Consider the following 57,671-nt stretch of genomic DNA (forward strand, 5'->3'; position numbering starts at 1 on the left):
GGGGCCGCTCAGCCGCGGCGGCCGACCAGCTTCCAGGCGGCCGGCAGGGCGCCCATGGCCAGCGCGGCCTTGACGGCGTCGCCGATCAGGAAGGGGACCAGGCCCGCGGCGACCGCAGCACCGAGGGACATCCCGGTGACGGCCATCAGGTAGGGCACGCCCACCGCGTAGATCACGGCGGAGCCCACCGCCATCGAGCCGGCCGTACGCAGCACCGAGCGGTCGCCGCCGCGCCGCGCGAGGGCGCCGACGACGGTGGCGGCCAGCAGCATCCCGAGGACGTACCCGAAGGAAGCGCCGCCCGCGCCGGAGGTCCCGCCCGCGAACCACGGTACGCCGGCCATGCCGACGAGGGCGTACAGCGCCAGCGAGAGGAAGCCGCGGCGGGCACCGAAAGCGGTACCGACGAGCAGCGCGGCGAAGGTCTGGCCCGTCACGGGGACCGGGGAGCCGGGCACGGGAACCGCGACCTGGGCGGCCAGTCCGGTGAGCGCCGCGCCGCCGACGACGAGCGCGATGTCGCGGACGCGGCTCGCGGGCAGCAGGTCGGCGAGGACGGCGCCGGGCCGGAGGGAGACGGAGGCAGTGCTCATCGGGGGACTCCACGGGGTGGGGGTGGCAGGACGATCACCGACGCTAGTGCGCGCTCCCCCACTGCCCCAGCGCTGCCCGGAACAAAGCCCGCCTCCCCGCTTTGGTGGGGATACCACAAAGCCTGCGCCACACGCCCGAGTCGACGTGATCCTCGTCACGAGGAAGATCAGACAACACGTCCGTTTTGCACGGACGCCCGCCGCTCAGCGAGACTGTAGGGTCCCGCCAATCCTGATGCGGAACCCCTACCGCCGCTGGGCCGAACGAGAGTACGAGCACCCTTCATGCGCGAGCGCCTGGAAGCAGCACCTCCCACGACGGGCGACCTGCCCGCGGAACCCCTCAGCCACAGCCTCAAGCAGCGCCACCTGACCATGCTGGGCCTCGGCGGCGTCATCGGCGCCGGGCTCTTCGTCGGCTCCGGAGCCGGCATCGGCATCGCCGGTCCCGCGATCATCTGCTCCTACCTGCTCGCGGGCGTCCTCGCGATGCTGGTGATGCGGGCGCTGGGCGAGATGTCGGCCGCGATGCCCGCCTCGGGTTCCTTCTCCGTCTACGCGGAGCGGGCGCTCGGCCGCTGGGCCGGCTTCTCGGCGGGCTGGCTGTACTGGTTCCTGCTGGTCGTGGTGCTCGCGGTGGAGGCAACCGGCGCAGCGAAGATCGCGAATGGCTGGGTGCCCTCGGTCGACCAGTGGGTCTGGGTCCTGCTCTTCATGGTGGTCTTCACGGTGAGCAACCTGGCCGCCGTGAAGAACTTCGGCGAGTTCGAGTTCTGGTTCGCCGCCCTGAAGGTCGGCGCGATCGTGCTCTTCCTGATCCTCGGCACCCTCGCGATCTTCGGCCTGCTCCCGGACACGGAGCCGATCGGCACGGCCAACCTCACCGGCCGGGGCGGCTTCTTCCCCGAGGGCTTCGGCGGAGTGGTCGCCGGCATGCTCGCGGTCATCTTCGCCTTCGGCGGCCTGGAGGTCGTCACCATCGCGGCCGCCGAGTCGGACGACCCGGCGCGGTCGGTGTCCCGGGCGGTGCGCAGCGCGGTCTGGCGCATCCTCTTCTTCTACGTGGGCTCGATGGTGGTCATCGTGACCCTGCTGCCGTGGGACTCGCTGAAGCCGGGCGAGAGCCCGTACGTCGCGGTCCTCGACTCGATCGGCATCCCGGCGGCCGGCCAGATCATGAACATCGTGGTGTTCGTGGCGCTGCTGTCGGCGCTCAACGCGAACCTCTACGGGTCCTCGCGCATGGTCTTCTCGCTGGCCGAGCGCGGTGAGGCGCCCAGGTCGCTGCTGCGGGTCTCGGGCGGCGGGGTACCGCGCCGGGCCGTGTTCGCCTCGGTGGCCTTCGGCTTCGTGTCGGTGGTGCTCAACCTGCTGTGGCCGGACACGATCTTCCTCTACATGCTCAACGCGGTCGGCGCGGTGCTGCTGTTCGTGTGGGCGCTGATCGCCGTGTCGCAGCTGAAGCTGCGCCGCCGGATCGAGCGGGACATGCCCGAGCGGCTGACCCTGCCGATGTGGCTGTTCCCGTACGCGACCTGGGTGGCGCTGCTCGGGATGGCGGCGGTGCTGGTCCTGATGCTGTTCGACGACTCGGCGCGGCCCCAGCTGCTGTGGTCCACGGGCGCGGCCGCGCTGGTGCTGGCCGTGGCGGGGATACGGGAGCTGCGGGCCCGCAGGGCCTGACGAGGGACGTGAGGTGCGGGCCCTGCGCGCCGTGGCGCGCGGGGCCCGCGCGTCTCAGGTGCGCAGGTACGAGGCCCCGTTGACGTCGAGGACCGTGCCCGAGCTCCAGGCAGCCTCGGGGGAGGCCAGGTAGAGCACGGCGGAGGCGATCTCTTCCGGGTCCGCGACGCGGCCGAAGGGGCTCTGCGCCCGGATGCCGGCGCCCTCGGGCCCCTCCAGCCGGCCGGCGACCCGCTCGGTGGCGACGAAGCCGGGTGCGACGGAGGCGACGGCGATGCCGTGCGGGGCGAGGGACACGGCGAGGGACTGGCCCAGGGCATGGATCGCGGCCTTGGTCGCGCCGTAGGCGGGGTGGTCGGGCTCGCCCCGGAAGGCGCCGCGCGAGCCGATGTTGACGATGCGTCCCTCGCGTCCCGCTTCGATCATGCGGCGCGCGACGCAGTAGCTCAGGTTGGCGGAGCCGAAGAGGTTCACGTCGGCGGTCCGCCGCCAGGCCTCCTGCCAGCCCTCGTACGAGGTGTCCGGCAGCGGGTGGGCGACCATGACTGCGGCATTGTTGACCAGGACGTCCACGCCGCCGAGCGCCTCCTCCGCCTCGGCCGCCAGGGCCTCGACGCGGGCCGGGTCACCGAGGTCCGCGGCGACCAGTACGTGGCCCTCCCCCTCCAGCGAGGCGAGGGTCTCCTCCGCGTCGGCCCGCCGGGTGGAGCAGTGGACGGCGACCCGGTCGCCCTGCCCGGCGAAGGCGGCCGCGATCGCCCGGCCGATCCCCCGGGAGGCGCCGGTGACGAGTACGCCCCGGCCGGTGCTGCGAAGTCCTGTCACGGTCCGGCCCATCGACTGCCCCCTCGATCCGGTGCGTTCGCCGCATCCGGTGGCTGCGACGTCGTCGTGAGCGTACGGGCGTGATCACGAACCGTGAAGCCATCGTCCGAATATCGGACAGCAAACGTCCGGTGATCGGACACTCGGCAGACTGGCGCAAATGAGCCAGAGCACCCTGACACCCCCCGAAGCACCGCAGACCGGAGCCGGATCACCCCTCGGCAACGGACTCAAGCAGCGCCACCTCTCGATGATCGCCCTCGGCGGTGTCATCGGCGCCGGGCTCTTCGTCGGCTCCGGAGCCGGCATCGCCGCGGCCGGTCCCTCGATCGTGTTCGCGTACGCCGCCTCCGGACTGCTCGTGATGTTCGTGATGCGGATGCTCGGCGAGATGTCCGCCGCCGACCCCGCCTCCGGTTCCTTCTCCGTCCACGCGGAGCGGGCGATCGGCCCGTGGGCCGGATTCACCGCCGGCTGGATGTTCTGGACCCTGTTGTGCGTGGGCGTGGCCATCGAGGCCATCGGCGCGGCGCACATCATGACCGGCTGGTTCCCGGGCACCCCCTCCTGGATGTGGGTGCTGGTCTTCATGGCGGTGTTCTGCGGCTCGAACCTCGCCGCCGTGTCGAACTTCGGCGAGTTCGAGTTCTGGTTCGCCGCCCTCAAGATCGGCGCGATCGCCCTCTTCCTGGGCCTGGGCGTCCTGGCCGTGCTCGGCCTGCTGCCCGGCACCGACTCCCCCGGCGCCGCCAATCTGCTGCACGACGGCGGATTCCTGCCCCACGGCGTGGACGGCCTGCTGGTCGGACTGCTGGCCTCGGTCGTCGCCTACGGTGGCCTGGAGACGGTGACCATCGCGGCCGCCGAGTCCGAGAACCCGGTCCGGGGCGTGGCCAAGGCCGTGCGCACCACCATGTGGCGGATCGCGATCGTCTACGTGGGCTCCATGCTGGTGATCGTCACGCTCCTGCCGTGGAACGACCCGGCGGTCACGGCGGACGGCCCGTACGCCGCCACCCTCGACCGCCTGGGCATCCCGGCCGCCGGCGAGATCATGAACGTGGTCATCCTGATCGCCCTGATGTCCGCGATGAACGCCAACATCTACGGCTCCTCGCGCATGGCCTACTCCCTCGTCTCCCGCGGCCAGGGCCCGAAGGCGCTGGGCAAGGTCACCGGCCGCGTGCCGCGCCGGGCGGTGCTCGCCTCCTGCGGCTTCGGCTTCGTCACCGTGCTGCTGTCCTACTGGTACCCGGACACCCTCTTCGCCTGGCTGCTGAACATGGTCGGCGGGGTCATCCTGATCGTCTGGGGCTTCATCGCCGTCTCGCAGCTCGTGCTGCGCCGCAGGCTGGAGCGCGAGGCCCCCGAGAAGCTGGTCGTGAAGATGTGGGGCTTCCCGTATCTGACCTGGGTGGCGCTGGCCGGGGTGGCCGGGGTCCTGGTGCTGATGGCCCTGGGCGAGGACACGCGGGTCCAGGTCGTCTTCACCGGCGGGCTCACCCTCGCCCTCGCGGCGACCGGCTGGGTCGTGCAGAACCGCGCGGCGCAGCGTCGGGCGGCCGCCGCCCGCTGACAACCCCTCAACCGCAGGTGGGCCCCGTGCGTTCGCACGGGGCCCACCTGCGTTGCACAGAGGTAACCCTTACATGTGACGCGGAATAGATACTGCTAGCGTGCAGTTGCGCATTGATTGCAATAAGCAGTTGGCACGCCGAGGGGACCGGATAACACGCATGGCCATCTACACGCTTCCTGAGCTTCCGTACGACTACGCGGCGCTGGAGCCGGTGATCAACCCGCAGATCATCGAGCTGCACCACGACAAGCACCACGCGGCCTACGTCACGGGCGCCAACAACACGCTGGAGCAGCTGGCAGAGGCGCGCGACAAGGAGAACTGGGGCGCCCTCAACGGCCTGGAGAAGAACCTCGCGTTCCACCTCTCCGGCCACATCCTGCACAGCATCTACTGGCACAACATGGCCAGCCCGAAGACCGGCGAGGGCGGCGGCGAGCCCACCGCGGCCGACGGCCTGGGCGACCTGGCCGACGCGATCACCGAGTCCTTCGGCTCCTTCGCGAAGTTCAAGAAGCAGCTGACCTTCGCCTCCTCCGCCACCCAGGGCTCCGGCTGGGGCGTGCTCGCGTACGAGCCCGTCAGCGGCCGCCTGGTCGTCGAGCAGGTCTACGACCACCAGGGCAACGTGGGCGTGGCCAGCACCCCGATCCTGGTCTTCGACGCCTGGGAGCACGCCTTCTACCTTCAGTACAAGAACCAGAAGGTGGACTTCATCGAAGCCATGTGGAACGTCGTCAACTGGCAGGACGTGTCCGGGCGCTACGCCGACGCCAAGGCGAACACCCCGCTGCTGATCCCCGCCAAGGGCTGATCGCACCACCACAAGCCCGTCCGCCTCGTGATCGTCTTCTCAGCCTTCACCTGCGGGCGTGTTGAACGGAAGACCCCCGTGAGGACGTGACTCACGGGGGTCTTCTGTGCGGTGCGCCCGCGGGGCGCGGCGGGTCCTACTCGAAGGACGGGCCCTTGGTACGGGTGCGCTTGATCTCGTAGAAGCCGGGCGTGGAGGCGACCAGCAGGGTGCCGTCCCACAGCCGGGCGGCGGCCTCGCCGCGCGGGGTCGGGGTGACCACCGGGCCGAAGAAGGCGACGTCGCCCTCGGAGCCCGGTACCGAGATCACCGGGGTGCCGACCTCCTGGCCCACCCGGTCGATGCCGTCGTTGTGCGAGGCCCGCAGCACCTCGTCGTACTCGTCCGAGTCGGCGTACGCGAGCAGCTCGGCCGGCAGGCCGACCTCGGCCAGCGCCTCCGCGATCACCTCGCGGGTCGGGCCCTTCTCGTCGTTGTGTATGCGGGTGCCGAGCGCGGTGTAGAGCTTGCCGGTGACTTCCTCACCGTGCTTCTGCTGGGCCGCTATGACCACGCGCACGGGGGCCCAGCCCTTGGGGCCGAGGAGCTCGCGGTAGACCTCGGGCAGCTCGTCGAGCTTGTTCTCGTTGAGCACCGCGAGGCTCATCACGTGCCAGCGGACCTCGACGTCGCGGACCTTCTCGACCTCGACCATCCAGCGGGACGTCATCCAGGCCCAAGGGCAGAGCGGGTCGAACCAGAAGTCGACCGGGGTCTTCTCGCGCACCTGGGTGTCGGTCATTTCTCTCCTCAGTCTCGGCATGGGTCGCAAAAAGGGCATCGCTGAGCTCACGTTCCCCGTCAGCAACCAGTACCGAGTGGCGCGCATTCCCTCGTGCGAGGATTCGACCCAAGAACGCGATCACGCACGAAGGAGTGCACGTGCCCGGAGAGAATCTGTCCCGCGAGGAGGCCCGCGAGCGGGCCGAGCTGCTGTCCGTCGACGGGTACGAGGTGGTCCTCGACATCACGTCCGCGGTGGACGAGGCCGAACCGGAAGAGGGTCCGCGGACCTTCCGCTCGGTGACGACGATCCGCTTCCGGGCGGCGGCCGCCGGCTCCTCCACCTTCGCGGACCTGATCGCCCCTTCGGTGAACGCCGTGACCCTGAACGGGCGCGCGCTGGACGTGGCCGCGGTCTTCGACGGCGCCCGGGTCGCCCTCGACGGCCTGGCCGCCGAGAACGTCCTCGTGGTGGACGCGAACTGCGCGTACAGCCGGACGGGCGAGGGCCTGCACCGCTTCGTCGACCCGGAGGACGGCGAGGTCTACCTCTACACCCAGTACGAGCCGGCCGACGCGCGGCGGGTGTACGCGAACTTCGAGCAGCCCGACCTCAAGGCCCCGTACCGCTTCGAGGTGACGGCCCCCGAGGGCTGGCAGGTGTGGAGCAACGGCGCGGAGGAGTCCCGCGAGGCGGGCGTGTGGCGGTTCGCCGAGACCGCCCCCATCTCCACGTACATCACGTGCGTGGTCGCGGGCCCCTACCACTACGTGACGGACTCCTACACCCGCGGGGACCTGACCATCCCGCTGGGCGCGATGTGCCGCAAGGGGCTGGCGAAGCACTTCGACGCGGACGACGTCTTCCTCGTCACCAAGCAGGGCTTCGACCTGTTCCACGAGCTCTTCGACTACCCGTACCCCTTCGGCAAGTACGACCAGGCCTTCGTGCCGGAGTACAACCTGGGCGCGATGGAGAACCCGGGGCTGGTGACCTTCCGCGAGGAGTACATCTTCCGCGGCAAGGTCACGCAGGCCTCGTACGAGCGGCGCGCGAACGTCATCCTGCACGAGATGGCGCACATGTGGTTCGGCGACCTGGTCACCATGAAGTGGTGGGACGACCTGTGGCTGAAGGAGTCCTTCGCCGACTTCATGGGCTCCTTCGGGCTGGTCGAGGCCACCCGCTTCGAGCAGGCGTGGGTCACCTTCGCCAACAACCGCAAGGCGTGGGCCTACCGCGCCGACCAGCTGCCGTCCACGCACCCGATCACGGCCGACATCCGTGACCTGGAGGACGCCAAGCTGAACTTCGACGGCATCACCTACGCCAAGGGCGCGGCGGTGCTCAAGCAGCTGGTCGCCTACGTGGGCCGGGAGGCCTTCCTGGAGGGCGCACGGCGCTACTTCAAGGCCAACGCCTACGGGAACACGACCCTGGACGACCTGTTGTCGGTGCTCGCCGAGGTCTCCGGGCGGGACATGGCCAAGTGGTCGCGGGCCTGGCTGCAGACCGCCGGGGTGAACGCCCTGACGCCGGTGATCACCTACGACGCGGGCGGCCGCGTGACGGAACTGGCCGTCGTGCAGGAGGGCGAAGAGCTGCGCCCGCACCGGGTCGCGGTGGGCCTGTACCGGCTGGAGTCCGACGGATCCCTGGTCCGCTATGCCCGTGCCGACGCGGACGTGTCGGGCGCGCGGACGGTCGTCGCGGAGCTGGCGGGCACGGAGCGGCCCGACCTGGTCCTGGTCAACGACGAGGACCTCACCTACTGCAAGATCCGCTTCGACGAAGGCTCCCTGGACACCCTGCGGGCCCACCTCGGCGACCTGACGGACCCGCTCGCGCGGGCGCTGAGCTGGTCGGCGCTGTGGAACCTGACGCGCGACGGCCTGATGCCGGCGCGTGACTTCGTCTCGCTGGTACTGGCGCACGCGGGCCGGGAGACGGACGTCGGCGTCCTGCAGATGCTGCACGCGCAGGCGCTGTCCTCGGTCACCCACTACGCGGCCCCGGACTGGCGCGAGCAGGGCGGCCGGGAGCTGGCGGCGGGCGCGCTGCACGAACTGCGGGTCGCTGCACCGGGGTCGGAGCACCAGCTGACCTGGGCCCGCTTCTTCGCTGCGAGCGCGGCGACCGAGGGCGACTTCCAGTTGCTGCTGGGGCTGCTGGAGGGGTCGGCGCGGATCGACGGGCTGGACGTGGACCAGGAACTGCGCTGGGACTTCCTGCTGCCGCTGGCTGCGCACGGGGCGGTGGACGAGGGGGTGCTCGCCGCCGAACTGGCGCGCGACGACACGGCCTCGGGCAAGCGGCACCAGGTGCGGTGCCTGGCGGCGCGGCCCTCGCAGGCGGTGAAGGACCAGGCGTGGGCTGCGGTGGTCGAGTCGGACGCGCTGTCCAACGCGCTGGTGGAGGCGACGATCGCGGGCATGCAGCAGCCCTCGCAGCGGGACCTGCTGGCGGCCCACGCGGGGCGCTACTTCGAGGTGATCGAACGGGTGTGGGCGGACCGGTCGATCCAGATCGGCATGGACGTGGTGAAGGGGCTGTACCCGTCACTGCAGGGTGACTCCGCCACGCTGGACGCCACCGACGCCTGGCTGTCGGCCCACGCGGATGCGGCTCCGGCGCTGCGCCGGCTGGTGCTGGAGTCCCGCGACGACCTGGCCCGGGCCCTTGCCGCGCAGCGGTGCGACGCGGCGGCGGGTCACTAGCCCGCGGCACCGTTGCCGGGGCTCTGCCCGGACCCCGCGCCTCAAACGCCGGCGAGGCTGGATCTTCCAGCAGCCGTCCGGCGTTTTGAGGACCGGGTCCGGGCAGAGCCCGGGGAACGGAGGAAGGGTGGGGCGGGGAGCAGCTCCGCGCGGCGGTAGCCCGTACGGGCGCATCCCATCGGCAGTCGAACGCCCGTACTTTAGCCCCAGCTTGTCCGGATTTGTCGACGAGCGTGTAACAGGGGTTAGCAAGGCCATGGCCTGAGGGAATCACCGCGTCATGAACCACAACGCACCCCTCCCCCTCGCGCACCTCACCGGCAGCCGCCCCCGCGTGCTGACCCTCGCCCAGCTGCGCGAGCACGGCGTCACCGCCTCCGACGCGGCCGAGCGGCCCTGGCAGCAGATCCTGCCCGGGGTGTTCCTGCTCCACTCCGGCCCGGCGACCAGCGAGGAGCGGCTGCACGCCGCGCTGCTGTACGCGGGCCGGCACGGTGGCAGCGAGGTCATGATCACCGGGCTGGCGGCGCTCGCCCTGTACCGGTTCGGCTCCGCGCCCGCGCTGCTCGCCCTCTCGCACATCGACGTCCTGGTGCCCCGCACCCGGCGGCTGCGCTCCACCGGGGACGTGCGGATCGTACGGACGCACACCCCGCCGCGCTCCCAGGAAGTGACCGGGCTGCCGGTGGCGCCCGTCGCGCGCGCCGTCGCCGACGCCGTCACCCAGCTCTCCGACGCCGGAACCGTACGCCGCCTGCTGAGCGAGGCCGTCCGCGGCGGGCACTGCGAACCGGCCGCCGTCGTGCGGGAGCTGACGGTGGCCCGGCTGCTGAACCGGCCGCACGTGGTCGACGCGGTCGAGTCGCTGCTCGCGGAGGGCCGGGCCATCGCCGAGGACCGGCTGTACCACGTCGTACGGGGCCACGAGCTCCCCGACCCCGTCTGGAACGTCGACCTGCGACTGCCCGGCGGCCCGCACCTCGGTGGGGTCGACGCGTACTGGCCCGAGCACTCCGTCGCCGTGGAGATCGACACCCGCGCCCCGCGCCAGGGCGAGGACGAGCAGTGGTCCGAGTCGGTGCGCAAGCGCGAGACGCTGGAGCGGCTCGGCGTGACCGTCATCCACATCACCCCGCGCAAGCTCCGCGACTGGCCCGAGCAGCAGGCGGCGGTCATCCGGACCGCCCTGACCGCCTCCGACGACCGGGAACCCGCCGCCTACCTGGTGGTCCTGCCCAGGTGAGGCGAGTACTCCGGGGTGCTCCAGAGCAGCCGCCCCGGGTGCACGCCCTCCACCACCGACTCCACCCGGAAGCGGGTGAGCCGGCTCCCGTCGGCCCGGAAATCGGTCCGGGCCCGGCCGCTGAGCTGCAGGACGGCCCCGCTCTCCCAGTCCGGGAAGAGCAGCCCGGCCCGCGGATCGGCGGTCAGGTTCCCCAGGGTCAGGAACATGGCGTTGCCCGCGTAGTCCGGCCAGGCCAGCTCGACCGGCGAGAGCACCTCGACGAAGCCCGGCAGCCCGCCCCGATGACTGGCGTCGACCCCGTCCGCCTCCGCCGTGGTGGCGATGAAGAAGGTGTCGGCGCCGCGCACGCTCCGCTGCTGGCCGGGGGTCAGCGCGTCCCCGCGCCGTACGACACCCGCCCCCTGCCCGATCAGCTGCAGCGGCTGCCGCCGCTGGATGTACTTCGGGCAGTTGGCGAAGACCTGCTCCGCCTCGACGGCGAAGCCCCGCCGGGTCTCGGCGAGGGTGCCGTTCAGCCGCATCCGGCGCCGGGTGCGCGGGTCGAGCGCGATGCTCCCCACCCGGGTCCCGGGCGTGGCCAGCGCCTCGGCGAGCGGGTCGCCCTCCGGTGGACCGCCGGCGACCACGACCCGGTCCGGCCCGGTGGCCCTTACGAAACCGGGCGGGCCGGTGAGCAGGGAGGCCCACACCCGCCCCGCGCCGTCGGCGGCGCCGACGACCAGGTGCGGCTGGAGTCCCAGGAAGGCCGCGGCGACATCGCCGATGCCCGTGCCGATCGAACGTCCGACATGCTCGGCGAGGTCCCGCACGCCGACCTGCTCCTGCACGGCCAGCGGGCCCCAGTGGTACGCCCCGGAGATCATGACGGTCCTTCCGCAGGGATGACACACCGATTCAGATCTAACCTTCTAATTTAGAATAGAGGGTTAGAATGGGGGAGGCAACCGCTCACGTACCCTCAAGGGGTTGGCCGGGCGGTGAAAGAGGGGCAAGCGGGACATGGCGACACTGGATCCACGACCCCTGACCGGGGAACCGGTCGCCCTCGACCTGCTCAACACCCGCTGGGTCGCCGACGGCGAACCGCTGGACCTCTTCGCCGGCGCGGCCGGACTCACCCGGGTGCAGGGGCTGGCGGTCTGGCTGGAGAGCACGGGCCTCGCCGACCGCTTCCGCGCCGACGCGGCGACCCTCGTCCACCTGCTGACCGCCCGCGAGGCGCTGTCCCGCGCGGTCGCGGACCCGGCCGACGAGAGCGCCCGCGCACTGATCGACGCCGTACTGGAGCACGGCCGCATCCGGGCCACCCTGACCGCCGAAGGCCCGGGCGAGCGCGCCGAGTTCGCCGACCCGGCCTGGGGGCCGGCCTGGACGGCGGCGCGCGACTACCTCGACCTGCTGGGCTCCGCGCCCGAGCGGATCCGCACCTGCGCGTCCGAGACCTGCGTCCTGCGCTTCTTCGACGTCTCGCGCAACGGCACCCGACGCTGGTGCTCGATGGCCGCCTGCGGAAACCGCGCGAAGGCCTCACGCCACTACGCGCGCACGCGCGAGCGCTGACCAATCGAAATCTGTCACACCCGCGCCGGGGCGCAAACACGTCCCGGTGCTGACGCATGGCCATCAAGTCGATAAATCGACCCATCTACCCCTGTGGTTCGCACCGCTGTGCCCCGGTAAGGCCGCACTGGCGCATTCCTCGCGCTGGCGAGAGTCCGCCATGGCAGGTCTCGGTCAATGACAACCCTCCCCAAAGAGCAGTCACGTAGGCCAAGCTGACCGGTCATCCGGCACCGAAATCCGGACCGTATCTTTCACTTACCAGGGATGCTGATGACCCTCGAATCCCCCAGCTCCATATCCGGGGCCAGACGCGTCGCACGCGTCGCGGCCGCGGCCGGACTGGTCGCCGCTCTCGCGGCCACCGGCGCCGGGCCCGTCCTCGCGGCGACCGGCGCGGACACCCCGGGCACCTCGCCCGCGGTCAAGTCCGCCGATCAGAAGCTCGGTTCGGCCGATGCCGAGCTGCTTCAGCAGGCCAAGGCCAAGGGTGACGCGAACGTCACCGTCATGGTCGCGACCGCCCCCGGCCAGACCAAGCAGGTGGCCGACCAGCTGGGCGCCGTCCAGGGCGCCTCGGTGGGCCAGACGTACGACAAGCTCGGCTACGTCCGCGCCACCCTGCCCACCGGCAAGGCGGACGCCGCCCTGAAGGCGGCCGCCAAGCTGTCCTCCGTGCACGGCATCGACCTGCGGCACGAGATCCAGCTGCCGGACCCCCGTCCCGACGCCAAGGGCGAGTCGGGCGCGGTCAAGAAGACCGCCACCGAGACGTACGCGGCGCCGGACAAGAACACCCCCGCGAAGAACCCGTACAACCCGTCCTTCGAGACGGGTGCGGTCGACTTCGTGAAGGACAACCCGCAGGCCGACGGCCGCGGCGTGACCATCGGCATCATGGACTCGGGTGTCGACCTCGGTCACCCGGCCCTGCAGAAGACCACGACCGGCGAGCGCAAGATCGTCGACTGGGTGACGGCCACCGACCCGATCACCGACAACGACGGCACGTGGCGCGCGCAGATCACCCCGGTGACCTCCGCGGGCGGCACCTTCACCGCGGGCGGCCAGAGCTGGAAGGCCCCGGAGGGCAGCTTCCAGTGGAGCCGCTTCAGCGAGTCGATCACCGCCACCGGTGACATGGCGGGCGACGTCAACCGGGACGGGGACACCAGCGACCGGTTCGGCCTGCTGTACGACGCCGCCGCCGGCACCGTCCGTGTCGACACCGACCAGGACGGCGACTTCACGAACAACGACCCGATGAAGCCGTACAAGGACGGCTACCAGATCGGCTACTTCGGCACGGACAACCCGGCGACCGAGGTCGCCGAACGCATCCCGTTCGTGATCGAGATCCGCAAGGACGTCCCGATGGACCCGCTCGGCGGGGACTGGGTCGGCAAGAAGGCCGACTTCGTCAACGTCGGCATCATCGAGTCCGAGCACGGCACGCACGTCGCCGGCATCACCGCCGCCAACAGCCTCTTCGGCGGCAAGATGAACGGCGAGGCGCCCGGCGCGAAGCTCGTCTCCTCGCGCGCCTGCTCCTGGTCCGGCGGCTGCACCAACATCGCGCTGACCGAGGGCATGATCGACCTCGTCGTCAACCGCGGCGTGGACATCGTCAACATGTCCATCGGTGGCCTGCCGGCGCTGAACGACGGCAACAACGCGCGTTCCGAGCTCTACAAGAACCTCATCGACACCTACGGCGTCCAGCTGGTCATCTCGGCCGGCAACTCGGGCCCGGGCGTCAACACCATCGGCGACCCCGCCCTCGCGGACAAGGTCATCTCCGTGGGCGCGTCGGTCTCCAAGGAGACCTGGGCCGCCAACTACGGCTCCGGTGTGAGCACGAAGTACAACATGTTCCCCTTCTCCTCGCGCGGTCCGCGTGAGGACGGCGGCTTCACGCCGACCATCAGCGCCCCCGGCGCGGCCATCAACACCATCCAGACCTGGCTGCCCGGCGCCCCGGTGAAGGAGGCCGGCTACACCCTGCCGGCCGGTTACGGCATGCTCCAGGGCACCTCGATGGCCTCGCCGCAGGCGGCGGGCGCCAGCGCCCTGCTGATCTCGGCCGCCAAGCAGCACAACATCAAGCTGACCCCGGCCTCCCTGCGGGTCGCGCTCACCACCGCCGCCAAGAAGATCGACAACGTCCCGGCGCACGCCCAGGGTTCGGGTCTGATCGACATCCCCGGCGCGTGGGAGTCCATCCAGCGCGACGCGAAGGCCAACGAGTTCACCGTCCAGGCGCCGGTCGACACCGCGATCGACCAGTTCCTGAAGACCCCGGGCTCCGGCACCGGCCTGTACGACCGTGAGGGTGGCCTCAAGGTCAACCAGAAGAAGGTCTACAACGTCGTCGTCACCCGCACCACGGGCGTCAAGTACGGCACCCGGCACGACCTGAGCTGGCGCAACAACGACGGCACCTTCAAGGTCGTCGGCGGCTACGACTACGTCACCCTGCCGCTGAACAAGCCCGTCACCATCAAGGTCGAGGCCAACGCCAAGTCGGCCGGCGTCCACAGCGGCATCCTGCAGCTGGACGACGAGACCACCGAGGGCATCGACAAGCAGATCCTGACGACCGTCGTGGCTTCCGCCCCCCTGGCCGCGCCGTCGTTCGCCTTGTCGCAGAGCTCCTCGGTGCAGCGCAACAGCCACAAGTCGTACTTCGTGACCGTGCCGCCGGGCGCCAAGAGCCTGGAGGTCGCCCTCGGCGGTCTCGCGGCGGGCGCCCAGACGCGCTTCATCGCGATCCACCCGTACGGCGTGCCGGTCGACCCGACGGCCACGACCAACTGCTACCCGAACTACGACAACCCGGCCAACACCTGCCGCCCCGACGTGCGCTCGTACCCCGAGCCGACGCCGGGTGTCTGGGAGATCGAGGTCGAGGCCCGTCGTACGTCGCCGGTGCTCGACAACCCGTTCAAGCTGGACGTCTCCGTGCTCGGCGCGGCCTTCGACCCCGCGGTCAAGGTCCTGCCCGAGGTGAAGCAGGGCACCCCGGCCCCGGTCCAGTGGAGCGTCAAGAACGCCGGCGCGGCCATCACCGGCGGCAAGCTCCAGGGCGGTCCGCTCGGCTCCGCGAAGGTCGCCAAGCCGACCATCGCGAACGGTGAGACCCACAGCACCGAGATCGCGGTCCCCGCGGGCACCTCGCGCCTCGACGTCGCGATCGGCAAGGTGTCCGACACCGCCGCCGACCTCGACCTCGAGGTCTACAAGGACGGCGTCAAGGTCGGCTCGGCCGCCGACGGCGACTCCGAGGAGGCCGTGAGCCTGGTGAACCCGGCCGCGGGCACCTACACCGTCAAGGTGATCGGCTACGCGATCCCGTCCGGCTCCACCACGTACGACTACCGCGACGTGTTCTTCTCGGCCGCCCTGGGCTCCGTCCAGGTCGACGAGGCCGCCGCGGTGAATCTCGCCACCGGCGCCACCGCGCAGGTCTCGGCGAACGTCCTGGTCAGCAGCCCGGCCCCCGAGGGCCGTCAGTTCTTCGGCCAGGTCCAGCTGCTCAACGCCCGCGGCACCGCCGCCGGCACCGGCAGCGTGCAGATCGAGAAGGTTCTCCCGTAGGACCCCGCAGTAGAGAACCCGAGGGGGCGGCGCTCTGACGAGCGCCGCCCCCTCGGGCCTTTTCCCCGCTCCGCGCGCCTGCTGCGCGCCTACGGCTTGCCGATGGAGCGCAGCGACTCGGCGTAGGTGCCGACCGCGTGCGCGATCACGTCCAGGTTGGTGTCGAAGACACCCAGGTCCAGGTTCTTCAGGTCGTCCCCGGCCCCGTGGTAGTTCGGGTCGTACGGGGCCCCGGCCGTGCCGCCGTGGCGCCCCGCCTGCTCGGCGGTCTTGATTCCCTCGGCGCCGGTGAAGGTGCCGCCCGCCGGGATGCCGTTCGCGATGAACGGGCCGTAGTCGGAACGGCCGTCGAAGTCACTGCCCTCGTGCGGCTTGCCCTTGCGGTCGAGGAAGCCGTTGATCAGCGCCTCGATCTGCGCCGAACCCGCCGGTCCCGCGCCCGCACCGGTCCGGTCCGAGTCGTCCCCGTCGTAGACGAACTGCACCGGGTTCGGCGAGGCGATCATGTCGAAGTTCAGGTAGAGGGCGATGTCCTTCTTCTGCTCCTCGGACAGCTGCGCGACGTAGTGCTCCGAACCCAGCAGGCCCAGCTCCTCCGCCGACCACCAGCCGAAGCGCACCTTGTTGGCGGGCCCCTTGCCCTTCTTGTTGGCGCCCTCGTCCGCGAGCCTGAGAGCCACCTCCAGCAGCCCGGCCGAGCCGGATCCGTTGTCGTTGATGCCCGGGCCCTCCGGTACGGAGTCCAGGTGGGCGCCCAGGGTCACCACCCGGTCGGCGCGGCCGCCCCGGGTCTCGGCGATCACGTTGCGGGTGGTCTTCTTCTCGTGCTCCTGGTGCAGCTCCAGGCGTACGCTCACCTCGCCCGTGGCGGCCGCCGCGGCGAGCGCCTCGCCGTCGGCCAGCGTGATGCCGGCGCTCGGGATGATCCCCTCGGCGGGCGAGGAGAAGCCGCCGCGCACCGGGGTGGTACCGCTGTGGTTGTAGACGATCACGCCGATCGCGCCGGCCTCGGCCGCGGCCCGCTGCTTCTCCACGAAGGTGCATGCGCCCCGCTTGACCAGGGCGATCTTCCCGGCGAAGGCACCGGCCGGGTAGTCGTCGGCCGTGCAGCCGGGGGTCTCGTCGACCCGGGCGAGGGCGAGCGGCGCGGCCAGACCGCCGGCCGGGGTGGACCTGGTGAACGTGAAGGCGGCGGTGGCCAGCTCGCGGGAGTTCTGGCCGAGGACGGTGGTCCGCTCCGTCTTCGTGTGCGCCTCGTAGATGTCGAAGTCCTGGTACGAGACCTGGTACCCGGCCTTCTTCAGCGTGTCGTGGACGTAGGCGGCGGAGGCGGCGTGGCCCGGCGTACCGGCGGCGCGGTTGCCGCCGTTGGCGTCGGCGATCTGCTGGAACTTCTTCAGGTGGCGGTAGGCGCCCTTGGCGGTGACCTCCTCGACCAGCTCCTTGGCCAGCCGGCCCTCGCGCGGGTGGGCGGCCGCCGGAGCGGCGGTCAGCAGGACGGGTGCGGCGACGGCGGCGGCCGCGAGGGCGGCGAGCGCCGCTATGGGCCGGCGGCGGTGGCGGTGGCGGATGGCGCGCACGGTGGATCTCCCCGAATCGGACGGTTCGTTCTGCGGTCTGTCGCGTCCGGAAAACGGACGCGACAGACCGGACGCTAACCGGCTCCGACCAGGCAAAACGGGTGTTCGGCGACCCTGCAACACGCCCGCCACGAACTCGCCACAGGGGTTCACATTCAGGACACCGTCCGTACCTCGGACAATGGATTGGACAAGGCTCGTGGGGTCGAACGCATGATGGCTTCACGCGCGCCCGCGTCGTACGTACCAAAAGGAGTCACCGTGAGGGTCGGAATCGTCGGAGCCACCGGACAGGTCGGCGGAGTCATGCGCGGCATCCTCGCCGAGCGGAAGTTCCCGGTGGACGAGCTGCGGCTGTTCGCCTCGGCCCGTTCCGCGGGCTCCACCCTCGAATGGGAGGGCCAGGAGATCACCATCGAGGACGCCTCCACGGCCGACTACTCGGGCCTGGACATCGTGCTGTTCTCGGCGGGCGGCGCCACCTCCCGCGCGCTGGCCGAGAAGGTCGCCTCCCAGGGCGCCGTCGTGATCGACAACTCCTCCGCCTGGCGCAGCCACCCGGAGGTCCCCCTCGTGGTCTCCGAGGTCAACCCGCACGCGATCAAGAACCGCCCCAAGGGCATCATCGCGAACCCGAACTGCACCACCATGGCCGCGATGCCGGTGCTGCGCCCGCTGCACGAGGAGGCCGGGCTGACCGCGATGGTCGCCACCACCTACCAGGCCGTCTCCGGCTCGGGCCTGGCCGGTGTGGCCGAGCTCAAGGGCCAGGCCTGCGCGGTCTCCGAGAACGCCGACCAGCTCACCTTCGACGGCGGCGCGGTGGACTTCCCCGAGCCGGCCGTCTACAAGCGCCCGATCGCCTACAACGTGGTCCCGCTCGCGGGCAACCTGGTCGACGACGGCTCCTTCGAGACGGACGAGGAGCAGAAGCTCCGCAACGAGTCCCGCAAGATCCTGGAGATCCCGGAGCTCAAGGTCTCCGGCACCTGCGTGCGCGTACCGGTCTTCTCCGGCCACTCCCTCCAGGTCAACGCCCGTTTCGCGAACCCGATCAGCGTCGAGCGCGCCTACGAGCTGCTGAAGGACGCCCCCGGCGTCGAGCTTTCGGAGATCCCGACCCCCCTGCAGGCGGCGGGCAAGGACGCCTCGTACGTGGGCCGCATCCGCAGCGACGAGACCGTGGACAACGGCCTCGCGCTGTTCCTCTCGAACGACAACCTCCGCAAGGGCGCGGCGCTGAACGCGGTGCAGATCGCCGAGCTCGTGGCCGAGGAGCTGCGGGGCTGATCCCGCTCACCCGACGCGGGGGCGCCGCCGTCACGGCGGCGCCCCCGCGCGCGTTTTTTCGCCTGTGGGTTACTCCGAGGCGGCGGCGGTGTCCGGATGGCAGGATGGCCGGGCAACGTCACCATCGAAGGAGATGAACGCGTGCCAGGCACGAATCTCACCCGTGAAGAGGCTCAGCAGCGGGCCAAGCTGCTGTCCGTCGACTCCTACGAGATCGAACTCGATCTCAGTGGCGCACAGGAGGGTGGCACCTACTCGTCCGTGACCACCGTGCGCTTCCAGGCGGCCGAGGCCGGGGGCGAGACTTTCATCGACCTGGTCGCTCCGGCCGTGCACGAGGTCGTCCTCAACGGCAAGTCGCTGGACGTCGCGGCCGTCTTCCACGACTCCCGGATCGCGCTGAACCACCTGGCGGCCGGGGCCAACGAGCTCCGTGTCGTCGCGGACTGCGCGTACACGAACACCGGTGAGGGCCTCCACCGCTTCGTCGACCCGGTCGACCAGCAGGCCTATCTCTACACCCAGTTCGAGGTGCCGGACGCGCGGCGGGTCTTCGCCAGCTTCGAGCAGCCCGACCTGAAGGCCACGTTCCAGTTCACCGTGACGGCCCCCGAGGGCTGGACGGTCATCTCGAACTCCCCACGGGACATCCCTGAGGGGGCGGAGGCCGCGGACGTCAAGGACAACGTCTGGCGCTTCGAGCCGACCCCGCGCATCTCCTCGTACATCACGGCGCTGATCGTCGGTCCGTACCACGCGGTGCACAGCTCGTACGAGGGCCCGGACGGCCAGTCCGTGCCGCTCGGCATCTACTGCCGACCCTCGCTCGCCGAGTTCCTCGACGCGGACGCGATCTTCGACGTGACCCGGCAGGGCTTCGACTGGTTCCAGGAGAAGTTCGCCTACGCGTACCCCTTCGCCAAGTACGACCAGCTCTTCGTCCCGGAGTTCAACGCGGGCGCCATGGAGAACGCGGGCGCGGTCACCATCCGCGACCAGTACGTCTTCCGCTCGAAGGTGACGGACGCGGCGTACGAGGTGCGCGCGGAGACCATCCTCCACGAGCTCGCGCACATGTGGTTCGGCGACCTGGTCACCATGGAGTGGTGGAACGACCTGTGGCTGAACGAGTCCTTCGCGACGTACACGTCGATCGCCTGCCAGGCGTACGCCGAGGGCTCGAAGTGGCCGCACGCGTGGACCACCTTCGCCAACTCCATGAAGACCTGGGCGTACCGGCAGGACCAGCTGCCGTCCACGCACCCGATCATGGCGGACATCCGTGACCTCGACGACGTCATGGTCAACTTCGACGGCATCACCTACGCCAAGGGCGCCTCGGTCCTCAAGCAGCTCGTCGCCTACGTCGGCATGGACGCCTTCTTCAAGGGCGTGCAGGCGTACTTCAAGGCGCACGCGTTCGGGAACACGCGCCTGTCGGACCTGCTGGGCGCGCTGGAGGAGACCTCCGGCCGCGACCTGACCGCCTGGTCGAAGGCGTGGCTGGAGACGGCCGGCATCAACATCCTGCGCCCGGAGGTCACCACCGACGCGAACGGTGTGATCACCGCCTTCGGCATCCGCCAGGAGGCGCCCGCCCTGCCCGCCGGCGCCAAGGGCGAGTCCACCCTGCGCCCGCACCGCATCGCGGTCGGCCTGTACGAGCTCCAGGACGGCGCCCTCGTGCGCACCGACCGGATCGAGCTGGACATCGACGGCGCGCTGACCACGGTGCCGGAACTGGTGGGCCGCCCCCGCCCGGCGGTCTTCCTGCTGAACGACGACGACCTGTCCTACGCGAAGGTCCGCCTGGACGAGGCGTCCCTCGCCGCCGTCACCGCGCACATCGGCGACTTCACCGAGTCCCTGCCGCGCGCCCTGTGCTGGGCCTCGGCCTGGGACATGACGCGCGACGGCGAGCTCGCCACCCGCGACTACCTCTCGCTGGTCCTCTCGGGGATCGGCAAGGAGTCCGACATCGGTGTCGTCCAGTCGCTGCACCGCCAGGTGAAGCTGGCCCTCGACCTGTACGCCGACCCGGCGTGGCGGGAGGAGGGCCTGGCGGCCTGGACCGAGGCCACTCTGGAGCACCTGCGCGGGGCCGAGCCGGCCGGCGACCACCAGCTGGCGTGGGCGCGGGCCTTCGCGGCCACGGCCCGCACCGAGGGTCAGCTCACCTACCTGTCGGCGCTGCTCGACGGCGCGGCGGAGGTCGAGGGCCTGGCCGTCGACACCGAGCTGCGGTGGACGTTCCTGGAGCGGCTCGCCGCGACGGGCGTCGCCGGGGAGCAGGCCATCGCGGCGGAGCTGGAGCGGGACGCCACCGCGGCGGGCGAGCGCCACGCGGCGACCGCCCGGGCGGCGCGCCCGACGGCAGAGGCCAAGGCCGAGGCATGGGCCTCGGTGGTCGAGTCCGGCGATCTGCCGAACGCGGTGCAGGAGGCGGTGATCGGCGGCTTCGTCCAGACCGACCAGCGCGAGCTGCTGGCCCCGTACACCGAGAAGTTCTTCTCGGCGGTCAAGCAGGTCTGGGAGACCCGCAGCCACGAGATCGCCCAGCAGATCGCGGTGGGCCTGTACCCGGCGCTCCAGGTCTCGCAGGAGACCCTGGACGCGACGGACGCGTGGCTGGCCTCGGCCGAGCCGAACGCGGCCCTGCGCCGCCTGATCTCGGAGTCCCGCGCGGGCGTCGAGCGCGCCCTTCGCGCGCAGGCGGCCGACGCGGCTGCCGCTGCCGCTCGGGTCTGACGGCTCGCACCGTAGCCGGGGCTCCGTCCCGGACCCCGCGCCTCACACGCCGGCGAGGCTGATTCTTCAGCCCGTCCGGCGATTGAGGACCGGGTCCGGGCGGAGCCCGGGAACCCCTACCGCCGGGCGGCGGCCGCTTCGCGGAGGGCCGCCAGGACGTGGGACAGCGCGGGCGCGGACTCGGCGCCCCGGCGGACCGCCGCGATCACGTGGCGGGTCGGACGGTCGTGGGCCAGGACCCGGACCGTCCCGCCCGAGGCCCGGCTCGACACCATCCGCGGGACCAGCGCCACCCCCATCCCCGCCTCCACCATCGCCAGGATCGCGGTCCACCCGGACGCCGAGTGCGCCTGTTCCGGGACGAAGCCCGCCGTCTCGCAGGCGGACCGGGCGATCTCCGACCAGGGGCCGCTGCCCCCGTAGATCCACGGGTCGCCGGACAGGTCCGCCAACCGCAGGCCCTCCGCGGCCGCCAGCGGGTGGCCCGGCGGGAGCGCCACGTCCAGCGGGTCCTCCAGGAGCACGACCCGGGTGAACCGGGGATCCCGCGCGGTGGGCGCATGGGCCGCCAGGGACAGCGCCAGGTCCACGCCCCCGGCGGACAGGAGCTCGTACGACTCCGCGGCCTCCGTCTCCCGGACCCGGACCTCCACCCCGGGGTGGGCCCGCCGCAGGGCGGCCACCGCGGGGACCACGAGCGCCGGTACGGCGGTGGAGAAGGCGCCCACCCGCACCTCCCCCGTGTCCCCGGCGAGGTATCCGGCCAGTTCCGCGTCGGCCCGCTCCAGTTGGGCGAAGACCGCCTCCGTGTGCCGCAGGACGAGATGGGCCGCGTCGGTGAGCCGTACCCGGCGGCCGTCGGCCTCCAGCAGCACCACTCCCAGTTGCCGGGCGAGGTTGGTCAGTTGCTGCGAAACGGCCGAGGGCGTCATGTGCAGCGCCTCGGCCGTCCGGGTCACGGTCCCCTGTTCGGCGAGGGTCCGCAGGATCCGCAGCTTCTTGATGTCCCACTCGGTCATGGGCCCGAACCTACCGCCGGGCACTCCCCAGCCCGACCCCTCCGAGGATCAGCGCCATGCAGAGCAGCTGCGCAGGTCCGGTCCGCTCGCCGAGCAGCAGGAGGCCGAGCCCGGCCACGCACACCGGCTGGAGGTAGTAGACGACTCCCGCTCGGGCCGCCCCGATCATCGAGACGGCCTTGTTCCAGGCGAAGAAGGCGACGGCGGAGGAGAACACCCCGACGTACAGCAGCGGTCCGACCGTCCCCGCGGTGATCTCGAAACCGCCCTGGACGGAGACGGAGACGGCATAGGCGGGTGCCAGCATCAGCGCGCCGAGCACGAAGGTGGTGATCAGGAAGGCGAGTCCGCCGAGTTCGGCGGGCTTGCGGCGCAGCAGGGCGCTGTACGTGGCGAAGGACAGGGCGGCGGCGAACATCCACAGGTCGCCTGCGCCGAAGTCGAAGCCGATCGAGCCGTCCCCGACGAGCAGCAGCACTCCGAAGGCGGCGAGCAGGAGGCCGAAGGTCCGTCGCTTGCCGAGCCGTTCGCCGCCGAGGCGGGCGTAGAGCGCCATGATGACGGGCGAGGCGGCCATGATCATGCCCATGTTGGAGGCGGAGGTGGTCAGTCCGGCCTGGTGCACGAGCGTGTTGTAGAGGGCGACGCCGAACAGCGAGGCGAGGGCGATGAAGCCGAGGTGGCGCCGGATCAGGGCCCGCTGCTGCCAAGCCTGCCGGACGGCGAAGGGGGCGACGGCGAGCAGGGCGATGATCCAGCGCCAGAAGACCGCCTGGACGGGCGGGACGGTCTCGGCCATGCCCCGGGTGGCGACGAAGCTGCCGGACCAGACCACCGTCGCGAGCAGCGCGAGGAGCACGCCGAGCCCGGCGGCACCCTTCCTGCCGGTGCTGCCGGGCTCGGCCTGCGAGACGGTACGGACGCGGTCCATGACGGCCACTGTGGGTCTGCTCCTCGAAGTCGGCGGGTGGTGCGTGCGCCCTACCGTCGCACCCCTTCATCCATCAGGTCCATCGAAATGTTCTGGTCGTTCCTTTCAGGAGAACTGAACGATTTGGCGGTGCGGGCGGCTGCCAGCTGACCGGCCACGGTGGCGCCGAAGGCGACCGCCATCCCGACGAGCTGCACGGGCGACAGCGCCTGCCCGAGGGCGGCCCAGCCGATGACGGCGGCGGTGAGCGGGGAGAGCGGGCCGAGCAGGGTGACCGAGGTGGCACTGAGGGCACCGATGCCGCGGAACCACAGCCAGTACGCGATACCGGTGTTGATCAGCATCATGTAGCCGTAGCCGAGGAAGGCCTTGCCGTCGAGTGCGGGCGGGGCCCCCTCGACGAGGGCGGCGACCGGGATGATGAACAGCCCGCCCGCGGTGAGCTGCCAGCCGGTCATCGCCAGCGGGCCCACGCCCTCGGGGCGGCCCCAGCGCTTGGTCATCACGGTGCCGGCGCCCATGGAGGCGGAGGAGATCACACCGGCGATGACGCCGACCGCATCCAGCCCCGCCTCCGCGGTGAGGACGACCATGCTCACGCCGAACGCCCCCACGACGGCCGCCAGCACGGTGCGCAGGCTCGCCCGCTCCCCGAGGAGCAGCGCGGCCAGCCCTACGACGAACAGCGGGCCGGCGGCGCCCAGTACGGCCGCGACCCCGCCGGGCAGCCGGTAGGCGGAGAGGAACAGCAGCGGGAAGAAGGCGCCGATGTTGAGGATGCCGAGGACCGCGGACTTCCACCACCACTGCCCCTTGGGCAGGGTGCGGGCGAGGGCGGTCAGCAGCAGCCCCGCGGGCAGGGCCCGCATCACCCCGGTGAACAGGGGCCGGTCGGGCGGCAGCAGTTCGGTGGCGACGGCGTAGGTGGAACCCCAGGAGACGGGGGCGAGTGCGGTCAGCGCGACGGTGGCTAAACGCTTCATGGCGGGTGGCTCCTCGATCGGGCGGGGCGAGCGGACGGGAGGACCGGGTGGGAGGACCGGCGGCGGGTCTCAGGCGGCGGTCACGTCCACCGGAGCGGCGGCCGGCGTCGCGGACGGCGCTGCGTGCGGCGCCGAGGCGGCCCTGACGGCCACCGGCGGCTCGGCGTGCACGGCCTCGGCCGGCAGGTGCCGCTCCAGGCGGAGCAGCGCCAGGGCGGCGCCGAGGGCGGCGACCGCCAGCACGGCCCAGGGCAGGCGGCCGTCGACGGCGAGCAGGGCGGTGAAGAGGGAAGGGGCGAGCGCCCCGGCCAGCGAGTAGGACAGCTGATAGGTGGCCAGGTAGCGGCCGCGGACCGGCTCGGGGGCGGCGGAGACCGACAGGGCGCCGCCGGAGGGGCTGTGCACGAGCTCGCCGAGGGTGTAGACGACGACGATCGCCAGCAGGGCGACCAGGGTGACGGTCCGGCCGGGCCGCAAAGTGCCGAGCGCGATCTGCCCCACGAATGCGGCCGCGAAGAGCAGGGCGCCGAGGGCGGCCGAGCGGGTGCGGCGGGCACCGGAGCGGCGGACGCGGCCCGCGATCAGTACGCCGACCCCGGCGCACAGGACGGTGTTGACCGTGAAGGCTGCTCCGGTGAGGGAGTCGGGGGCCTTCAGCCAGGTGGAGAGGTAGAGCGGGAAGAGGACGGAGAGGGCGGAGTAGCCCAGCGCGGTGAGGAAGTTGGCGGCGGTGAGCCCGAGGAAGGGCCGGTCGCGCAGGACCGTACGGTAGCCGACGGATCCGCTCGCGGCAGCGCCTGCCGCGCCTCCCACGCCTGCCGTGCGGTCCGCCCGGACCCGGCTGACGAGTAGTCCGGCGAGGGCGAAGGCCAGCGCGTTGCCCCAGGCGGTGTACGTGAAACCGCCGGTGCCCCACAGCGCCAGCACCCCGGACACGAGCAGGGCGCCCGCGCCCATCCCGGCGTTCTGCAACGCCCGGGTGGACGCCTGGAGCCGGTCGCGGGCGGCGCCCCGGGCCACCTCGCCGATCAGGGACTGCTGGACGACTCCGAAGGAGCGGTCGGCGAGGGCGGTGACGAGGGCGACGGCCGCGAAGGCGGGCAGCGAGCTCGCGAAGGGATAGAGGGCGAAGCCGAGCGCCCGCATCCCGTAGAGCACCAGGTTGACCCGCTTGGCGCCGAACCGGTCGACGGCCGAGCCGGCCAGTGGCATGAACGCCAGTCCGGCCAGCCCGGTGACGGTCATGACCAGACCGACGAGGGTGAGGGAGAGGCCGGTGACGTGGTGGAAGAAGACCAGCGAGAAGGGGATGTACATACCGATCCCGACCGCGCTGATGCCGATACCGAGGAGCAGCGACCGCTCCCCCGCGACCTTCGCTTCCTCCGACCCGGCCGTCTTTCCCATGAACACTGCCATGACCTCTCCCCCGGACTCGGTTGCTGCTAAGTAGCTTACCGCTAAGCTACTTACCGTCAAGCAACTTTCTTGCGAACGATCTCGAGGAAGCCGGATACTGCACCCATGAGTGACGACAAGGACGCGGTGGACGCGATCACGGCCCAGTGGTTCGCCGTGCGCCCCGACCTGGAGACGGCCCCCATGGCCGTCTTCGGACGCATCTACCGGATCGCCAGAGCCATGGGCGACGCGATGGAGCAGTGCTACGGGCGCTTCGGCATCTCGCGCGGCGAGTTCGACGTCGTGGCCACCCTGCGCAGGTCGGGCGATCCCTACACGCTCTCGCCCCGCCAGCTCTCGGCCACGCTCATGCTCACCACGGGCGGCATGACAGGGCGTCTGGACAAGCTGGAGAAGGCCGGGCTGCTCGTCCGCAAGCCCGATCCCCACGACCGGCGGGGGCTCCAGGTGACGATCACCGACCGTGGCCTCGCGCTCATCGACGAGGCCGTCACGGCCGGGCTGGAGGTGCAGCGCGCCGCGCTCACCGGGCTGACCGACGAGGAGGTCGTCGTCCTCACCGGCCTGCTCCGCCGGCTCCTGGCCGGCGTCTGAGGACACGACAAGGCGCCGGGGATCGGCGCACGGCCGATTCGAATCGGCGGTGCGGACCCCCGGCGCCCGGGAAGATCTGCTGGTCCCGGCCCCGCAGGGCCGGACCGGATCAAGCCTGCTTCGGCTTCCTGTCCGACTTGTCGAGGACCATCACGAGACCCGTGATGACCAGGAAGATGACGATCGGAAGCACCACGTACAGGCCGATCGTCTCGCCGGCGCTCAGACCCGGACCCGGGTCGTCACCGTCGTCGCGGGTGAGCGCGAGGGCGGGAGACGTCATCAGCAGCATCATCAGCGCGGTTCCGGCCGTGACGGCGCCGGCGCGCAGAGCGTTCTTCTTGTCCACGGTGCAAACGTAGCGAACACCTAAACGGGGCGCGCGCCCGGGGGTGCCGTACGGGTTCGCGCACCCTCCCCCACCGCGCTCAGCAGGGCGTTCGCGCGGGGCGAGGACACCAGCTCCTCCAGGGTCAGCGGCCGCCCGGCGGCGTCGGCGACCGGCAGCCGCCAATTGGGGTACTGGTCCCAGGTGCCCGGCAGGTTCTGCGGCCGCCGGTCCCCGACCGCGTCCGGCAGCCACACCCCGACCAGCCGCGCCGGGGTGCGCAGCAGGAAGGCGTACAGGGCCCGTACGGCGGCCTCCTCGCCCTTGGTGTCCAGCCCCAGCCCGTCCAGCAGCTCCAGCCACTCGGCGGTGTCAGCGGCGTCCTGGGCCCGCTCCAGCTCGGCCGGGCGGGTCAGCAGGCCGAGCCGGTCGCGCAGTTCCACATGACCCCCGGCGAGTTTGGCGGCCGTCGGCGGCAGGTCGTGCGTGGTGACGGTGGCCAGGCAGTCGGCCCGCCAGACCTGCGGGGCGAGCGGGCTCCCGCCGCCGTCCCAGTCCCGTTCGAACCAGAGCACCGAGGTGCCGAGCACCCCGCGCCGGGCCAGCTCCTGACGGACCCGCGGCTCCACCGTCCCGAGGTCCTCGCCGATGACGAGCGCGCCCGCCCTGTGCGCCTCCAGGACGAGGATCGCCAGCATGGCCTCGCCGTCGTAGCTGACGTACGCGCCCTCCGCGGGCGGGGTCCCCTCCGGGATCCACCAGAGCCGGAACAGCCCCATCACGTGGTCGATCCGCAGGGCGCCCGCGTAGCGGAACACCCCGCGCAGCAGGGACCGGAAGGGCGCGTAGCCGGTGGCGGCCAGTACGTCCGGGCGCCACGGGGGCAGCCCCCAGTCCTGGCCGCGCGCGTTGAAGGCGTCCGGCGGCGCGCCGACCGAGATGTGCCGGGCGTAGCAGGGCGATCCGAAGACGTCGGAACCCTGTGGGTGCACCCCGACGGCGAGGTCGTGGACGATGCCGACCGTCATGCCGGCCTCGCGGGCGGCCCGCTGCGCGGCAGCGAGCTGGCCGTCCGTCAGCCAGACCAGCCAGCGGTGGAAATCGCTCCGCTCCTTCGGGTCCTCCTCCCCCGCGTGCGCGGCGCACCACGTGGCGTGCACGTCCAGCGGAGCGCCCTGTTCGGCGCAGAACGCCCGGTAGGCGGCTTCGCGTTCGGGCGTGCGCGGGACGGCGTACAGCAGTTCCAGGGCGGACCGCTTGAGTTCCCAGACCGCGTCCCGGTCGATCAGCGCGCCCTTCTCCAGGACCTGCCGGCGCAGTTCACCGCCGCGCGAGGCGAGCCCGTCGAGGGCCTGGCGGTCGGGGCAGTCGGCGTACTCGGGGACGTCCTCGATCCGCAGGTGCACGGGGTCCGGGAAGCGCCGCGAGGAGGGGCGGTACGGGGAGGGGTCGGTCGGGTCCCCGGGCACGGCCGCGTGCAGCGGGTTGACCTGGATGAACCCGGCGCCGTGGGTGCGGCCCGCCCAGCGGGCCAGTTCCGCGAGGTCACCGAGGTCGCCCATGCCCCAGGAGCGCTCGGAGAGCAGGGAGTAGAGCTGCACCAGCAGCCCGTGGGCCCGCTCGGGCGCGGCCGGTGCCCGCTGCGGGGCCACGACCAGGGTGGCCTCGGCGGTCCGCCCGTCGGGGGCTTCCGCGGTGAGCCGATGGACGCCGAGGGGCAGTCCGGGGCCCCATGCGAGCACCGCGCCCGTCTCCTCCTGCACCACCCGCACCCGGGTGCCCGGCGGCAGCCCGGCCGGCTCCCGGGCCACCGTCTCCCCCTGCCAGAGCACCAGCGTGGGCGGCAGCAGCCGGCCGGCCGCCTCCCGCACGGCGGCCTCGGCGCCGACCCGGATGCTTCTCGCGTCGTCGGTGACCACCCCCAGCAGTGCGAGGACCGCCTTGACGGTGGCCTCGGGCACCGGGACGGTGACGTCGGCGGCGGGCCGGTAGTCGGTGGCGACGCCGTACTGGGCGGCGAGCCGGGCCAGGTCGTCCATCTGCGGGCGCTCCTTCGTGCGTGCGGGCATGAGGGCATGAGGATGTGTCAGAAGAGTGGTGCACGGGGGTCGGACGCCGCCGGGGAACACCGCGTCCATACCCACTCGGAGGCACCGCATTCCTGGCACATCCGGGGCAGATCACCCACTCACATTGACACCCCAGCCGCACGGATGGTGGGCTCAAGCTCATTCGTACGAGTGGGGGACGTCTCGCGACGAGGAGGCTCTGTGCAGCTCAGGGGCAGGAGGCGGACCACCGCCGTCGCTGTGGCGGTGATCGGTACGCTGCTGGGCGGCGCCGTGGCCTCCGCGCCACCCGGGAGCCTCGCGGCGCCCTCCGTGCCGACCGGACCGGGGCGCGTGCCGGCCTCCGGCATCGCCCTCGGGGGGCCCGCGCTGGACCCCGGCGCCGACACCCCCCGGGCGGCCTCCGAGGGGCCCGCCGTATGGCCCCGTCCCCAGTCGATGACCGCCGATCCGGCGCGCGAGCTGCCGCTGGGCGCCGAGGCCGTACTCGTCGCGCCGGCCGACGCCGATCCGTACGCGGTCCAGGTGGTGCGGGACGCCCTGCGCGCGGCGGGCGTACGGACCGTCCACGAGCAGGCCCCCGGGACGCCGCTGCCCGCGCGCGGGACCCTCGTACGACTCCAGGAGCCGGGCGCGGAGGAGGCACTGCGGGCGCTGGGCGCGAGCGCGTCGGCGGACCTGCCGGCCGGGGGCTACCGGCTGGGCGTGGGCCGCCACGCGGGCCGGGACACGATCGCGTTGTCCGGGGTCGGGGAGGACGGGCTGTTCCACGCGGCGCAGACGCTGCGTCAGGTGCTCGCGGCGAGCGGCGGGAAGGTGCCCGGAGTACTGGTGCGGGACTGGCCGGCCGCCCCGGTGCGCGGGATCACCGAGGGCTTCTACGGGCAGCCGTGGACCCGGGAGCAGCGCCTCGCCCAGGTGGACTTCATGGGCCGCACCAAGCAGAACCGGCTGCTGCTCGCACCCGGCGACGACCCGTACCGCACGACCGCCTGGCGCCAGGACTACCCGCAGGCGCAGCAGGAGGACTTCCGCGCACTGGCCGAACGGGCCCGCGCCAACCGGATAGTCCTGGCCTGGGCGGTGACGCCCGGGCAGTCGATGTGCCTGGCCTCGGAGGCCGACCGGGCGGCACTCACCCGCAAGCTGGACGCGATGTGGGACCTCGGCTTCCGCGCCTTCCAGCTGCAGTTCCAGGACGTCAGCTACACCGAGTGGGGCTGCAAGGCCGACCGGGACCGGTACGGGAAGGGCCCGGCGGCGGCCGCGAAGGCGCACGCGGAGGTCGCGGGCCATGTGGCGGCGCACCTGGCCGCCCGGTACCCGGGGGCGCCCGCCCTCTCCCTGCTGCCGACGGAGTACTACCAGGAGGGCGCCACCGCCTACCGGACGGCCCTGGCGGGCGCTCTGGACCCGCGGGTGGAGGTGGCCTGGACGGGTGTGGGCGTGGTCCCGCAGACGATCACGGGCAAGGACCTGGCCGGGGCGCGCTCCGCCCTGGGGCACCCGCTGATCACCATGGACAACTACCCGGTGAACGACTGGGATCCGGGCCGGATCTTCCTCGGCCCGTACACGGGCCGCGAGCCTGCGGTGGTGGGCGGCTCGGCAGCGCTGCTGGCCAACGCCATGCCGCAGGGCACCCTGTCGCGGATCCCGCTGTTCACGGCGGCGGACTTCGCGTGGAACCCGCGCGGCTACCGGGCCGGCGAGTCCTGGGCCGCGGCGGTGCGCGATCTGGCGGGCGCCGATCCGCGCACGCGCGAGGCGGTGGCGGCGCTGGCCGGGAACACCGCGTCCTCGGGACTGGGGCAGGAGGAGTCGGCGTACCTGAAACCGCTGGTCGAGCAGTTCTGGCGGGCCCGCGCCGCGGGCGACCCGGCGGCCGGGACGGCGCTGCGCAGGGCGTTCGCCGTCCTGCGCGAGGCCCCGGGCCGGCTGCCGGCCCTGTCCGGCGAGGCCGGACCCTGGCTGGAGCGCCTGTCGCGCTACGGGACGGCGGCCGAACTGGCGGTGGACGTCCTGCAGGCCCAGGCCCGCGGGGACGGGGCGGCCGCCTGGCAGGCCTCCCGGGCGCTGACAGAGGCCCGCGAGGCGCTGGCGGAGCAGGGCACGGCCCAGGTGGACAAGGCGGTACTGGACCCCTTCCTCGCGAAGGCGGCGGCGGAGGCCGACGCCTGGACCGGGGTCACCCGCAGGACCGGCACGGTCACCAAGGAGGCCGAGGCCTGGACCGTACGGCTGGAGGCGCCGCGCCCGGTGTCGGCCGTGACCGTGATGACCGAGCCGCTCCCGGCGGGGGCGCGGGGCGCCGTGGTGGAGGCGCACGTACCCGGCGAGGGCTGGCGCAAGGTCGCCGACGCCGCCGCCACGGGCTGGACCCAGGTGGACACGGCGGGGCTGAGCGCGGACGCGGTACGGCTGTCCTGGGCCGGGGCCGAGTCGGCGCCGGCGGTGCACCAGGTGGTGCCGTGGTTCGCGGACGGCCCACGGGCCCGCTTCGAGCTGGCGGACCGGGCCGCGGTCGACGCCGAGATCGGCGGCGCCGCACAGCGGGTCTCGGCGCAGCTGTCGGCCCTGGGCCCGGGCGAGGTCCGCGGGCCGCTGTCGGCGCGGCCGCCGGCGGGCATCGTGGTCCGCCTTCCGCAGACCGCGGTGGTCCCGCGCGGCGGCCAGGCGTCGATCCCGCTGGAGGTCAGTGTCGCCCCGGGCACCGCGCCGGGCAGCTACCAGGTGCCGGTGACCTTCGACGGGGAGTCGCGCACCCTGACCGTGCGCGCGGTGGCCCGTACCGGGGGCCCGGACCTCCTGCACACCGCGCGGGCGACCTCCTCGGCGAACGAGACCGCCGACTTCCCGGCCCCGGCGGCGGTGGACGGCTCGGCGACCACGCGCTGGTCGTCACCGGCGGTGGACGGCGCGTGGTGGCAGGCCGAACTGCGCGCCCCGGCGCGAGTGGGCCGGGTGGAACTCCACTGGCAGGACGCGTACCCCTCCGCGTACCGGGTGGAGACCTCCGCGGACGGGGTGACCTGGCGTCCGGGGGCTGCGGTCTCGGCCTCCCGCGGCGGCCGCGAGTCCCTCCGGCTGGACGCCCCGGACACCCGCTTCGTGCGGGTCACGTGCGAAACCCGCGCGACGCGCTACGGCTGCTCCCTCTGGTCGGCGCAGGCCTACGCAGTCACCCCGTAGCCGCTCCGGCCCCGCCGCCTCCTCCAGCCCCGCCGCCTCCTCCAGCCCCGCCGGCGTTTGAGGCGCGGGGTCCGGGGCGGAGCCCGTGGAGGTCGGGCCGCAGGTCACAGCGGGCGCGACCCCGCACGCAACCGGCGGCCCCAGCGGGAGCTAACCGGCCGCCACCCCGATCCGCTCCAGCGCGTCCTGCGCCCCGTACGGCTGGAGGTACGGCATCCACCGCGGATCCCGGTGCCCCGTGCCGATGATCCGCCAGGCCAGCCCGGACGGCGGCGCCGGCTGGTGACGCAGGCGCCAGCCGAGTTCCAGCAGGTGCCTGTCGGCCTTGACGTGATTGCAGCGGCGGCACGCGGCGACGACGTTGTCCCAGGCGTGCTGGCCGCCCCTGCTGCGCGGAATGACATGGTCGACGCTGGTGGCGACGGCCCCGCAGTACATGCAGCGGCCGCCGTCCCGCGCGAACAGGGCGCGCCGGGTGAGTGGAACGGGCCCCCGGTAGGGGACCCGCACGAAGCGCTTGAGCCGTACCACGCTGGGCGCGGGGACGACCCTTGTCGCGCTGTGCAGATAGGCGCCGGATTCCTCCAGGGAGACCGCTTTGTTCTCCAGGACGAGGACGAGCGCGCGGCGGAGCGGTACGACGCCGAGGGGCTCGTACGACGCGTTGAGGACCAGGACGTGCGGCACGGACTGCCTCCTTGTACGCCGGCGGCGCGTGGCTCGCGCCGGGACGATCTGCTCTCCAGTCTCTCCTTACGGCTGGTCGAAACGCCACCACGCGCCCGTAACGGGTCCGAGGTGTTTTCAACCACACTCAGTCATCCCCAGGTGAGTCTGGTCTCTCCCTCGAACACTGCGCCAAGGTGAAGGGATTGCCCCGTTAGTGTGGTTGGTCTGCCCCGCATACCCCCGGCTCCGTCCGGGGGTACCCCCGGTTCCGCGGGCAGACCGCTATACCTGGAGGTTCCCGTCGTGCCCTGGCCCGCCGCTCTGCTGCCTCAGGCAGCCGAAGTTCCGGACGCGCCCGCATCGGTCAAGGAGGCGCAGGCGAGCGTCACCGAGGCCGCCAGCTTCATCGAGCAGAACTGGGCCACCTGGCTGAGCATCGGCCTGCGGATCCTGCTGATCGTCGTGATAGCGGCAGTCATCCGCTCGGCGGTCCGCAAGGCGCTGACCAAGCTCATAAACCGGATGAACAGCAGCGCCGAGGCGGTGGAGGGCACCGCGCTGGGCGGCCTGTTGGTCAATGCCGAGCGGCGGCGCCAGCGTTCGGAGGCCATCGGCTCGGTGCTCCGGTCAGTGGCTTCGTTCCTGATCCTCGGCACGGCCGCGCTGATGGTCCTGGCCGCCCTGAAGATCGATCTGGCCCCGCTGCTGGCGAGTGCCGGTGTGGCCGGTGTGGCGATCGGTTTCGGCGCCCGGAACCTGGTGACGGACTTCCTGTCCGGCGTCTTCATGATCATGGAGGACCAGTACGGCGTCGGAGACAAGATCGACGCGGGCGTCGCCTCGGGCGAGGTCATCGAGGTCGGACTGCGCGTGACCAAGCTCCGCGGCGACAACGGTGAGATCTGGTACGTACGCAACGGCGAGATCAAGCGCATCGGCAACCTCAGCCAGGGCTGGGCGACCGCGGGCGTGGACGTGCAGGTCAAGCCCTCGGAGAACCTGGCCCGGATCCGCGAGGTGGTCAAGGAGGTCGCCGACTCCATGGCCAAGGAGTCCCCGTGGGACGAGCGCCTGTGGGGTCCGGTGGAGGTACTGGGTCTGGACGAGGTGCTGCTCGCCTCGATGACCGTGAAGGTGTCCGCCAAGACCATGCCCGGCCAGCAGTTCGCGGTGGAGCGGGAGCTGCGCTGGCGGATCAAGGAGGCCTTCGACGCCGCCGGCATCCGCATCATCGGCGGCATGCCGGCCGCCGACGAGGACGAGGAGCCCCCGGCGGACGCATCGGCCTCGGTCGCCGCGCCGTCCGCCCTGTCGAACCCGGCTTCGCCGCAGTCGCTCGCCACCGCCCCGATCCCGCCGCCGGCCGGCCCCCGGATCACCAAGTAGCAGCAGCACGCCGCACGGGCACCGCACGGCACCGCCGCCTCGCTGCCCCCACTGCCCCGCAGGTCATTGCCGAAATGGCAGAGCCTGCGGGGCAGCGGCATTGACACAGTTCAACAGGTGATAGGAAACTTACCTAACAGATCACCTCGGTGAGGGAGAGCCGCTCGATGCCCGCCGCCACGCCCGGAACGCCCAGCCTGTTGCGCGCCATGAACGACCGGGCCGCACTCGAACTCCTGCTGACGCACGGCCCGCTCTCCCGGACCCGTATCGGGCACCTGACCGGACTGTCCAAGCCCACCGCCTCCCAGCTGCTGGCCCGCCTGGAAGCGGTCGGACTCGTCGTCGCCACCGGCACGGACGGCGGCCGCCCCGGCCCCAGCGCCCAGCTCTACGCGATCAATCCGCGGGCCGCATACGTCGGCGGCCTCGACGTCACCCCGGAGCGGGTACTGGCGGCCGTCGCCGACATCACGGGCACGGTCGTCGCCACCCACGAGGTCCCCTACACCGAGGGCGCACAGGCCGTCGACCAGGTGACCAGGGCCCTCGGGGAGGCCGTCAAGGCCGCCGGGCTGCACCGCTCCGACCTGCGCCGGGTGGTCATCGGCACCCCGGGCGCCTTCGACCCGCAGACCGGCCGGCTGCGCTACGCCAGCCATCTCCCCGGCTGGCACTCCCCCACCCTCCTGGAGGACCTGGCGGCGGCCCTGCCGATGCCCGTCGAGTACGAGAACGACGTCAATCTCGCCGCGGTCGCCGAGCAGCGGCTCGGCGCCGCCCGCGGCCACGAGGACTTCGTCCTGCTGTGGAACGAGGAGGGCCTCGGCGCCGCCCTGGTGCTGGGCGGCCGGCTGCACCGCGGCTGGACCGGCGGCGCGGGCGAGGTGGGCTTCCTGCCCGTACCGGGCCGCCCCCTGGTCCGGCAGGTCACCCGGGCCAACTCCGGCGGGTATCAGGAGCTGGCCGGAGTGGAGGGACTGCCCCGGCTCGCCGCGGACCTGGGTGTCGAACCCGCGCCCGTGCCCGGCGCAGCCGATGGACCGGCGACCCCGGCCGCGTCCGGGGCCCCGCACGGCCCGGAGGTCGCCGCCGCCGTCGCCCTGCTCGCGCGGGCCGCCGCCGCGCCCGAGGGGGCGAACCTGCACTTCCTCCAGTCGTACGCCACCGCGCTCGCCACCGGTCTCGCCTCGGTCGTCGCCGTACTGGACCCGGAGATCGTGGTCCTGTCCGGTGCCGCGATCAGCGCGGGCGGCGAGCCGCTGCGCGCCCTGCTGGAGGCAGAGCTCGCCGAACTGGCCCCCTCCCGGCCCCGACTGGTCCCCGGCGAAGTACGGGAACACGCAGTCCTGCACGGGGCGCTGGAGAGCGCACTGGCCGCCACCCGGGACGAAGTGTTCGACACCTCCGGCTGATCCCGCGCGCACCCCACACACCCGCACCGCTCACACCGCTCACACCGCTCACACCGCTCACACCGCCACGCTCCATCCCACAGGCACCCCCACGGAAGTTCCTCCCGCAGAGAGCGAGCCCCGCCATGCCCAGAACCGGACGAACCGGACGCCTGACCACCGCAACCGCCCTCCTCGCGGCGATATCCGCCCTCGCCACGGCCTGTGCCGGCCAGAGCGCGGACACCGCCTCCGACGACCCGAAGGCGGACGTCACCCTCAACTTCTGGCACGGCTGGTCCGCGCCGAGCGAGGCCAAGGCGATCGAGGACAACATCGCCCGGTTCGAGAAGGCGCACCCGAACATCAAGGTCAAGGTCACCGGCAACATGACCGACGACAAGATCAACCAGGCTCTGCGCGCGGGCGGGGACAAGGCCCCCGACGTGGTCTCCTCCTTCACCACCGACAGCGTGGGCAAGTTCTGCAACTCCCGCGCCTTCGCCGACCTGAACCCCTTCCTGAAGAAGTCCGGGGTGGACAAGACGAAGGTCTTCCCCAAGACCCTGCTGGACTACACGGAGTTCAACGGCAACCAGTGCACGCTGCCGCTGCTGCACGACGCGTACGGCCTCGTCTACAACAAGACCGCCTTCGCGGCCGCCGGCATCACCGAACCCCCGAAGACGTGGAGCCAGTTCACCGAAGTCGCACAGAGGCTCACCAAACCCAAGGGCGACTCGTACGAGCAGGTCGGCCTGATGCCCACCTTCCACGGCTACGAGACGAAGCCGACGCGGCTCGCGGCGCAGTGGGGCGCCACGTACTTCGGCGCCGACGGCAAGTCCAACCTGGCCGGTGACCCGGCCTTCGCCAAGATGCTGACCGCGCAGAAGGACCTCGTGGACAAGCTCGGCGGCTACGAGAAGCTGGAGCGTTTCCGCAACACCTTCGGGGACGAGTGGAGCTCCGAACACCCCTTCCACACCGGCCAGGTGGCCATGCAGATCGACGGCGAGTGGCGTGCCCCGATGGCGAAGGAGGCCGGCGTCACCTTCGAGATCGGCACCGCCCCGCTGCCCGTCCCCGACGAGCAGGCCGCCGACTACGGCAAGGGCTACCTCTCCGGCACGATCATGGGCATCGCCGCGGGCAGCAAGAAGCAGAACGCCGCCTGGGAGCTGGTCAAGTACATGACCACCGACACCGAGGCGGTGGTGGCCTTCGCCAACGCCATCCACAACGTGCCGTCCACGCTCGCCGCCCTGGAGTCCCCGGACCTCCGGGTGACCCCGGAGTTCAAGACCTTCCTCGACATCGCCCGGCACCCGAAGTCGAGCACCACCCCGGCCCAGGCCGACGGCGGCACCTACCAGCTGACCTTCGAGGACTTCGCGTACGGGGTCGAGAAGGGCGACGTGGCCGACATCCCGGCCGGTCTCGCCAGGACCGACCAGCAGATCGACACGGACATCGCGAAGGCGAAGTAGCCCGATGCCCGACGTCCCCCGCCCCCTGCGGTCGAAGCAGCGGCGCTCCGCCCTGCGGACCGCGGCCTTCATGTCCCCCTGGCTGATCGGCTTCTCGGTCTTCTTCGTCTACCCGCTGCTGTCCACCCTGTACTTCTCCTTCACCCGGTACGACGGCTTCCGGCAGCCCGCCTTCAACGGCCTGGACAACTGGAGCTACGTCTTCTCGGACTATCCGCTGTTCTGGCCGGCGATGCGCAACACGCTGTGGCTGGTCCTGGTGATGGTGACCTGCCGGGTCGCCTTCGGCCTCGGCATCGGCCTGCTCATCACGAAGATCAAGACGGCGACCGGGGTCTTCCGGACCCTGTTCTACCTGCCCTACCTGGCCCCTCCGGTCGCCGCGACCCTGGCCTTCGTCTTCCTGCTGAACCCCGGCACCGGCCCCGTCAACACCCTGCTGGACGCGGTGGGGCTGCCCACCCCCGGCTGGTTCACCGACGCCGACTGGTCCAAGCCGGCACTGACCGCCCTCGCACTGTGGGGGGTGGGCGACCTGATGGTCATCTTCATGGCCGCGCTGCTCGACGTACCGAAGGAGCAGTACGAGGCCGCCGAGCTGGACGGGGCCGGTGCCTGGGCGCGGTTCCGGCACATCACCCTGCCCAACATCTCGCCGATCATCATGTTCGCGGTGGTCACCGGGGTCATCCAGGCCATGCAGTACTACGCCCAGCCGCTGGTGGCGGGGAAGGTCGCGGCCGGGGTGATCGGCGGCTCGGGCCAGCAGTTCGAGCCGGGCTACCCCGACAAGTCCACCCTGACCCTGCCGCAGCTCGTCTACAACCTCGGGTTCCAGCGCTTCGACTACGGCACCGCGTGTGTCGTCGCGCTCGTCCTGTTCGCCCTCTCCATGGCCTTCACCGCGCTCCTGATGCGGCGCCGTGGCGGTCTGATCGGAGCAGGTGAGTGAGTACGCGCACGCACAGCGGCGGCAACGGTGACAACGGCAGCGGCCGGAGATCCTCCCGGGCGGTACTGCACTGGGTCGGGGTGCACTCGCTCGGCGTGGCCGCCGCCCTGTTCTTCGTCCTCCCCTTCGTCTTCCTCCTCCTCACCTCCCTGATGGGCGACCGGCAGGCGCTGACCCGCGACCTGTGGCCCCACACCTGGGAATGGGGCAACTACGCGAAGGTCTGGCACACCCCGGGCTTCCTGACCTGGTGGCGCAACACGCTCCTGTACGCGGGACTCGGCACCCTGTTGACCGTGGTCTCCTCCGTGCCCGTCGCGTACGCGCTCGCCAAATTCCGCTTCCGCGGCCGGCGGCTCTCGCTGCTGCTCGTGATCGCCATGATGATGCTGCCGCCGCAGGTGGTGGTCATCCCCATGTACCTCTTCTGGGCCAAGCAGCTCGACCTGTCCGGCACCCTGTGGCCGCTGATCGTCCCCATGGCCTTCGGCGACGCCTTCTCCATCTTCCTGCTCCGCCAGTTCCTCCTGACCATCCCCGACGAGTACCTGGACGCGGCCCGCGTCGACGGCTGCGGCGAGGTGCGCACCCTGCTGCGCGTGGTCCTGCCGATGGCCCGGCCCGGAATCGCCGCCGTCGCGCTCTTCCAGTTCTTCTCCGCCTGGAACGACTACTTCGGCCCGCAGATCTACGCCTCCGACAACCCGGCCGCCTGGACCCTCAGTTACGGACTGGAGTCCTTCAAGGGGGCGCACCACACCAACTGGAACCTGACCATGGCCGCGACCGTACTGGTCATGGCACCGGTGATCGTCCTCTTCTTCTTCGCCCAGAAGGCGTTCGTCGAGGGAGTCACCCTGACCGGCGTGAAAGGCTGACGACGATGAAACTCGCAGTGGTGGGCGGCGGTTCCACCTATACCCCCGAACTGATCGACGGCTTCGCACGGCTGCGCGACACCCTGCCCGTCAGCGAGCTCGTACTGATCGACCCGGCCGCCGAACGCCTGGAGCTGATCGGCGGCCTGGCCCGGCGGATCTTCGCCCGCCAGGGCCACCCGGGCCGTATCACCACCACCTCCGACCTCGACGCGGGCATCGCCGGGGCGGACGCGGTCCTGCTCCAGCTGCGCATCGGCGGGCAGGCCGCCCGGCTCCAGGACGAGACCTGGCCGCTGGAGTGCGGCTGCGTCGGGCAGGAGACCACGGGGGCGGGCGGGCTCGCCAAGGCGCTGCGCACCGTCCCGGTGGTCCTCGACATCGCCGACCGGGTCCGGCGGACGAACCCGGACGCGTGGATCATCGACTTCACCAACCCGGTCGGGATCGTCACCCGGGCCCTCCTGCAGGCCGGGCACAAGGCCGTGGGGCTGTGCAACGTCGCCATCGGCCTCCAGCGGAAGTTCGCGGCGCTGCTGGACCTGGCGCCGGCCGACATCCACCTGGACCACGTCGGCCTCAACCACCTCACCTGGGAGCTGGGCGTACGCCGGGGCGGCCCGGACGGCGAGGACCTGCTGGCGACCCTGCTCGCCGCGCACGGCGAGGCCGTCGCCTCGGACCTGCGGCTGCCCCGCGCGGTGCTGGACCGGCTCGGCGTCGTGCCCTCGTACTACCTGCGCTACTTCTACGCCCACGACGAGGTCGTCCGGGAGCTCGGGACCAAGCCCTCGCGGGCGGCCGAGGTCGCCGCGATGGAACGTGAACTCCTCGCCCTGTACGGGGACCCCGCGCTCGACGAGAAGCCAGCGCTGCTGGCGAAGCGGGGCGGCGCCTTCTACTCCGAGGCGGCCGTGGACCTGGCCGCCTCGCTGCTGGGCGACGGCGGCCCGGCCGTGCAGGTGGTCAACACGTACAACAACGGCACCCTGCCCTTCCTGCCGGACGACGCGGTGATCGAGGTGCAGGCCCGCGTCGACGGCTCCGGCGCGGCTCCGCTGGCGGTGCCGCGGCTGGACCCGCTCTTCGCCGGGCTGATCTCGCACGTGAGCGCGTACGAGGACCTCGCGCTGGACGCGGCGCTGCGCGGCGGGCGCGAGCGGGTGTTCAAGGCACTGCTGGCGCACCCGCTGGTCGGGCAGTTCGAGCTGGCCGAGGGGCTGACCGACCGGCTGCTCGCCCACAACAAGGAGCACCTGCCATGGGCGTGACCCTCCCCTCGGTGCTGGCCATCGACGCGGGCAACAGCAAGACGGACGTGGCGCTCCTCGCCCCGGACGGCTCGGTGCTGTGCTCCGGCCGGGCCGGGGGCTTCCAGCCGCCGCGGACGGGGGTGGCCGCGGCCGTCGACGTGCTCGCCGAGGCGATGTCCGACGCCGGACTGCGCACCGACCGCGCCGCCGGCCCGTGGGCCGAGCGGGTGTCGGCGTGCCTGGCCAACGCCGACTTCGCCGTGGAGGAGGAGGAGCTGGCGCGCGAGATCGAGGGCCGCAACTGGGGCCGGGCGACGGCCGTGCACAACGACACCTTCGCGCTGCTGCGCTCCGGGCTGCCGACGGGCGCCGACCCGTGCGGTGTCGCGGTGGTGTGCGGGGCGGGCATCAACTGCGTGGGGATGACCCCGGACGGGCGGACCGCACGCTTCCCCGCGATCGGCCGGATCTCCGGCGACTGGGGCGGCGGGGGCGGACTCGCCGAGGAGGCCCTGTGGTTCGCGGCCCGGGCCGAGGACGGCCGGGGCGGGCCGACGGAGCTGGCCCGGGCTCTGCCCGCGCACCTCGGCCACGAATCCATGGCCTCGCTGATCGAGGCGATGCACCTGGGCCGGGTGCCGCACGGGCGGCGCCACGAGCTGACGCCGGTGCTGTTCGGTGTGGCGGCGGCCGGTGACCCGGTGGCGCTGTCGCTGGTGCACCGGCAGGCGGACGAGGTCGTGGCGATGGCCTCGGTGGCGCTGGACCGCCTGGGCCTGCTGGAGCAGGAGGTGCCGGTGGTGCTGGGCGGCAGTGTGCTGGCGGCCGGCCACCCGCAGCTCGACGACCGGATCGCGGCGGGCCTCGCCCGACGGGCCCCGCGCGCCCGGATCTCCGTGATCACGGCGCCGCCGGTGCTGGGCGCCGGACTGCTCGGCCTCGACGCGCTCGGGGCCCCGCACGGGGCGTACGAAAAACTCCGTGCCCATTTCGGGTGAACCCGCCCCGGAAGTCATCCGGTCTGGAACCGTGGCGCACGTGCGGACGTATTGACGGTGAAGGGGCGACGAAAGGCACCCCCGGGGACGGATCGCCCCGGATCCAGCACCGGGTGCTGTGGTCGACCGGCACTACGGCCATACTGCTGCGCAGGGGGTACCTCCCAGCGTCGGCTGTGGGGACGACAGGACCGAGGGGGAGGTCACGGTGGCGATCACATCACGCGCGCCCGCGCCCGGAGGCGGTGTTCCCGTGCCGCCCGCCGGGCCGTCGGCGCCACCGCCCGGCGGACCGCCTCGCGGCACCGCCTGGGCCGAGGGCGTCGAGCGGCTGCGCGAGGCGGCGACCACCGAGCCGGGCCGGCTGCGCATCATCGGCGCGGTACTGGCCGCCCTGATCGTGCTGTTCGGCACGGTGAGCGTCTGGGAGATCTCCGACCGGGCCGCGGCCGCCGATGACGTGGTGGGCCGCAGCCAGCCGCTGAGCGCGGACGCGGCGAGCATCTACCGCTCCCTCGCGGACGCCGACACCACCTCCTCCAGCGGGTTCCTGCTGGGCGCCCAGGAGCCGCGCGAGGTCCGCCAGCGGTACGAGAAGGACATCGCCAACGCCTCCAGGCTGCTGGTGAGCGCGGCCGCCAACACCGGCGGCAACGAGGACTCCCGCAAGCAGATCACCCTGCTGAGCGAGCAGCTCCCGCGCTACACCGGCCTGATCGAGCAGGCCCGGGCCACCAACCGGCAGGGCCTGCCCCTGGGCGGCGCCTACCTGCGCTACGCCAACGAGCAGATGACCACCCAACTGCTGCCCGCCGCGCAGCGGCTGTACGAGTCGGAGACCAAGCGGCTCTACGCGGACCACGACGACGCCCGGTCCTGGCCGCTGGCCTCGATCGGTCTGGGCCTGCTCGCGGTCGCCGCCCTGGTCTGGGCGCAGCGCCGCAACTACCGGCACACGAACCGGGTGCTCAACCACGGACTGGTGGCCGCGACGGCCGCGTCGGTGGTGGTCCTGCTGTGGCTGGCCGTGGGGCACACGGTGGCGCGGTCCTCGCTGAACGAGGCCCGGGTCGACGGGCAGGAGTCCATGAAGGTGCTCAACGACGCGCGGATCGCCTCCCTCCAGGCGCGGGCCGGTGAGAACCTGACCCTGATCGCGCGGGGCGCCGTACTGGCCGAGGACAAGAAGTCCGACAAGTACGACGTGGACTTCACGAACAACATGAAGCAGTTGGACGCCGGGCTGGCGACCGCGCTGCGGCTGGCCGACGACGAAGCCGGCCGGAGCCCCGTCGGCCGGGCCGCGGACGGCGTGGAGCAGTGGAAGCAGCGACACGCGGCGGCCCGGGAGGCGGACTTGAAGGGGGACTACGAGGCCGCGCTGCCCCAGGTCGTCGGGGACGACGAGCACAAGGAGAGCAGCGGCGCCGCCTTCGACACGGTGGACGCCTCCCTGGAGCAGGCCGTCGCCCACGAGCAGCGGGAATTCACCCGGGCGGCCGGCGACGGCCTCGGGGCGCTGAGCGGTCTGGTGACCGGTTCCGCGGCCCTGGTGGTCATCGGCGCGGCAGCGGCTCTGCTCGGCATCGGGCGCAGGCTTTCGGAGTACAGGTGAGCGCGATGCGGATACGAGCCGGGCGGGCCGCCGAAGGCCACGAGAACCACGCGGGCCCCGAGGGCCCGGAGGCGGCTCCGGTCGCCGTGTCCGGGATCCGCCGCGCGGCACGTCGGCTGCGCGGCTGGGGCGGGGTGAGCGCGATGGCCGTCGCCTGCGCGACGACCGCGGCCGTCGTCCTGCTGCCGCTGGCGCACGCGACGCCCGACACCGGCCGGCCGGTGGTCCGCCGGCCCGCGTCGATGGCGGCGGCCCCGGCCGCACCGTGGGTCCCCACCGACACCTGCCAGGACCCCGAGGCCAGCCTGCGCCCCGCCGAGGTGGACGGGGCGGCCATCGCGCGCATCAAGGCGGCGGGCAAGCTCGTCGCCGGCGTGGACCAGAACAGCTTCCGCTGGGGCTACCGCAACCAGACGGCCGAGGGCAGCCGCCTCGACGGCTTCGACATCGACCTGGTGAAGGCCATCGCCAAGGACATCCTGGGCGACGAGAACGCGGTCATCTACCGGGCCATCCCCACCAGTCAGCGCATCCCCGCCCTCCAGGAGGGGCGCGTCGACGTCGTCGTGCGGACCATGACCATCAACTGCAAGCGGCTGGAGGACGTCGCCTTCTCGACGGCCTACTTCGAGGCGGGTCAGCAGGTGCTGGCACCCAAGGGCTCGCCGATCACCGGCTACGACGCCTCCCTGAAGGACCGGCGGATCTGCTTCGCGGCCGGTTCCACGGCGGAGGCGGCCCTGAAGGCCCAGTCGTACGGCTCGGTGCCGGTCACCGTCGCCAACCAGCTGGACTGCCTGGTCCGGCTCCAGCTGGGCGAGGTCGACGGCATCATCACGGACAACGCCCTCGCGGCCGGTCAGGCCGCCCAGGACCCCTCCGTTCAGCTGGTGGGCTCACCCTTCACCCGCGAGTTCTACGGGGTGGCGATGAACAAGGACGCCTCGGACCTGGTCCGCCGGGTCAACAAGGTGCTGGAGAACTACCGCGCGGGCGGCGGTGAGAGCCCGTGGATGAAGGCGTACCTCAAGCACCTGCAGCCCGTGCTGCCCGGTGTGACCGCGCCGCCCGCGCCCAAGTACCGGGACGGCTGAGGTCCGTGACGGTTTCGGACACGGGACCGGGCGCGGGGCAGGATACGAGGACGGACACGGAGGCGGCGGCGGAAGCGGAGGCACAGTCGGTGGAGGTGGGGTCTGCAGTGATGGACCGGGACGACGTCGACCGCGCCCTGGCCAGGCTGGGCGCGGAGCACGAGGCGGTCGAGACCTCGCTGCTCGCCCTCCAGGACCACGCCGGGCGCCGGCTGCTGGAGGGCGCCGCGCTGACCGGAACCACCAAGGACCGGTGGACGGCCGCCGACGCGGACATCACCCGCCTGTGGACCTACTTCGACGCCTACAGCGGGGCCCTGACCGCCGCCCGGGAGGTACGGGAGCGGCGCCGCTGGCCCAACCGCGAGGACCTCATCGAACTGACCGAGCGGCTGCGCGGACCCGGAGTGCTGATCGCCGGGGCCGCCGCCGAGGGCGTCGCGCTGGCGGAACGGCTCTCACTCGCCGAACTGGTGGCCCGGATGAACGGCCTGTACGCGCGCTCGCTCGACGTGGTGGTCGCCGCCGACGCCGTGTGGTCGGCGCTGCCCGCCCGGATCGACCTGCTCGCCGCCGAACTGCACCGCACCCGCTCGCTGGCGCACTCCGTGGGCGTGCGGCCGGGCGAGCACCCCTCCGGCGACGACCTGGAGGACATCACCGCCGAGCTGGCCGAGCTGCGCACGCAGGTGATCGCGGACCCGCTGGCCTTCTGGCTGCCGGCGGCGGGCAGCTCCGCGCCCGGCGGCGGCCGCCCGGACACCGGGCGCTACGACCGGGCCGCGCTCGCGCTGGAGGACGTACGCCGCGAGGTCGAAGCGGTGCTGGACGTACGGCAGGACGCCGAGCAGCGGCTGATCGCCCTGCGGGACGTGCTTTCGCGGGCCGACCGGACCCTGGCGGAGGCCCGGACCGCGCGCGGCGAGGTGCTGGCGAAGATCGCCGCGTCCGAGGTGCCCGCGGTGAGCGGCCCGCCCACGGTGCTCCAGGAGCAGCTGGCGGCGGCGGCCGAGCACCGGCGCCAGGCGCGCTGGCACCGGCTCTCGCCGCTGCTGGAATCGCTGGAGGAGCGCGCCGGGGAGGAACTGCGGCGGGCGCGGGAATCGTTGACCGCGGTGACGGCGCCGCTGGCCGTACGGGCCGAGCTGCGCGGGCGCCTCGACGCGTACAAGGCGAAGGTGGCCCGCCACGGACTGGCGGAGGACCCCCTGCTCATCGAGCGGTACGACGCCGCCCGGCGGATGCTGTGGAGCGCGCCCTGCGACCTGCGGGCCGCCGAGCAGGCCGTCCTGCGCTACCAGCAGGCGACTGCGGAGTCCTTGCTGGCGCCCCAGGACCGGCCCGAGCAACGACACCAGGAACAGCGGCCCGACGGGCCGGGGGAGGAGGACGCATGAGCCTGATCGGAACCGCGTGCGTTCGCCCCGGGTGCCCGGGGGCGTACGAGGACATGGGCGGCGGCGAGGTCTACTGCGACACCTGCGGGCTGGCGCCGATCGGCTCGGTCGCGGCGGGCGCGGACGAGCTGGTGTCGCCGCCGACGGGGATGACGAGCGCGGCCCGCGGCTCACTGGGATCCGGCGGGTCCCGGGGGTCGATGGGCTCGCAGGGTTCCCACGGCTCGGCGCGCTCCTCGGCCTCGGCGAGGTCCTCCCGGTCCTCGTCCTCGCGCCGCTCGGTGTCCGGGCGGCTGTCGCGCTCGGTGTCGGGGACGATGTCCACCCGGTCGGTGTCGGTGCGCAGTTCGGGCGCGGCGGCCTCGGGCCGCAGCCGGCTGGGGGCCGGGCTGGTCAACGTACCGGAAGTGCCGCGTCCGAATCCTTCGACGGCGGTCCTGGAGAATCCGGAGGTGCCGGAGCGCAAGCGGTTCTGCTCGCGCTCGGACTGCGGTGCCCCGGTGGGCCGCTCCCGGGGCGACCGGCCGGGCCGGACGGAAGGGTTCTGCACCAAGTGCGGGCACCCGTACTCCTTCGTGCCCAAGCTGCGCTCCGGTGATGTGGTGCGCGGCCAGTACGAGGTGCTGGGCTGCCTGGCGCACGGCGGCCTCGGCTGGGTGTACCTGGCGGTGGACCGGGCGGTCGCGGACCGGTGGGTGGTGCTCAAGGGCCTGCTGGACACCGGGGACCAGGACGCGATGGAGGCCGCGATCTCGGAGCGGCGCTTCCTCGCGGAGATCGAGCACTCCAACATCGTGCGGATCTACAACTTCGTGGAGCACCTGGACCAGCGGACGGGTTCGCTGGACGGCTACATCGTCATGGAGTACGTCGGCGGCAAGTCGCTGAAGGAGATCGCGAACGAGCGGCGCAGGCCGGACGGGCGGCGGGACCCGCTGCCGGTGGAGCAGGCCTGCGCGTACGGCATCGAGGCGCTGGAGGCGCTCGGCCACCTGCACAGCAGGAACCTTCTGTACTGCGACTTCAAGGTCGACAACGCGATCCAGCAGCAGGACCAGCTGAAGCTGATCGACATGGGCGCGGTACGGCGGATGGACGACGAGGAGTCGGCCATCTACGGCACGGTCGGCTACCAGGCTCCGGAGGTTGCGGAGCTGGGCCCCTCGGTCGCCTCCGACCTGTACACGGTGGCGCGGACGCTGGCCGTGCTGACCTTCGACTTCCAGGGCTACACCAATGTGTTCGTGGATTCGCTGCCGGATCCGGAGCACATCGAGGTGTTCCGGCGGTACGAGTCCTTCTACCGGCTGCTGGTACGGGCGACCGACCCGGACCCGGGGCGGCGGTTCGCGTCCGCGCAGGAGATGGCGGACCAGCTGACGGGCGTGCTGCGGGAGGTGGTCGCGCTCCAGACGGGCCGGCCGCGGCCGCAGCTGTCGACCCTCTTCGGTCCGGAACTGCGGGTTCCGGACACCCGGCTGTTCGCCGACACGGACGACATCGTCGTCTCCCGGCTGGGCCACCGGGAGATCGCCTCCCGGCGGGGCGGCGGGCTGTTCGGGCTGCTCGGCCGCGGCCCGGTCCCGGCGGGGGCGCACTCACCCGGCGGCGTGGCCGGTGCACCCGCGGCCGGTGAGCCCCCGACGGCCGTCCCCGCGGCCGCCTCCAGACCGGGGGCGGGTGTCCCGGTGGGTGCTGCTCCGGTGGGGGCCGCTGCGCCGGGGGCGTTCGGCCCACCGGGGCACGCGCCCGGCGCGGGTGCGTCGCTGCCGTCCCTCGGGACCACCGCCACGCACGTGACGGGTGCCCCGGCGCCGGGAGCGGTGCCGGGGCCTCGGTCCGCGCCACCCGCTCCGGTCCGGGCCCCGGGGGCCGCGCCCGCCCCCGTACTCCTCTCCGCGCAGCCGCCCACCGGGGGAACGAACACGCTCGACCCGCGCGACACCGCGCTGGCCCTGCCCGTACCGCTGGTGGACGCGGGCGACCCGAACGCCGGGTTCCTGACCGGTCTGCTCGCCTCCGCGCCGGGCGACCTGCTGGGCGCGCTGAGCGCGGCGCCGGCCGACTCGGCCGAGTTGCGGCTGCGGGAGCTGCGGGCCCGCCTGGAGCTGGGCGAACTGGCCGAGGCCGGACACACCCTGGCGGATCTGGAAGCCCGGCATCCGGACGACTGGCGGGTGGTGTGGGCCCGCGGCATCGCCTCGCTGGCCACCGGTGACGACGAGATAGCGGCCCTGTCCTTCGACGCGATCTACGACGCCTTCCCGGGCGAGCCCGCGCCGAAGCTGGCCCTCGGGCTGTGCGCGGAGGTGCTCGGCCAGCTGGACAACGCCGCCGAGTACTACCGCCTCGTGTGGATCACCGACCCGGGGTTCGTCAGCGCGGCCTTCGGGCTGGCCCGCGTCCAGCTGGCCGCCGGGGACCGGGACGCGGCCGTGCGCACGCTCGAGTCCGTACCGGAGGCGTCCATCCACTACACCGCCGCGCGGGTGGCGGCCGTACGGGCACGTCTGCGCGACCGGTCTCCGCAGGAGCCGCTGCTGGCCGACCTGTCGGCCGCCGCCGACCAGGTGGAGGCCCTGCGGCGGTTCGGACTGGACCCGGAGCGGCAGGAGCGGCTCGCGACGGAAGTTCTGGGCTCGGCCCTGGACTGGGTACTGTCGGGTGGCCGGGGTTCCGACCCCGGTCGGACCTCGCTGCTCGGCAGTCAACTGGACGAGCGGGGCCTGCGCTTCGGACTGGAGCGCTCGTACCGCGTACTCGCACGGCTGGCGCGGCGTGGCGAGGAGAGGATCGAACTGGTGGAGCGGGCAAACCGTTTCCGTCCCCGGACGTGGGTGTGAGTGATGTCGATGCATCGGCTGTCGGGCTGCCCCAGCTGCGCGGAACCCCTGGAGGAGGGTGACCGCTTCTGCGGCGTCTGCGGCCATGCCGTGAGCGCTCCTCCCCCGGCCGCCGCCGCGGACAACCCCACCGTCCCCATCCCACCGGCGCCACCGGCTCCGGCCGCCCCGCCGGCGCCGGCCGGCGCCGCGGGCGGTTACGGGACCCCGGCTCCCGGCGTCCCGCGCGCCGCCGCCGAGCCCGCGCCCGGCTGGGGCAGCGCCGCCTCGGCCGCGCCGACTCTGGTGGACGACCCGGCCGCCTGGGCCGCCACCCCGGCGGAACCGGATCCGGAACCCGAGCCGGAGCAGCGGCAGGGGCCGGCCGGAGCCACCTACGCGTCCTCCGACCACGGGAACCCGTACGGCACCGGCACCCCGCCGGAGGGCACCCCGTGGGGCCCAACCGAAGCCCCGTACGCCCCTGCGGCCCCCGCGGCCTCCGCGGACGGCCCCGAGCCCCGCCACGACCGGCCCGAGGGCAACCCCGGCACGCCTGCGGAGGGAACCCCTTGGGGCCCGGGCGAAGCCCCGTACGAGAATCCGCCCCAGCCCGGCGGAGCGGCCGGCGGCAGGACCTGTGTCGCCTGCCGGGCCGGCCACGTCGACACCGACGGGTACTGCGAGCACTGCGGGCACGCGCAGCCCCGCGAGCGCGACCACCTGGAGGAGGAGCTCGGCAGCGTCGCCGCCGTCAGCGACCGGGGCCTGCGCCACCACCGCAACGAGGACTCGTTCGCCGTGGCGGCCACCGCCCTGCCCGACGGCTCCGCCGCCACCGTGGCCATCGTCTGCGACGGCGTCTCCTCCGCCAGCCGCCCCGACGAGGCCTCGGCCGCCGCGGCCGGCGCCGCCAACGAGGCGCTGCTCGAAGCACTCCCCCGCGGCGCCCACCCCCAGGAGGCCATGCACGAGGCGATCCTGGCCGCCGCCGCCGCGGTGAACGCGCTGGCCCCGGAGACCCCGGGCGCGCAGAACGCCCCCGCCTGCACCCTGGTCGGCGCCGTCGTCAGCGGCGGCCTGCTGACCATCGGCTGGGTGGGCGACAGCCGCGCCTACTGGGTCCCCGACGACCGCGCCGCCCTGCCCCGCCGGCTCACCGAGGACGACTCCTGGGCCGCCCAGATGGTCGCCGCCGGTCTGATGGGCGAGGCCGAGGCCTACGCGGACGTCCGCGCGCACGCCATCACCGGCTGGCTGGGGGCCGACGCGTACGACCTCGACCCGCACACCGCGACCTTCAAGCCGGACCACCCCGGGGTGGTGGTGGTCTGCACCGACGGACTGTGGAACTACGCGGAATCCGCACGGGAGATGGCCCAGGTGCTGCCCGCCGACGCCGCGACCCGCCCGCTGCACAGCGCCCAGGTGCTGGTGGGCCACGCCCTCGACGGCGGCGGCCACGACAACGTCACCGTGGCGATCGTGCCGTTCGCCACGCAACCCGAGCAGGAACCGGGACCGGATGCGGAGCCGGGCCCGGCGGCAGGACCGGAATAGGAAGTGGAAGCGCGCCCGCAGGTCTGACCCACCTGCCCGAGCCCCCTAGGAGTCCAACCGATGGCGAATTTCGCCAAGCCGAACGCCCCGCGCTTCAGCGTGGAGGTGTATCAGAACGAGTTCCTTCCCGAGGGCGGACGGGACGTCCACGCCATCGTCACGGTCACCGCCACCGGTGGTGCCGCCGCCACCCGCACGGCGGTCGCCGACGGCACGGCGGCCGTGGTGCTCATGGTCGACTGCTCGGGGTCCATGGAGTACCCGCCGGAGAAGATGCGCGGCGCCCGCGAGGCCACCGCGGCCGCCATCGACACCCTGCGCGACGGCACCGCCTTCGCCGTGATCGCCGGTACGCACGTGGCCAAGGAGGTCTACCCCGGCCAGGGCCGCCTCGCCGTGGCGGACGCGACCACCCGCGACCGGGCCAAGGAGGCCCTGCGCGGGCTGAGCTCCGGCGGCGGCACCGCCATCGGCACCTGGCTGCGGCTCGCCGACGGCCTGCTGCGCGGCTCCAGCGCCGCCATCCGGCACGGCATCCTGCTCACCGACGGCCGCAACGAGCACGAGGAGCCGGCCGTGCTCCGCGCCACCCTCGACGCCTGCGCGGGCCGTTTCACCTGCGACGCCCGCGGCGTGGGCACCGACTGGGACGTCAAGGAGGTCACCGGGATCGCGCACGCGCTGCTCGGCTCCGCCGACATCGTGGCCGACCCGGCCCACCTGGCCGAGGACTTCACGCGCATGATGGAAAACGTCATGGGCAAGGAGGTCGCGGACGTCGCACTGCGCCTGTGGACCCCGGTCGGCGTGGAGATCCAGTACGTCAAGCAGGTGGCACCCTCCCTCCTGGACCTGACCGACCGCCGCACCGAGGCGGGCCCGCGCGCCGGCGACTACCCGACCGGGTCGTGGGGCGACGAGTCCCGCGAGTACCACGTGTGCGTCCGCGTCCCGACGGCCACGGTGGGCCAGGAGATGCTCGCGGCCCGCACCACCCTGGTCCTGCCGGGAGCGGCGGGCGAGCCGGCGACCGTGCTGGCCCAGGGCCTGGTGCGCGCGGTGTGGACGGACGATCTCGCGGCGTCCACCGCCATCAACGCGCAGGTCGCCCACTACACGGGGCAGGCGGAGCTGGCGGAGGCTATCCAGCAGGGCCTCGAAGCCCGCAAAATGGGTGATGTCGGTGGCGCCACGGCCAAGCTGGGACGTGCGGTACAACTGGCGAGTTCCTCCGGGAACGCCGACACAGCACGACTCCTGTCCAAGGTGGTGGATGTGGTGGACGCGGTGGCGGGTACTGTGCGGCTGAAAGCGAAGGTCGCCGATGCCGACGAGATGACTCTCGACACGCGTTCGACGCAGACCGTCCGAGTGAAGAAGACCTGAGACCTGACGTGATGACGCAGGGAGAAGAAGGGGGAAGCGCCGCCATGCCGACCTGCCCGAACGGGCACCAGTCCGCCTCCGACGACTGGTGCGAGGTCTGCGGCCACCGCATGGCTGCCTCGGAGGGCCCGCCCCCGGTGCCCTCCTACGGCTACGGCTTCCCCCCGACCGCCGGTGAACCCACCGCCCAGGCCGAGCTCTGCCCGCAGTGCCGGACCCCGCGCGAGGCCATGGCCCCGTTCTGCGAGGAGTGCCGGTACAACTTCCTGACCCGCACCTCTACTTCGTACACGCCGCCGGCCCAGGCCCCGGACCCGGGACCCCAGCCGACGGGTGCGGGCGGTCGCGGTACGCCCCCGCCGCCCGTCCCGGCTCCCGGGAGCTACTCCCAGGACCACTTCGAGTACCAGGGCTCGCGGCCGTCCCGGGTCAACCGGCCGGCCGAGCCGCTCCAGCGCGAGGACGACTGGCTGCTGCCGCCGCCGGCGCACGAGCCGCAGCGGGAGTACCAGCAGCCCCCGCAGCCCCAGTACCAGCAGCAGCCCCCGCCGCCGCCCCAGCAGCGGGAGTACCAGCAGGAGTACCAGCAGCAGGGCCCGCCGCCCCAGCAGCAGTACCAGCAGCACCAGCCCTTCCCGCCCCAGGGCGGCGCCTGGAACGCGACGATCGGCCCCGACCGCTCGTACTTCATGGCGATGATGCACCGCAGCGGCCCCGAGGCGGCCGGGCTCAACCTGCCCGCCTACTCCCCGGAGCAGCATCTCCCGCTGTCCGGCGGCCAGATCACCATCGGCCGCCGCCGCGCCTCCACGGGCGAGTCCCCCGACATCGACCTGTCGGTGCCCCCGGAGGACCCGGGCGTCTCCCACCAGCACGCGGTCCTGGTCCAGCAGCCGGACCTCAGCTGGGCGGTGGTGGACCAGAACTCCACCAACGGCACCACGATCAACGGCGGCGAGGACCCGATCCAGCCCTACGTCCCGGTCCCCCTCGCCGACGGCGACCGCGTCCACGTGGGCGCCTGGACCACGATCACGATCCGCCGCGGCTGATCCGGCTCCCACGGATCCACGACCGCCGGGCCCCTGCACCGGGACCCGGCGGTCCCCGCCCGGCGGACCGCGCGGATGTGCGTACTAGTCTGCGCGGGTGCAGCGCCTCGCTCTTTTCGACCTCGACGACACGCTCATCGACCGCCGTCACGCGCTCGAAGCGACGCTTACGCGCTTCGCCTCCCGCCATGGCCTCACGCCGGACGAGCGGGACGCGCTCCTCGTCCGGCTGGACGACCGTGCCTGCGTCGCGGACTTCTCGGCGATCCGCGAGCGCCACGGCCTGTCCGCCTCGGCCCAGGCACTGTGGCGGGAGTACCTGGCGGACATGGCGGCCTCCTCCGTGTGCCCGGCCGACGTGCTGGACGGGCTGGACGACCTGACGAGGCACGGCTGGCGGATCGGTATCGCAACGAACGGTTCCGCCGACATCCAGCGGGCCAAGCTGGAGGCCACGGGCATCGCGCACCGGGTCCACGCCGTGTGCGTCTCGGCGGATCTGGGACTCCGCAAACCCGACCCCCGGCTGTTCGCCACCGCTGTGGAGCTCTGCGGCGCGGCTCCGCATGACGGTGGCTGGATGGTGGGCGACGACCCCGTCAAGGACATCGCGGGCGGGCGCTCCGCCGGGCTCGCCACTCTGTGGATCGGCGCCCCCGACCGCTGGCCGGGGGATCTGGCCGCTCCTGACCGGACGGCTCCCACCGCGCTGTCGGCCATCCGTCTGCTCCTGGAACACACCGCCTGAAAGGGACGCACCGATGAGGGAACCTGCCACCACGGTCGGACTGCTGCACCCGGGCAGCATGGGGGCGGCCTTCGGCGCACAACTGCGCGCTCGGGGAGTCACCGTCCTGTGGTGCCCCGACGGCCGAAGCGACGCCACGCGAAGGCGTGCGGAGCAGGCCGGCCTGGAGCCCACTGCCTTCTCCGGCCTCCTGGACCGCGCAGACGTGGTCCTGTCCCTCTGCCCTCCTGCCGCAGCCGAGGAGCTCGCCGCACAGGTCGCCGCTCACGGCTTCGCGGGGCGCACGTACGTCGAGGCGAACGCGATCTCCCCGAGCCGCGTGAGAAGCATCGCCGCCCTCCTGCCCTGCGCGGAGACCATCGACGCGGCTGTGGTCGGCTCGCCGCCCGTCGGCGGCAAGAACCCGACGCTCTACCTCTCCGGGGAGCGCCGCCCTATGGGCAAGATCGAGCAGCTCTTCGCCGGTACCGACATCCGTACGCACGACCTGGGCACCGAGGTGGGAGCGTCGTCCGCCCTCAAACTCTCGTATTCCAGCTACCAGAAGGCGTCACGCGTCCTGGCCGCGTTGGCCTACGGAGCCGCGCAGGCGCACGGTGTCGGTGATGAGCTCCTGGCCATCGCGGCGAAGCGGACGGGCAGCTACCTGACCGAGACCGGCTATATCCCCAAAACTGCTGCCCGCGCCTGGCGTTGGGGTCCCGAGCTCACCGACGCGGCCGAGCTGCTCAGCGACGCGGGCCTCCCCGATGAGCTGATGCTGGCGGTCGTCTCGACGCTCGACCGCTGGGACACCGCGCGCGACGCCGCCCTCACCGTCGAGGAAGCCCTGGAGCTGCTGCGCGGCGATCCGGGCCACGGCTGACGGGGCCCGACCTCACGGAGGTGCTGTCAGCGCACCAGCTTCCGGATCACGATGCCCACGGTCAGGGTCGTGAACAGCAGGCCGCCACCGGTGCAGCCCACGGCGAGCGCAGTCCAGGCGTGCGTCTTCAGCTCAGAGGGTGCACCCACACCGACGTTCAACCACAGGGCGCAGGCCAGGACGAGCGCCCTCCCGGCGGCCACCAGGTCGAGGAGACCACCGTCCTGGGGGTCCCGAGCGGCACCGGAGAGGTGCAGGGCGACGGCCGTGAACAGCATGGCCCCTCCCAGGGTCCGCGCCGGGTTCCGCGCTCTCACACCCCACCCGAGGACGCCGCCGAGCAGAGCCCGGCCCGCGAGACGCCTGAGCAGGGGCCCCTCGGCCGCCTCCCGCTGCCGGGTGAAGTAGTACAGCTGATCACCCTCCGACATGCGTCGGCGCCCGGTCAGTGTGGAACGCACGGCCTCCAGGGCCCCGGGGCTCACCCGGGTGAACACCCGTTCCAGGAAACCGGTGACGTGCTCGTCGTTCCGGAAGACCGCATCGCCGAGGTCCACCTCCTGGACACTGCTCGTCCCCGCCAGCCGGTACCGGGCCGGGCCGATGGGCACCGCGAGCGCCCGGACCGAGGTGTCCGCGAGCTCCACCACCACCGGAGACACCTCGTCCGCGCTCGCGGCGAGGCTGGAAATGCTGGATGAGCGGAAGATCAGCTCCGCGGCGGCGCCGGTGACGGTCGTAGTGTCCGGCGCAGCCTGCCGGCGCTGTGCGGGCACGGTCTGCGCATGGCGCAGGCCGCGGACCACCACCGGGCCCCGGACCTCGCTGTCGAGCAGCGCGCTGGCCTCAGCGGGCACCACCATGCCGTTGATGCGCAGGCCGTCCCGGCACCGCACCCCCGTACCGCGGAAGGGTTCGTCCACGCGGACCCGTCGCAGGAGCAGAGCGGCGACGTCGACCTCGTCGAGGGTGAGGGATGCCAACCACAGGTCGTCGAGGGTGATGGTTTCGGTGACGTGCACATTCTCCAGGGACACCTGAGGCCGACGCTGCCGCCCCACGGCGGCCTGGCTGCGCAGGGCCAGCGTGGCCGCCCTCAGTCGTCTGAGCTGGACCGGCCCGCGCATCGCCGAGATCTGCACGGAGTCGGACACCCGCACCCCCTCGAAGCGCGTCGGCCCGCACGAGTGGACGTCCAGGGCTTCCAGGGCCGTCTCGCTCACATCGACCTCGGTGTTACGAGGCGTGTTGCGGACGACAAGCCGCCCGATCCGGGAGTTGCTCACCAGCAGGGCATCGGCGGCGCAGTGGTCGACGACCAGCTCCTCGATGACGCACGAGCGCAGGGTGACGGCCCCTGCCACGTTCACCCGATGGAGGGCCAGCCTGCCTGCGGTGAGCGAATCCAGCACCAGCGGTTCGTCGATGTCCCTCTGCCTGATCGTCAGGTCCCGTTCCCGGCCCGTAGACGCGTCCAGGTCCGCCGCACGTGCCAGCGCGTCGAGCGTGCTGATCGTCGCCATGTTTGTTCCCTCCCCACCGTGATGTACGGACCGCCGCGCGACGTCGTACCCGCGATCTCACCGTTCGGCGGTCGCGGCCTCTCCGAGGAAAGCGGCCAGGCTCGTGCCCCGGTGCCGCTCCACGTGGTGGTGCGCGTGGGCCCGGGCAATGATCTCGGCGGCCCCGGCCGGGTCGGTGCGGTCGGTGCGCATCAGGAGATCGAACGGCTCCTCACCGTCGGGCACCGTGCCCAGGTCGGCCCGCGCCTCGTCCCAGGCGGCGAGCCGGTCCTCGGTGTCCCGGTCACCTCTCCCTCGGGACCGCTGTTCGCACACGCCACGGGGCACCCACAGGAGCACGCACAGCCACGGCTCCCGGACGGCGCCTGTGAAGCTCCGCAGGTGCTCGACGCTGCCGATGTGCACGAGGGGGATGCGACCGGCACCGGTCATGGCGTCCAGGTCATCACGGTCGATGGCGTACGTGTTGCCGTACCTTCGGGTCTCCAGCACCAGGCGGTCGGCGGCGCGCAGGGCGGCCAGCTCCTCGCCGTCGGCCATGCGATAGCCGGTGGTACGCCCGGATCCCACCTTGATCTTGGTCAGCTGGCCGTATCGCGCGTCCAGGCCGGTCAGCGCGGCGCTGATGGTGTCCTTGCCCGCCGTCGGGGGGCCGAAGAGGACGACCCCTGCGGGGCTCCCGTCATGCTGCGCGTTCACCTTCGTGTTCACGTTCACGCCTGCCCCTCGCTGTACCGACGGGACAGGACCATGGCCACTGATTCCACCTGCTCGGCGAGCGGCGTCATCGCGGTGATCCGGTTGTCGACGAGGTGGAACTCCCCGACCGGACGCCGCTCCAGGGAGATCGAGCCGACGTACTGCCGCCAGTTCGCGAGCTTCCACGTGTCCCGTGCCGCGTTGCGCGAGGTGAGCCTTTCACGCATCGACGATGCGTCGCTGTCCACCCACACCACCTCCAGCCCGGCGCCCAGGCGCGAGCAGTGGCGACGTGTCCGGGCGGCCCACTGGTCGTCGACGACCTCGGCAAGGAAGGGCGCCACGGCCACCACCGGCACCCCGCACTCGAGGTTCTCCCAGCACGCCTTCATCAGGGACTCGTACTCCAACGGGCGCACGTTCTCGGCGTAGACGCTGCTCTGCCGGTCATCGGGGTCCCCGTTGAGGTGGGAGAGCAGCGACTCCGTGAGCGGCCTCGTCAGTGTGTCCTTGTCCAACAGCGGCCAACCCGTCGCCTGCGACATCATCTTCCCTGCCTCGGATTTGCCGGATCCGGCATATCCGGCGACGAGGACGAGCGCGAGCCCGTGCTCGTAGGCCTCCGAACCGATACTCAACGATGCTCCCCCGGGGCGTGACGTGAGCGTTCCATCCTCGGCACTCTAGCGCCAACTGATCAACATCGCGCCGGAGTTCGATGGTCGTGGACAGGCGCACCCGACACCGGGCGCCGGCTGCCCCGCGGCTGAGTCACGTCTCCCCCAGGGGCCATACGTAGGGCCCCTGGGGGTCGTCCAGCCAGGACCACTGGCCCTCCGCGCTGACCGAGACGCCGAAGCGTTCGCGGGCCGGGCGGTCCTCGCGGCGCCAGAGGTCCAGGGCCTCGCGGGGGTGCAGTACGCCCGCGGTCAGTACCAGCATGAACTGGAAGCGCTCGTTCTCCACCAGCTCGTACGGGAGGCCGTACTCCACGCCGGCCGGGTCGGGCGGCGGCAGGGCCGTGGCGCCGCGCAGCGGGACGAAGTACGCCGGGGTGTGAAGGAAGTTGCCCTCGGCGAAATCGGCGTCCCGGACGGTCAGTGCGATCAGGCCGGTCGACAGCGGGGCCAGGATCCGGGCCCCCGGGCGGCACTGGGCCGGCCAGGTGTGCGGGATCAGCGGCAGGGTGCAGGTCACCATGATCCGGTCGAACGGGGCCCGGGCGGGGCAGCCGCGCGCTCCGTCGCCGGTGATCACCGCGGGGTGGTAGCCGAGTTCGGCCAGGTGCGACCGCGCGGACTCGGTGATCTCCTCGTCCAGGTCGACGGTGGTGACGTGCTCGTCGCCGAGCCGGTGGCACAGCAGGGCCGCGTTGTAGCCGGTGCCCGCGCCGATCTCCAGTACGTCGTCGCCGTCGCGCACCTCCAGGGCGGCCAGCATCTTCGCCATCAGGGAGGGCTGGCTGCTGGAGGAGACCAGCCGCCCGTCGCGCAGCCGGGTCGCCAGGGGGGTGTCGACGTAGACCCCGCGCAGCCAGCGGGCCCGGCGTTCGGGGTCGGGGTCCTCGGCCCACAGCCGCTCGTGACCGGCGCCGCGGCCGGTCCAGAAGTACGGGACGAACACGTGCCGCGGCACGGCGGCGAACGCCGCCCGCCAGCGCGGGTCCTCCAGCACCCCGGCGGCGGTCAGCTCCCGCACCTGGGCGGCGTGCGCGGTGTCCCGCAGGTCCCGGGCCTCGATGCGTGCGGTGTGTGCGGCCATGCCTCCACTGTCCTGCGCCGGGGCGCAGCGTGCGAGTGCGAGCGGTCCTGGGACCGGGGTCCTGGTTCCGGGCGTCTGAGACGATGGTCGGGTGAATGAGATTCCGCGGGGCGCAGTTCAGGAGCAGACGTTCTACGAGCAGGTGGGCGGCGAGGAGACCTTCCGCCGCCTCGTCCGGCGCTTCTACCAGGGGGTGGCGGAGGACCCGCTGCTGCGCCCGATGTACCCGGAGGAGGACCTGGGCCCCGCCGAGGAGCGGTTCGCGCTGTTCCTGATGCAGTACTGGGGCGGTCCGACCACGTACAGCCAGCACCGCGGCCACCCGCGCCTGCGCATGCGGCACGCGCCGTTCCAGGTGGACGCGGCCGCCCACGACGCGTGGCTGAGCCACATGCGGGTCGCGCTGGACGAGCTGGGCCTGGCGCCGGAGCATGAGGCCCAGCTGTGGAAGTACCTGACGTACGCCGCCGCATCGATGATCAATACGGCGGGATAGCGGGACAGCAGGACAGCGGGACAGCAGGCTTTTCGGGGGCGGAGCGGGGCGGGGGCGGTCCGTCCGGTCAGACCGGCCGGACCTGGAATGCACCCAGGCC

At 72.5% G+C, this 57,671-nt stretch carries 45 protein-coding genes (1 of these 45 running past the window's edge); 28 read left to right on the forward strand and 17 right to left on the reverse strand.

Annotation, left to right across the window (positions count from 1 at the left end; genetic code table 11):
• Positions 1-8 precede the first annotated feature (8 nt).
• Positions 9-593, reverse strand: coding sequence for a biotin transporter BioY (locus IE257_RS03395; protein WP_189964394.1), 585 nt, complete (start codon positions 591-593; stop codon positions 9-11).
• A gap of 285 nt (positions 594-878) precedes the next feature.
• Between IE257_RS03395 and IE257_RS03400 the strand changes: the two genes are divergently transcribed.
• Entirely contained in the window at positions 879-2,276 is a 1,398-nt protein-coding gene (locus IE257_RS03400) for an amino acid permease (protein ID WP_189964396.1), read from the forward strand.
• Positions 2,277-2,330: 54 nt separating this feature from the next.
• On the opposite strand, the gene IE257_RS03405 is transcribed toward IE257_RS03400, so the two are convergent.
• A complete protein-coding gene (locus IE257_RS03405) occupies positions 2,331-3,113 on the reverse strand; it encodes an SDR family NAD(P)-dependent oxidoreductase (RefSeq protein WP_189964398.1) in 783 nt (260 codons plus the stop codon).
• 148 nt (positions 3,114-3,261) lie between these two features.
• Here IE257_RS03405 and IE257_RS03410 point away from each other — a divergent pair, with 148 nt between their 5' ends.
• Positions 3,262-4,677: an amino acid permease gene (locus IE257_RS03410; protein ID WP_189964400.1), complete on the forward strand. Its 1,416-nt coding sequence runs from the start codon at positions 3,262-3,264 to the stop codon at positions 4,675-4,677.
• 160 nt (positions 4,678-4,837) lie between these two features.
• Positions 4,838-5,494, forward strand: a complete 657-nt coding sequence (locus tag IE257_RS03415; RefSeq protein WP_189964402.1) for a superoxide dismutase — start codon at positions 4,838-4,840, stop codon at positions 5,492-5,494.
• Positions 5,495-5,630: 136 nt separating this feature from the next.
• On the opposite strand, the gene IE257_RS03420 is transcribed toward IE257_RS03415, so the two are convergent.
• Positions 5,631-6,275 (reverse strand): mycothiol-dependent nitroreductase Rv2466c family protein, encoded by a 645-nt coding sequence (locus IE257_RS03420; protein WP_189964404.1) that lies wholly within the window; start codon positions 6,273-6,275, stop codon positions 5,631-5,633.
• Positions 6,276-6,415: 140 nt separating this feature from the next.
• On the opposite strand from IE257_RS03420, the gene pepN (IE257_RS03425) reads away from it, so the two are divergent.
• On the forward strand, positions 6,416-8,974 hold the full coding sequence (gene pepN / locus IE257_RS03425) for an aminopeptidase N (protein WP_189964406.1): 2,559 nt from the start codon (positions 6,416-6,418) through the stop codon (positions 8,972-8,974).
• Between the two features lie 280 nt (positions 8,975-9,254).
• Positions 9,255-10,217, forward strand: coding sequence for a hypothetical protein (locus IE257_RS03430; protein ID WP_189964408.1), 963 nt, complete (start codon positions 9,255-9,257; stop codon positions 10,215-10,217).
• Here the strand turns inward: IE257_RS03430 and IE257_RS03435 are convergent.
• Positions 10,193-11,083: a pyridoxamine 5'-phosphate oxidase family protein gene (locus IE257_RS03435; RefSeq protein WP_189964410.1), complete on the reverse strand. Its 891-nt coding sequence runs from the start codon at positions 11,081-11,083 to the stop codon at positions 10,193-10,195. The two genes, IE257_RS03430 and IE257_RS03435, sit on opposite strands and share 25 nt — an antisense overlap.
• Positions 11,084-11,219: 136 nt before the next feature.
• On the opposite strand from IE257_RS03435, the gene IE257_RS03440 reads away from it, so the two are divergent.
• Together IE257_RS03440 and IE257_RS03445 are read left to right on the forward strand one after the other, a co-directional pair.
• The gene (locus tag IE257_RS03440; protein WP_189964412.1) at positions 11,220-11,780 is read left to right on the forward strand and encodes a CGNR zinc finger domain-containing protein; all 561 of its coding nucleotides are present in this window, start codon (positions 11,220-11,222) and stop codon (positions 11,778-11,780) included.
• Positions 11,781-12,053: 273 nt separating this feature from the next.
• On the forward strand, positions 12,054-15,377 hold the full coding sequence (locus tag IE257_RS03445; protein WP_189964414.1) for a S8 family serine peptidase: 3,324 nt from the start codon (positions 12,054-12,056) through the stop codon (positions 15,375-15,377).
• Between the two features lie 89 nt (positions 15,378-15,466).
• On the opposite strand, the gene IE257_RS03450 is transcribed toward IE257_RS03445, so the two are convergent.
• Entirely contained in the window at positions 15,467-16,957 is a 1,491-nt protein-coding gene (locus tag IE257_RS03450; protein ID WP_189964416.1) for a M28 family metallopeptidase, read from the reverse strand.
• A gap of 261 nt (positions 16,958-17,218) precedes the next feature.
• Here IE257_RS03450 and IE257_RS03455 point away from each other — a divergent pair, with 261 nt between their 5' ends.
• Complete coding sequence (locus IE257_RS03455) at positions 17,219-18,247, forward strand: aspartate-semialdehyde dehydrogenase (protein ID WP_189964418.1); 1,029 nt, start codon at positions 17,219-17,221, stop codon at positions 18,245-18,247.
• A 141-nt stretch (positions 18,248-18,388) separates the two neighbouring features.
• On the forward strand, positions 18,389-20,995 hold the full coding sequence (gene pepN, locus IE257_RS03460; RefSeq protein WP_189964420.1) for an aminopeptidase N: 2,607 nt from the start codon (positions 18,389-18,391) through the stop codon (positions 20,993-20,995).
• 116 nt (positions 20,996-21,111) lie between these two features.
• On the opposite strand, the gene IE257_RS03465 is transcribed toward pepN (IE257_RS03460), so the two are convergent.
• The 4 genes from IE257_RS03465 to IE257_RS03480 all read right to left on the reverse strand — a co-directional run bounded on the left by IE257_RS03465 (position 21,112) and on the right by IE257_RS03480 (position 25,347).
• Entirely contained in the window at positions 21,112-22,014 is a 903-nt protein-coding gene (locus tag IE257_RS03465) for a LysR family transcriptional regulator (protein WP_189964422.1), read from the reverse strand.
• 10 nt (positions 22,015-22,024) lie between these two features.
• Entirely contained in the window at positions 22,025-22,945 is a 921-nt protein-coding gene (locus IE257_RS03470) for a DMT family transporter (RefSeq protein WP_189964424.1), read from the reverse strand.
• A gap of 50 nt (positions 22,946-22,995) precedes the next feature.
• A complete protein-coding gene (locus tag IE257_RS03475) occupies positions 22,996-23,928 on the reverse strand; it encodes an EamA family transporter (protein WP_189964426.1) in 933 nt (310 codons plus the stop codon).
• Positions 23,929-23,997: 69 nt separating this feature from the next.
• Positions 23,998-25,347 (reverse strand): MFS transporter, encoded by a 1,350-nt coding sequence (locus tag IE257_RS03480; RefSeq protein ID WP_189964428.1) that lies wholly within the window; start codon positions 25,345-25,347, stop codon positions 23,998-24,000.
• Positions 25,348-25,452: 105 nt separating this feature from the next.
• On the opposite strand from IE257_RS03480, the gene IE257_RS03485 reads away from it, so the two are divergent.
• Positions 25,453-25,944 (forward strand): MarR family winged helix-turn-helix transcriptional regulator, encoded by a 492-nt coding sequence (locus IE257_RS03485; protein ID WP_189964430.1) that lies wholly within the window; start codon positions 25,453-25,455, stop codon positions 25,942-25,944.
• Positions 25,945-26,053: 109 nt separating this feature from the next.
• On the opposite strand, the gene IE257_RS03490 is transcribed toward IE257_RS03485, so the two are convergent.
• Both IE257_RS03490 and IE257_RS03495 read right to left on the reverse strand, forming a co-directional pair.
• Positions 26,054-26,293 carry a hypothetical protein gene (locus tag IE257_RS03490; RefSeq protein WP_189964432.1) on the reverse strand — a complete coding sequence of 80 codons (240 nt, stop codon included), beginning with the start codon at positions 26,291-26,293 and terminating at the stop codon, positions 26,054-26,056.
• 20 nt (positions 26,294-26,313) lie between these two features.
• Positions 26,314-28,341: a 4-alpha-glucanotransferase gene (locus tag IE257_RS03495; protein ID WP_189964434.1), complete on the reverse strand. Its 2,028-nt coding sequence runs from the start codon at positions 28,339-28,341 to the stop codon at positions 26,314-26,316.
• A 201-nt stretch (positions 28,342-28,542) separates the two neighbouring features.
• On the opposite strand from IE257_RS03495, the gene IE257_RS03500 reads away from it, so the two are divergent.
• Entirely contained in the window at positions 28,543-31,533 is a 2,991-nt protein-coding gene (locus IE257_RS03500; RefSeq protein ID WP_189964436.1) for a glycoside hydrolase family 84 protein, read from the forward strand.
• A gap of 150 nt (positions 31,534-31,683) precedes the next feature.
• Here the strand turns inward: IE257_RS03500 and IE257_RS03505 are convergent, their stop codons facing one another.
• Positions 31,684-32,220 carry an HNH endonuclease gene (locus IE257_RS03505; RefSeq protein WP_189964438.1) on the reverse strand — a complete coding sequence of 179 codons (537 nt, stop codon included), beginning with the start codon at positions 32,218-32,220 and terminating at the stop codon, positions 31,684-31,686.
• Between the two features lie 285 nt (positions 32,221-32,505).
• Here IE257_RS03505 and IE257_RS03510 point away from each other — a divergent pair, with 285 nt between their 5' ends.
• The 16 genes from IE257_RS03510 (at position 32,506) to IE257_RS03585 (ending at position 53,092) form a co-directional block, all read left to right on the forward strand.
• Positions 32,506-33,588, forward strand: coding sequence for a mechanosensitive ion channel family protein (locus IE257_RS03510; protein ID WP_189964440.1), 1,083 nt, complete (start codon positions 32,506-32,508; stop codon positions 33,586-33,588).
• Between the two features lie 167 nt (positions 33,589-33,755).
• The gene (locus IE257_RS03515; RefSeq protein ID WP_189964442.1) at positions 33,756-35,003 is read left to right on the forward strand and encodes an ROK family transcriptional regulator; all 1,248 of its coding nucleotides are present in this window, start codon (positions 33,756-33,758) and stop codon (positions 35,001-35,003) included.
• Positions 35,004-35,128: 125 nt separating this feature from the next.
• A complete protein-coding gene (locus IE257_RS03520; RefSeq protein ID WP_189964444.1) occupies positions 35,129-36,472 on the forward strand; it encodes an ABC transporter substrate-binding protein in 1,344 nt (447 codons plus the stop codon).
• Between the two features lie 4 nt (positions 36,473-36,476).
• Positions 36,477-37,424, forward strand: coding sequence for a carbohydrate ABC transporter permease (locus tag IE257_RS03525; protein ID WP_189964446.1), 948 nt, complete (start codon positions 36,477-36,479; stop codon positions 37,422-37,424).
• Complete coding sequence (locus IE257_RS03530) at positions 37,421-38,302, forward strand: carbohydrate ABC transporter permease (RefSeq protein WP_189964448.1); 882 nt, start codon at positions 37,421-37,423, stop codon at positions 38,300-38,302. Before IE257_RS03525 ends, IE257_RS03530 begins: the two co-directional genes overlap by 4 nt.
• A 5-nt stretch (positions 38,303-38,307) precedes the next feature.
• Complete coding sequence (locus IE257_RS03535) at positions 38,308-39,573, forward strand: 6-phospho-beta-glucosidase (RefSeq protein WP_189964450.1); 1,266 nt, start codon at positions 38,308-38,310, stop codon at positions 39,571-39,573.
• Positions 39,564-40,553 carry an N-acetylglucosamine kinase gene (locus IE257_RS03540; protein WP_189964451.1) on the forward strand — a complete coding sequence of 330 codons (990 nt, stop codon included), beginning with the start codon at positions 39,564-39,566 and terminating at the stop codon, positions 40,551-40,553. The genes IE257_RS03535 and IE257_RS03540 overlap by 10 nt, the downstream gene beginning before the upstream one ends.
• Positions 40,554-40,761: 208 nt before the next feature.
• Entirely contained in the window at positions 40,762-42,168 is a 1,407-nt protein-coding gene (locus tag IE257_RS03545; protein WP_189964453.1) for a GlnX family signal transduction membrane protein, read from the forward strand.
• A gap of 95 nt (positions 42,169-42,263) precedes the next feature.
• Positions 42,264-43,262 carry a glutamate ABC transporter substrate-binding protein gene (locus IE257_RS03550; RefSeq protein ID WP_505383562.1) on the forward strand — a complete coding sequence of 333 codons (999 nt, stop codon included), beginning with the start codon at positions 42,264-42,266 and terminating at the stop codon, positions 43,260-43,262.
• Positions 43,263-43,372: 110 nt separating this feature from the next.
• Entirely contained in the window at positions 43,373-44,659 is a 1,287-nt protein-coding gene (locus tag IE257_RS03555; RefSeq protein ID WP_189964792.1) for a coiled-coil domain-containing protein, read from the forward strand.
• Positions 44,656-47,502, forward strand: coding sequence for a serine/threonine-protein kinase (locus IE257_RS03560; protein ID WP_229920080.1), 2,847 nt, complete (start codon positions 44,656-44,658; stop codon positions 47,500-47,502). Before IE257_RS03555 ends, IE257_RS03560 begins: the two co-directional genes overlap by 4 nt.
• A 3-nt stretch (positions 47,503-47,505) precedes the next feature.
• Positions 47,506-49,041, forward strand: a complete 1,536-nt coding sequence (locus IE257_RS03565; protein ID WP_189964457.1) for a PP2C family protein-serine/threonine phosphatase — start codon at positions 47,506-47,508, stop codon at positions 49,039-49,041.
• Positions 49,042-49,101: 60 nt separating this feature from the next.
• Positions 49,102-50,427 (forward strand): VWA domain-containing protein, encoded by a 1,326-nt coding sequence (locus IE257_RS03570; RefSeq protein ID WP_189964459.1) that lies wholly within the window; start codon positions 49,102-49,104, stop codon positions 50,425-50,427.
• 44 nt (positions 50,428-50,471) lie between these two features.
• Positions 50,472-51,479, forward strand: a complete 1,008-nt coding sequence (locus IE257_RS03575; protein WP_189964461.1) for an FHA domain-containing protein — start codon at positions 50,472-50,474, stop codon at positions 51,477-51,479.
• A gap of 97 nt (positions 51,480-51,576) precedes the next feature.
• Positions 51,577-52,227 (forward strand): HAD family hydrolase, encoded by a 651-nt coding sequence (locus tag IE257_RS03580; RefSeq protein WP_189964463.1) that lies wholly within the window; start codon positions 51,577-51,579, stop codon positions 52,225-52,227.
• 13 nt (positions 52,228-52,240) lie between these two features.
• Positions 52,241-53,092 carry a DUF1932 domain-containing protein gene (locus tag IE257_RS03585; RefSeq protein WP_189964465.1) on the forward strand — a complete coding sequence of 284 codons (852 nt, stop codon included), beginning with the start codon at positions 52,241-52,243 and terminating at the stop codon, positions 53,090-53,092.
• A 26-nt stretch (positions 53,093-53,118) separates the two neighbouring features.
• Here the strand turns inward: IE257_RS03585 and IE257_RS03590 are convergent, their stop codons facing one another.
• The 4 genes from IE257_RS03590 to IE257_RS03605 all read right to left on the reverse strand — a co-directional run bounded on the left by IE257_RS03590 (position 53,119) and on the right by IE257_RS03605 (position 57,075).
• Positions 53,119-54,615, reverse strand: a complete 1,497-nt coding sequence (locus IE257_RS03590) for a hypothetical protein (RefSeq protein WP_189964467.1) — start codon at positions 54,613-54,615, stop codon at positions 53,119-53,121.
• Between the two features lie 57 nt (positions 54,616-54,672).
• Positions 54,673-55,332 carry a guanylate kinase gene (locus IE257_RS03595; protein ID WP_189964469.1) on the reverse strand — a complete coding sequence of 220 codons (660 nt, stop codon included), beginning with the start codon at positions 55,330-55,332 and terminating at the stop codon, positions 54,673-54,675.
• Positions 55,329-55,952: a P-loop nucleotide/nucleoside kinase family protein gene (locus IE257_RS03600; RefSeq protein ID WP_229920081.1), complete on the reverse strand. Its 624-nt coding sequence runs from the start codon at positions 55,950-55,952 to the stop codon at positions 55,329-55,331. The genes IE257_RS03595 and IE257_RS03600 overlap by 4 nt, the downstream gene beginning before the upstream one ends.
• 133 nt (positions 55,953-56,085) lie before the next feature.
• On the reverse strand, positions 56,086-57,075 hold the full coding sequence (locus IE257_RS03605; protein ID WP_189964471.1) for a methyltransferase domain-containing protein: 990 nt from the start codon (positions 57,073-57,075) through the stop codon (positions 56,086-56,088).
• 91 nt (positions 57,076-57,166) lie between these two features.
• Between IE257_RS03605 and IE257_RS03610 the strand changes: the two genes are divergently transcribed.
• Entirely contained in the window at positions 57,167-57,571 is a 405-nt protein-coding gene (locus tag IE257_RS03610) for a globin (RefSeq protein ID WP_189964473.1), read from the forward strand.
• 67 nt (positions 57,572-57,638) lie between these two features.
• Here the strand turns inward: IE257_RS03610 and IE257_RS03615 are convergent, their stop codons facing one another.
• Positions 57,639-57,671, reverse strand: the end of a protein-coding gene (locus IE257_RS03615; RefSeq protein ID WP_189964475.1) for a DUF8010 domain-containing protein. The gene runs 690 nt beyond the window's last position; the window shows 33 of its 723 coding nt (coding positions 691-723); its start codon lies beyond the right edge, outside the window — the gene reads right to left on this strand; it ends in the stop codon at positions 57,639-57,641.

This window comes from Streptomyces avidinii (genome assembly GCF_014650695.1).
Lineage (GTDB): Bacteria > Actinomycetota > Actinomycetes > Streptomycetales > Streptomycetaceae > Streptomyces > Streptomyces avidinii.

What these genes read in the sequence shown, in the direction of transcription:
- IE257_RS03420 (WP_189964404.1), bottom strand. Translation starts at nt 6,275, where the DNA reads ATGACCGACACCCAGGTGCGCGAGAAGACCCCGGTCGACTTCTGGTTC.
- IE257_RS03570 (WP_189964459.1), top strand. Translation starts at nt 49,102, where the DNA reads ATGGCGAATTTCGCCAAGCCGAACGCCCCGCGCTTCAGCGTGGAGGTG.
- IE257_RS03575 (WP_189964461.1), top strand. Translation starts at nt 50,472, where the DNA reads ATGCCGACCTGCCCGAACGGGCACCAGTCCGCCTCCGACGACTGGTGC.
- IE257_RS03405 (WP_189964398.1), bottom strand. Translation starts at nt 3,113, where the DNA reads ATGGGCCGGACCGTGACAGGACTTCGCAGCACCGGCCGGGGCGTACTC.
- IE257_RS03520 (WP_189964444.1), top strand. Translation starts at nt 35,129, where the DNA reads ATGCCCAGAACCGGACGAACCGGACGCCTGACCACCGCAACCGCCCTC.
- IE257_RS03430 (WP_189964408.1), top strand. Translation starts at nt 9,255, where the DNA reads ATGAACCACAACGCACCCCTCCCCCTCGCGCACCTCACCGGCAGCCGC.
- IE257_RS03400 (WP_189964396.1), top strand. Translation starts at nt 879, where the DNA reads ATGCGCGAGCGCCTGGAAGCAGCACCTCCCACGACGGGCGACCTGCCC.
- IE257_RS03465 (WP_189964422.1), bottom strand. Translation starts at nt 22,014, where the DNA reads ATGACCGAGTGGGACATCAAGAAGCTGCGGATCCTGCGGACCCTCGCC.
- IE257_RS03535 (WP_189964450.1), top strand. Translation starts at nt 38,308, where the DNA reads ATGAAACTCGCAGTGGTGGGCGGCGGTTCCACCTATACCCCCGAACTG.
- IE257_RS03440 (WP_189964412.1), top strand. Translation starts at nt 11,220, where the DNA reads ATGGCGACACTGGATCCACGACCCCTGACCGGGGAACCGGTCGCCCTC.
- IE257_RS03480 (WP_189964428.1), bottom strand. Translation starts at nt 25,347, where the DNA reads ATGGCAGTGTTCATGGGAAAGACGGCCGGGTCGGAGGAAGCGAAGGTC.
- IE257_RS03410 (WP_189964400.1), top strand. Translation starts at nt 3,262, where the DNA reads ATGAGCCAGAGCACCCTGACACCCCCCGAAGCACCGCAGACCGGAGCC.
- IE257_RS03560 (WP_229920080.1), top strand. Translation starts at nt 44,656, where the DNA reads ATGAGCCTGATCGGAACCGCGTGCGTTCGCCCCGGGTGCCCGGGGGCG.
- IE257_RS03445 (WP_189964414.1), top strand. Translation starts at nt 12,054, where the DNA reads ATGACCCTCGAATCCCCCAGCTCCATATCCGGGGCCAGACGCGTCGCA.
- IE257_RS03435 (WP_189964410.1), bottom strand. Translation starts at nt 11,083, where the DNA reads ATGATCTCCGGGGCGTACCACTGGGGCCCGCTGGCCGTGCAGGAGCAG.
- IE257_RS03605 (WP_189964471.1), bottom strand. Translation starts at nt 57,075, where the DNA reads ATGGCCGCACACACCGCACGCATCGAGGCCCGGGACCTGCGGGACACC.
- IE257_RS03555 (WP_189964792.1), top strand. Translation starts at nt 43,373, where the DNA reads ATGGACCGGGACGACGTCGACCGCGCCCTGGCCAGGCTGGGCGCGGAG.
- IE257_RS03565 (WP_189964457.1), top strand. Translation starts at nt 47,506, where the DNA reads ATGTCGATGCATCGGCTGTCGGGCTGCCCCAGCTGCGCGGAACCCCTG.
- IE257_RS03395 (WP_189964394.1), bottom strand. Translation starts at nt 593, where the DNA reads ATGAGCACTGCCTCCGTCTCCCTCCGGCCCGGCGCCGTCCTCGCCGAC.
- IE257_RS03475 (WP_189964426.1), bottom strand. Translation starts at nt 23,928, where the DNA reads ATGAAGCGTTTAGCCACCGTCGCGCTGACCGCACTCGCCCCCGTCTCC.
- IE257_RS03485 (WP_189964430.1), top strand. Translation starts at nt 25,453, where the DNA reads ATGAGTGACGACAAGGACGCGGTGGACGCGATCACGGCCCAGTGGTTC.
- IE257_RS03540 (WP_189964451.1), top strand. Translation starts at nt 39,564, where the DNA reads ATGGGCGTGACCCTCCCCTCGGTGCTGGCCATCGACGCGGGCAACAGC.
- IE257_RS03470 (WP_189964424.1), bottom strand. Translation starts at nt 22,945, where the DNA reads ATGGACCGCGTCCGTACCGTCTCGCAGGCCGAGCCCGGCAGCACCGGC.
- IE257_RS03495 (WP_189964434.1), bottom strand. Translation starts at nt 28,341, where the DNA reads ATGCCCGCACGCACGAAGGAGCGCCCGCAGATGGACGACCTGGCCCGG.
- IE257_RS03515 (WP_189964442.1), top strand. Translation starts at nt 33,756, where the DNA reads ATGCCCGCCGCCACGCCCGGAACGCCCAGCCTGTTGCGCGCCATGAAC.
- IE257_RS03590 (WP_189964467.1), bottom strand. Translation starts at nt 54,615, where the DNA reads ATGGCGACGATCAGCACGCTCGACGCGCTGGCACGTGCGGCGGACCTG.
- IE257_RS03585 (WP_189964465.1), top strand. Translation starts at nt 52,241, where the DNA reads ATGAGGGAACCTGCCACCACGGTCGGACTGCTGCACCCGGGCAGCATG.
- IE257_RS03525 (WP_189964446.1), top strand. Translation starts at nt 36,477, where the DNA reads ATGCCCGACGTCCCCCGCCCCCTGCGGTCGAAGCAGCGGCGCTCCGCC.
- IE257_RS03415 (WP_189964402.1), top strand. Translation starts at nt 4,838, where the DNA reads ATGGCCATCTACACGCTTCCTGAGCTTCCGTACGACTACGCGGCGCTG.